48 protein-coding genes are annotated in these 53,929 nt (G+C 71.6%); 17 read left to right on the top strand and 31 right to left on the bottom strand.

From position 1 onward, the window contains the following. Nucleotides 1-480: 480 nt before the first annotated feature. The 4 genes from ACWCQS_RS20850 to ACWCQS_RS20835 form a co-directional block, all read right to left on the bottom strand. The gene (locus ACWCQS_RS20850) at nucleotides 481-1,158 is read right to left on the bottom strand and encodes a GntR family transcriptional regulator (protein ID WP_450984378.1); all 678 of its coding nucleotides are present in this window, start codon (nucleotides 1,156-1,158) and stop codon (nucleotides 481-483) included. 133 nt (nucleotides 1,159-1,291) lie between these two features. Continuing rightward, the gene (locus ACWCQS_RS20845; RefSeq protein ID WP_451005787.1) at nucleotides 1,292-2,239 is read right to left on the bottom strand and encodes a beta-ketoacyl-ACP synthase III; all 948 of its coding nucleotides are present in this window, start codon (nucleotides 2,237-2,239) and stop codon (nucleotides 1,292-1,294) included. 138 nt (nucleotides 2,240-2,377) lie between these two features. Beyond that, nucleotides 2,378-2,506, bottom strand: coding sequence for an MFS transporter small subunit (locus tag ACWCQS_RS20840; protein ID WP_351803529.1), 129 nt, complete (start codon nucleotides 2,504-2,506; stop codon nucleotides 2,378-2,380). After that, entirely contained in the window at nucleotides 2,481-3,812 is a 1,332-nt protein-coding gene (locus ACWCQS_RS20835; RefSeq protein WP_451005786.1) for an OFA family MFS transporter, read from the bottom strand. The genes ACWCQS_RS20840 and ACWCQS_RS20835 overlap by 26 nt, the downstream gene beginning before the upstream one ends. A 239-nt stretch (nucleotides 3,813-4,051) precedes the next feature. Between ACWCQS_RS20835 and ACWCQS_RS20830 the strand changes: the two genes are divergently transcribed. Genes ACWCQS_RS20830 through fdhD form a run of 5 tightly spaced genes read left to right on the top strand, consistent with a single transcriptional unit; the run spans nucleotide 4,052 to nucleotide 10,474 of the window. Continuing rightward, nucleotides 4,052-5,023: a 2-dehydropantoate 2-reductase gene (locus tag ACWCQS_RS20830; RefSeq protein WP_451005785.1), complete on the top strand. Its 972-nt coding sequence runs from the start codon at nucleotides 4,052-4,054 to the stop codon at nucleotides 5,021-5,023. Next, nucleotides 5,020-6,939: a molybdopterin oxidoreductase family protein gene (locus ACWCQS_RS20825; protein ID WP_451005784.1), complete on the top strand. Its 1,920-nt coding sequence runs from the start codon at nucleotides 5,020-5,022 to the stop codon at nucleotides 6,937-6,939. Before ACWCQS_RS20830 ends, ACWCQS_RS20825 begins: the two co-directional genes overlap by 4 nt. A gap of 4 nt (nucleotides 6,940-6,943) precedes the next feature. Continuing rightward, nucleotides 6,944-8,761 (top strand): NADH-ubiquinone oxidoreductase-F iron-sulfur binding region domain-containing protein, encoded by a 1,818-nt coding sequence (locus ACWCQS_RS20820; protein ID WP_451005783.1) that lies wholly within the window; start codon nucleotides 6,944-6,946, stop codon nucleotides 8,759-8,761. Then, nucleotides 8,758-9,618 carry a 2Fe-2S iron-sulfur cluster-binding protein gene (locus ACWCQS_RS20815; RefSeq protein ID WP_451005782.1) on the top strand — a complete coding sequence of 287 codons (861 nt, stop codon included), beginning with the start codon at nucleotides 8,758-8,760 and terminating at the stop codon, nucleotides 9,616-9,618. The genes ACWCQS_RS20820 and ACWCQS_RS20815 overlap by 4 nt, the downstream gene beginning before the upstream one ends. 7 nt (nucleotides 9,619-9,625) lie before the next feature. Then, a complete protein-coding gene (gene fdhD / locus ACWCQS_RS20810; protein ID WP_451005781.1) occupies nucleotides 9,626-10,474 on the top strand; it encodes a formate dehydrogenase accessory sulfurtransferase FdhD in 849 nt (282 codons plus the stop codon). Between the two features lie 267 nt (nucleotides 10,475-10,741). Here fdhD and ACWCQS_RS20805 read toward each other — a convergent pair whose 3' ends face one another. Further along, a complete protein-coding gene (locus tag ACWCQS_RS20805) occupies nucleotides 10,742-11,269 on the bottom strand; it encodes an isochorismatase family protein (RefSeq protein ID WP_451005780.1) in 528 nt (175 codons plus the stop codon). Between the two features lie 19 nt (nucleotides 11,270-11,288). Next, nucleotides 11,289-11,726, bottom strand: coding sequence for a MarR family winged helix-turn-helix transcriptional regulator (locus ACWCQS_RS20800; RefSeq protein ID WP_451005779.1), 438 nt, complete (start codon nucleotides 11,724-11,726; stop codon nucleotides 11,289-11,291). A gap of 128 nt (nucleotides 11,727-11,854) precedes the next feature. Here ACWCQS_RS20800 and ACWCQS_RS20795 point away from each other — a divergent pair, with 128 nt between their 5' ends. Both ACWCQS_RS20795 and ACWCQS_RS20790 read left to right on the top strand, forming a co-directional pair. After that, nucleotides 11,855-12,772 (top strand): quinone oxidoreductase family protein, encoded by a 918-nt coding sequence (locus tag ACWCQS_RS20795; RefSeq protein ID WP_451005778.1) that lies wholly within the window; start codon nucleotides 11,855-11,857, stop codon nucleotides 12,770-12,772. Between the two features lie 133 nt (nucleotides 12,773-12,905). After that, entirely contained in the window at nucleotides 12,906-14,783 is a 1,878-nt protein-coding gene (locus ACWCQS_RS20790) for an exo-alpha-sialidase (protein WP_451005777.1), read from the top strand. On the opposite strand, the gene ACWCQS_RS20785 is transcribed toward ACWCQS_RS20790, so the two are convergent. Further along, entirely contained in the window at nucleotides 14,733-15,779 is a 1,047-nt protein-coding gene (locus tag ACWCQS_RS20785; protein WP_451005919.1) for a bile acid:sodium symporter family protein, read from the bottom strand. The genes ACWCQS_RS20790 and ACWCQS_RS20785 overlap by 51 nt on opposite strands. 137 nt (nucleotides 15,780-15,916) lie before the next feature. Here ACWCQS_RS20785 and ACWCQS_RS20780 point away from each other — a divergent pair, with 137 nt between their 5' ends. Together ACWCQS_RS20780 and ACWCQS_RS20775 are read left to right on the top strand one after the other, a co-directional pair. Then, complete coding sequence (locus tag ACWCQS_RS20780; RefSeq protein ID WP_451005776.1) at nucleotides 15,917-16,786, top strand: LysR substrate-binding domain-containing protein; 870 nt, start codon at nucleotides 15,917-15,919, stop codon at nucleotides 16,784-16,786. 359 nt (nucleotides 16,787-17,145) lie between these two features. Further along, on the top strand, nucleotides 17,146-18,972 hold the full coding sequence (locus ACWCQS_RS20775; protein ID WP_451005775.1) for an AMP-dependent synthetase/ligase: 1,827 nt from the start codon (nucleotides 17,146-17,148) through the stop codon (nucleotides 18,970-18,972). Between the two features lie 16 nt (nucleotides 18,973-18,988). Here ACWCQS_RS20775 and ACWCQS_RS20770 read toward each other — a convergent pair whose 3' ends face one another. Genes ACWCQS_RS20770 through pqqA form a run of 10 tightly spaced genes read right to left on the bottom strand, consistent with a single transcriptional unit; the run spans nucleotide 18,989 to nucleotide 30,980 of the window. Next, the gene (locus ACWCQS_RS20770; protein WP_451005774.1) at nucleotides 18,989-21,019 is read right to left on the bottom strand and encodes a PQQ-dependent sugar dehydrogenase; all 2,031 of its coding nucleotides are present in this window, start codon (nucleotides 21,017-21,019) and stop codon (nucleotides 18,989-18,991) included. A gap of 22 nt (nucleotides 21,020-21,041) precedes the next feature. Beyond that, the gene (locus ACWCQS_RS20765) at nucleotides 21,042-23,291 is read right to left on the bottom strand and encodes an alpha-galactosidase (protein ID WP_451005773.1); all 2,250 of its coding nucleotides are present in this window, start codon (nucleotides 23,289-23,291) and stop codon (nucleotides 21,042-21,044) included. Next, nucleotides 23,288-26,533: a glycosyl hydrolase family 28 protein gene (locus ACWCQS_RS20760; RefSeq protein WP_451005772.1), complete on the bottom strand. Its 3,246-nt coding sequence runs from the start codon at nucleotides 26,531-26,533 to the stop codon at nucleotides 23,288-23,290. Before ACWCQS_RS20760 ends, ACWCQS_RS20765 begins: the two co-directional genes overlap by 4 nt. Nucleotides 26,534-26,546: 13 nt before the next feature. Beyond that, a complete protein-coding gene (locus ACWCQS_RS20755; RefSeq protein WP_451005771.1) occupies nucleotides 26,547-27,332 on the bottom strand; it encodes a Tat pathway signal sequence domain protein in 786 nt (261 codons plus the stop codon). Nucleotides 27,333-27,337: 5 nt separating this feature from the next. After that, complete coding sequence (locus ACWCQS_RS20750) at nucleotides 27,338-28,561, bottom strand: glycoside hydrolase family 88/105 protein (protein ID WP_451005770.1); 1,224 nt, start codon at nucleotides 28,559-28,561, stop codon at nucleotides 27,338-27,340. Further along, nucleotides 28,558-28,722 (bottom strand): hypothetical protein, encoded by a 165-nt coding sequence (locus ACWCQS_RS20745; protein ID WP_451005769.1) that lies wholly within the window; start codon nucleotides 28,720-28,722, stop codon nucleotides 28,558-28,560. Before ACWCQS_RS20745 ends, ACWCQS_RS20750 begins: the two co-directional genes overlap by 4 nt. Further along, entirely contained in the window at nucleotides 28,722-29,813 is a 1,092-nt protein-coding gene (pqqE, locus tag ACWCQS_RS20740; RefSeq protein ID WP_451005768.1) for a pyrroloquinoline quinone biosynthesis protein PqqE, read from the bottom strand. The genes ACWCQS_RS20745 and pqqE overlap by 1 nt, the downstream gene beginning before the upstream one ends. Beyond that, complete coding sequence (gene pqqD, locus ACWCQS_RS20735; protein WP_451005767.1) at nucleotides 29,810-30,094, bottom strand: pyrroloquinoline quinone biosynthesis peptide chaperone PqqD; 285 nt, start codon at nucleotides 30,092-30,094, stop codon at nucleotides 29,810-29,812. Before pqqD ends, pqqE begins: the two co-directional genes overlap by 4 nt. Beyond that, nucleotides 30,091-30,816, bottom strand: a complete 726-nt coding sequence (gene pqqC / locus ACWCQS_RS20730) for a pyrroloquinoline-quinone synthase PqqC (RefSeq protein WP_451005766.1) — start codon at nucleotides 30,814-30,816, stop codon at nucleotides 30,091-30,093. The genes pqqD and pqqC overlap by 4 nt, the downstream gene beginning before the upstream one ends. Continuing rightward, entirely contained in the window at nucleotides 30,813-30,980 is a 168-nt protein-coding gene (gene pqqA, locus ACWCQS_RS20725) for a pyrroloquinoline quinone precursor peptide PqqA (RefSeq protein WP_451005765.1), read from the bottom strand. The genes pqqC and pqqA overlap by 4 nt, the downstream gene beginning before the upstream one ends. Before the next feature lie 314 nt (nucleotides 30,981-31,294). Here pqqA and ACWCQS_RS20720 point away from each other — a divergent pair, with 314 nt between their 5' ends. After that, nucleotides 31,295-32,131, top strand: coding sequence for an aldo/keto reductase (locus ACWCQS_RS20720; RefSeq protein WP_451005764.1), 837 nt, complete (start codon nucleotides 31,295-31,297; stop codon nucleotides 32,129-32,131). Nucleotides 32,132-32,866: 735 nt separating this feature from the next. Here ACWCQS_RS20720 and ACWCQS_RS20715 read toward each other — a convergent pair. Then, a complete protein-coding gene (locus tag ACWCQS_RS20715) occupies nucleotides 32,867-33,478 on the bottom strand; it encodes a hypothetical protein (RefSeq protein ID WP_451005763.1) in 612 nt (203 codons plus the stop codon). Between the two features lie 210 nt (nucleotides 33,479-33,688). Between ACWCQS_RS20715 and ACWCQS_RS20710 the strand changes: the two genes are divergently transcribed. Next, nucleotides 33,689-34,396, top strand: a complete 708-nt coding sequence (locus ACWCQS_RS20710; RefSeq protein ID WP_451005762.1) for a glycoside hydrolase family 75 protein — start codon at nucleotides 33,689-33,691, stop codon at nucleotides 34,394-34,396. A 13-nt stretch (nucleotides 34,397-34,409) separates the two neighbouring features. Here ACWCQS_RS20710 and ACWCQS_RS20705 read toward each other — a convergent pair whose 3' ends face one another. Beyond that, a complete protein-coding gene (locus tag ACWCQS_RS20705) occupies nucleotides 34,410-35,111 on the bottom strand; it encodes an SDR family oxidoreductase (protein ID WP_451005761.1) in 702 nt (233 codons plus the stop codon). A gap of 177 nt (nucleotides 35,112-35,288) precedes the next feature. Continuing rightward, nucleotides 35,289-36,200: a class I SAM-dependent methyltransferase gene (locus ACWCQS_RS20700; protein ID WP_451005760.1), complete on the bottom strand. Its 912-nt coding sequence runs from the start codon at nucleotides 36,198-36,200 to the stop codon at nucleotides 35,289-35,291. A 145-nt stretch (nucleotides 36,201-36,345) separates the two neighbouring features. Here ACWCQS_RS20700 and ACWCQS_RS20695 point away from each other — a divergent pair, with 145 nt between their 5' ends. Then, nucleotides 36,346-37,110, top strand: coding sequence for a phytanoyl-CoA dioxygenase family protein (locus ACWCQS_RS20695; protein WP_451005759.1), 765 nt, complete (start codon nucleotides 36,346-36,348; stop codon nucleotides 37,108-37,110). 132 nt (nucleotides 37,111-37,242) lie between these two features. Here ACWCQS_RS20695 and ACWCQS_RS20690 read toward each other — a convergent pair whose 3' ends face one another. From ACWCQS_RS20690 to ACWCQS_RS20675, 4 genes are all read right to left on the bottom strand, one after another. Then, entirely contained in the window at nucleotides 37,243-38,127 is an 885-nt protein-coding gene (locus ACWCQS_RS20690) for an alkaline phosphatase family protein (protein WP_451005758.1), read from the bottom strand. A 167-nt stretch (nucleotides 38,128-38,294) separates the two neighbouring features. Then, nucleotides 38,295-39,044, bottom strand: a complete 750-nt coding sequence (locus tag ACWCQS_RS20685) for a class I SAM-dependent methyltransferase (protein WP_451005757.1) — start codon at nucleotides 39,042-39,044, stop codon at nucleotides 38,295-38,297. Between the two features lie 5 nt (nucleotides 39,045-39,049). Further along, a complete protein-coding gene (locus tag ACWCQS_RS20680) occupies nucleotides 39,050-39,358 on the bottom strand; it encodes a 4a-hydroxytetrahydrobiopterin dehydratase (RefSeq protein WP_451005756.1) in 309 nt (102 codons plus the stop codon). 93 nt (nucleotides 39,359-39,451) lie between these two features. Beyond that, nucleotides 39,452-40,567, bottom strand: coding sequence for an ADP-ribosylglycohydrolase family protein (locus tag ACWCQS_RS20675; protein WP_451005918.1), 1,116 nt, complete (start codon nucleotides 40,565-40,567; stop codon nucleotides 39,452-39,454). Between the two features lie 37 nt (nucleotides 40,568-40,604). On the opposite strand from ACWCQS_RS20675, the gene ACWCQS_RS20670 reads away from it, so the two are divergent. The 3 genes from ACWCQS_RS20670 to ACWCQS_RS20660 all read left to right on the top strand — a co-directional run bounded on the left by ACWCQS_RS20670 (nucleotide 40,605) and on the right by ACWCQS_RS20660 (nucleotide 43,240). Continuing rightward, complete coding sequence (locus tag ACWCQS_RS20670) at nucleotides 40,605-41,435, top strand: helix-turn-helix domain-containing protein (RefSeq protein ID WP_451005755.1); 831 nt, start codon at nucleotides 40,605-40,607, stop codon at nucleotides 41,433-41,435. A gap of 95 nt (nucleotides 41,436-41,530) precedes the next feature. Continuing rightward, nucleotides 41,531-42,394: a helix-turn-helix domain-containing protein gene (locus ACWCQS_RS20665; protein ID WP_451005754.1), complete on the top strand. Its 864-nt coding sequence runs from the start codon at nucleotides 41,531-41,533 to the stop codon at nucleotides 42,392-42,394. Nucleotides 42,395-42,430: 36 nt separating this feature from the next. Next, nucleotides 42,431-43,240: an SAM-dependent methyltransferase gene (locus ACWCQS_RS20660; protein WP_451005753.1), complete on the top strand. Its 810-nt coding sequence runs from the start codon at nucleotides 42,431-42,433 to the stop codon at nucleotides 43,238-43,240. Nucleotides 43,241-43,468: 228 nt separating this feature from the next. Here ACWCQS_RS20660 and dnaK read toward each other — a convergent pair whose 3' ends face one another. The 4 genes from dnaK to ACWCQS_RS20640 form a co-directional block, all read right to left on the bottom strand. Further along, a complete protein-coding gene (gene dnaK, locus ACWCQS_RS20655) occupies nucleotides 43,469-45,328 on the bottom strand; it encodes a molecular chaperone DnaK (protein ID WP_451005752.1) in 1,860 nt (619 codons plus the stop codon). Between the two features lie 137 nt (nucleotides 45,329-45,465). Beyond that, nucleotides 45,466-45,891 (bottom strand): OsmC family protein, encoded by a 426-nt coding sequence (locus tag ACWCQS_RS20650; RefSeq protein ID WP_365589303.1) that lies wholly within the window; start codon nucleotides 45,889-45,891, stop codon nucleotides 45,466-45,468. Nucleotides 45,892-46,053: 162 nt separating this feature from the next. Further along, the gene (locus ACWCQS_RS20645) at nucleotides 46,054-48,228 is read right to left on the bottom strand and encodes a phage holin family protein (RefSeq protein ID WP_451005751.1); all 2,175 of its coding nucleotides are present in this window, start codon (nucleotides 48,226-48,228) and stop codon (nucleotides 46,054-46,056) included. A 541-nt stretch (nucleotides 48,229-48,769) separates the two neighbouring features. Next, on the bottom strand, nucleotides 48,770-49,207 hold the full coding sequence (locus tag ACWCQS_RS20640; protein WP_450984340.1) for a hypothetical protein: 438 nt from the start codon (nucleotides 49,205-49,207) through the stop codon (nucleotides 48,770-48,772). Between the two features lie 84 nt (nucleotides 49,208-49,291). Here ACWCQS_RS20640 and ACWCQS_RS20635 point away from each other — a divergent pair, with 84 nt between their 5' ends. Then, a complete protein-coding gene (locus ACWCQS_RS20635) occupies nucleotides 49,292-50,065 on the top strand; it encodes an MBL fold metallo-hydrolase (protein ID WP_451005917.1) in 774 nt (257 codons plus the stop codon). A gap of 14 nt (nucleotides 50,066-50,079) precedes the next feature. Next, complete coding sequence (locus tag ACWCQS_RS20630; protein WP_451005750.1) at nucleotides 50,080-50,697, top strand: DedA family protein; 618 nt, start codon at nucleotides 50,080-50,082, stop codon at nucleotides 50,695-50,697. A 12-nt stretch (nucleotides 50,698-50,709) separates the two neighbouring features. Here ACWCQS_RS20630 and ACWCQS_RS20625 read toward each other — a convergent pair whose 3' ends face one another. From ACWCQS_RS20625 to ACWCQS_RS20615, 3 genes are all read right to left on the bottom strand, one after another. Continuing rightward, nucleotides 50,710-51,819 carry an MBL fold metallo-hydrolase gene (locus tag ACWCQS_RS20625; protein WP_451005749.1) on the bottom strand — a complete coding sequence of 370 codons (1,110 nt, stop codon included), beginning with the start codon at nucleotides 51,817-51,819 and terminating at the stop codon, nucleotides 50,710-50,712. After that, complete coding sequence (locus tag ACWCQS_RS20620) at nucleotides 51,816-53,072, bottom strand: aminotransferase class I/II-fold pyridoxal phosphate-dependent enzyme (protein ID WP_451005748.1); 1,257 nt, start codon at nucleotides 53,070-53,072, stop codon at nucleotides 51,816-51,818. The genes ACWCQS_RS20625 and ACWCQS_RS20620 overlap by 4 nt, the downstream gene beginning before the upstream one ends. 216 nt (nucleotides 53,073-53,288) lie before the next feature. Then, nucleotides 53,289-53,447 (bottom strand): hypothetical protein, encoded by a 159-nt coding sequence (locus tag ACWCQS_RS20615; RefSeq protein ID WP_451005747.1) that lies wholly within the window; start codon nucleotides 53,445-53,447, stop codon nucleotides 53,289-53,291. Between the last annotated feature and the right edge of the window lie 482 nt (nucleotides 53,448-53,929).

Genomic DNA, 53,929 nt, shown 5'->3' with positions numbered 1-53,929 from the left:
CCGGCATCAAGAAGACCCTCGGCCATCCGGCCCAGCACCCGCAACCGGGACCGGCGACGCCGCTCGCTGGCCGGGGGACGCACCTCCTCGCACCCCGCTCAGCCTTCCGAACGGCCCCGCGACTGCGGCCTGTCCGCCTCCGGGCGGCCGACGCCCCGCTCACGCTGACCCGCGTTCGTAGGCCGGCATCAAGAAGACCCTCGGCCATCCGGCCCAGCACCCGCAACCGGGACCGGCGACGCCGCTCGCTGGCCGGGGGACGCACCTCCTCGCACCCCACTCAGCCTTCCGAACGGCCCCGCGACTGCGGCCTGTCCGCCTCCGGGCGGCCGACGCCGCGCTCACGCTGACCCGCGTTCGTAGGCCGGTCCGCGGTGAACTCCTGCTGGTGGTGGCCAGGGTGGTGGTCATGCCGGTGGTGGAGGCGCGGTCGTGCGCGGCGGCCCGGACGGCCTCCACCGGGTGGCGGAACCCGTGTGATCAGGACCCGTTGCGGTCATGGTAGGAGCGGCGGGTGTGTTCCGTGTGGGTGCGCATCAGCTGGGCGGCCCGTTGTTCGTCGCGGGCGGCGATCGCGGTGATCAGTTCCCGGTGCTCGATCCAGGACTGGCGTCCGCGCTGGCGGGCCACCGGGGTGTAGTACCAGCGGACCCGGCGGTCGACCTGGGCGGCGAGTTCGGCGAGGACGGCGTTGCCGGCGAGTTCCATGATCTTGGCGTGGAAGGCCGCGTTGAGGGCGACCGCGCGGTCCACCTCGTCGGCGGCGACGGCCTTCTCGCCCTCGGCGCACAGCTCCTCCAGCGCGCCGACCCCCGGGGCGCCGGCGTGCAGGGCGGCGAGCCGGGCCGCCTCCGCCTCCAGCAGGGTGCGGACCGTGAGCAGTTGGTCGGCCTCCTCCTCGGTCGGCTCGTGCACGAACGCGCCCTGCGCGGGCCGCAGATCGACCCAGCCCTCGGTGTTGAGCCGCTGCAGCGCCTCGCGCACCGGCTGCCGGGAGACACCGAGGTGTCCGGCGAGCTCGCTCTCGACCAGATGCTGGCCGGGCTGCAGCGCGCGGGTGGTGATGAGCTCCAGCAGCGCCTCGTAGACGCGCTCTCGCAGCGGCCCGGGGCGTTCCAGCTTGGGCACCGCCCCCTGCGGCAGTCCGGTCGACAACATCGCGGTCCCCCTCCTGGGCAGGTCTGGCGTGTGCACGCTGGACGCTCAGTATCGATTGTCTTTTGTCTACAGTCTACGGTGCACAACATCCAGGCCTGTTCGCGCCCACTTCAAGCAAGCTTCACTGCGCCGCTCACGGGCAGCGTACGACCTGCCCCGCGTAGGAGAGATTGCCGCCGAAACCGAACAGCAGCACCGGGTCGCCGCTGCTCAGTGCCCCCTGTTCGAGCAGCTTGGAGAAGGCGAGCGGGATGCTCCCGGCGGAGGTGTTGCCGGATTCGGTGACATCGCGGGCGACGACGGCGTTGACGGCGCCGAGCTTCTCGGCCAGCGGCTCGATGATGCGCAGGTTGGCCTGGTGCAGGACGACTCCGGCGAGGTCCTCGGGGGCCACGCCGGCCCGTTCGCAGGCGCCGCGGGCGATGGCCGGGAGCTGGGTGGTGGCCCAGCGGTAGACGCTCTGCCCCTCCTGCGCGAACCGCGGCGGGGTGCCCTCGATCCGCACGGCGTGCCCCATCTCCGGCACCGACCCCCACAGCACCGGCCCGATCCCCGGCTCCTCCCCCGCCGGGCAGGCCTCCACCACGGCGGCCCCGGCCCCGTCACCGACCAGGACACAGGTGGTGCGGTCGCTCCAGTCGGTGACGTCGGACATCTTGTCGGCGCCGATGACCAGCGCACGGGTGGCCGCGCCGGCCCGGACGGTGTGGTCCGCGGTGGCCAGCGCGTGGGTGAAGCCGGCGCACACCACATTGACGTCCATCGCGGCCGGCTGCGGGATGCCGAGCCGGGCCGCGACCCGTGCGGCGGTGTTCGGGGAACGGTCGATCGCCGTGGACGTGGCGACCAGGACGAGGTCGATGTCGCCGGGGGTCAGACCGGCGGCGGCGAAGGCCTTGGCGGCGGCGTGCGCGGCCAGCTCGTCGACCGGCTCGTCGGGTCCGGCGATGTGCCGGGTCCGGATGCCGACCCGGCTGCGGATCCACTCGTCGCTCGTGTCGACCATCCCGGCCAGGTCCTCGTTGGTGAGTACCCGGGCGGGCTGGTAGTGACCGATGGCGGCGATGCGCGAGCCGTTCATGGCGGGATTCCCCTCGTGGCCGTGGGTAGCGGGATCCACCAGTCTGATCAATGACCCACGGGTACGACGGCAGGTGAAGCCACAGGAATCGGGCGCCCGAGTTGTCGGCTTCCCGCAGACCCTCGGACGCCCGAGCATTCACCCTGTGAACAGCTGCGTCGCCTTCTGCACGAGTTCGTACACCCCGTAGCCGAGGGGCGCCCCCACCCACAGCCAGGCCAGGGCGATCAGGCCCCGCCGGCTAGGCGGGCTGCTGTCGCTGGGCATCTGCGGCCTCCCTCTGTACGGGGATGTGGTGGCGGGTGTGGACGGGACGGACGAGTTCGTTGGCGACGAAGCCGACGACGAGCAGGCCGATCATGATGCCGAACGACAGCCCGTACAACGCCGGGCCGTGCTTCCCGGCCTCCTTCTGCCGGTCCGCGATCCAGTTGACGATCAACGGCCCGAGCACACCCGCGGTGGACCAGGCGGTGAGCAGCCGGCCGTGGATGGCGCCGACCTGATAGGTGCCGAAGAGGTCCTTCAGATAGGCGGGGACCGTCGCGAAGCCGCCGCCGTAGAAGGACAGGATCACGAGGGCGCACAGGACGAACAGCGGTTTCGCCGAGTCCCCGAACAGCGCGATGAGCAGGTACATCAGCGCGCCGACGCCGAGGTAGCAGCGGTAGATGTTCTTGCGGCCGATGCGGTCGGAGGCGGACGACCAGCCGATGCGGCCGGCCATGTTGGCCGCCGACAGCAGGGCGACGAAACCGGCGGCCGCGGAGGCCGACACCGGGGTGGAGCTGTCCGCGAAGAAGTCCGTGATCATCGGGGCGGCCTTCTCCAGGATGCCGATGCCGGCGGTCACGTTCGTGCAGAGCACAATCCACAGCAGCCAGAACTGCGGGGTGCGCAGCGCGCTGTTGGCGGACACCTGCACACCGGCGACGGAGCTCGGCCCGCTCGCGTCCGCGCCTGGCGTGTCCCCGCGGGGCACACGCACGAGGAGTACGCCGAGCGTCATGAAGACCGCGTACGCCAGACCGTGCACCAGGAACGCGAGCGCGATCCCGGAGTGGTCGGTGCCGAAGGAGGAGAGCATCTGCGCCGACCAGGGCGAGGCGATCAGGGCGCCGCCGCCGAAGCCCATGATGGCGATGCCGGTGGCCATGCCGGGACGGTCCGGGAACCACTTGATCAGGGTGGAGACGGGCGAGATGTAGCCGATGCCGAGGCCGATCCCGCCGACGAAGCCGTAGCCGAGGACGATCAGCCAGTACTGCTTCGTCTGGGCGCCGAGCGCGGAGATCAGGAAGCCGGAGGAGAAGCAGACGAGGGCCACGGTCATGGCCCAGCGCGGCCCGTTGCGTTCGACGAGCGTGCCGCCGAACGCGGCGGACAGCCCGAGCATCACGATCGCCAGCTGGAAGGGCAACGCGCTCTGGGTGCCGTCGAGATGGAGCGCGGATTCGAGCGGCGGCTTGAACACGCTCCAGGCGTAGGCCTGTCCGATCGACAGATGGACGGAGAGGGCGGCGGGCGGAACGAGCCAGCGGCTCCAGCCCGGGGGTGCGAGAGGGGGGCTCATGCCCGCGGACGGTAGGGCCGGGAGCGGGAGTTGAGAAGGACGCGGTCGACCGTATGCGGTGAACGGTATCCGGGAGGCGCTCAACGGTCGCCGCGCGAACCCTTGCCGAGGCTCATTCCATACTGTAGACAATATTTCGTCGACAGCATTCAGCCGACATTCAGGAGCCGACGAGCGTCTCGCGGCGGCCCTTCCCCCGACACCTCCGCGGTATCCCTCAAACCGAACGGAGTGCTCCCGTGAAAGTGGCAGTTCTCGGCGCCGGCGCCATCGGTGCCTACGTCGGTGCCGCGCTCCACCGCGCCGGCGCCGATGTGCATCTGATCGCCCGTGGACCGCATCTGGCGGCCATGAGGCAGCACGGAGTACGTGTGCTCAGCCCGCGCGGCGACTTCACCGCGCACCCCCACGCCACCGACGATCCCGGCGAGGTCGGCCCGGCGGACTACGTCTTCCTCGGCCTGAAGGCCCACGCGTACGCGGCGTGCGGGCCGCTGATCGCACCGCTGCTGCACGAGCGCACCGCGGTGGTGGCCGCGCAGAACGGCATCCCCTGGTGGTACTTCCACCGGCACGGCGGCCCCTACGACGGCCACCGCCTCGAAAGCGTCGACCCGGACGGCGCGGTCAGCCGCGTCCTCGCCCCCGAGCGCGCCGTCGGCTGTGTCGTCTACGCCGCCACCGAACTCCAAGGCCCCGGCGTCGTACGGCACTTGGAAGGCACCCGGTTCTCCATCGGCGAGCCCGACCGCAGCATCTCCCCGCGCTGTCTGGACTTCGGCGAGGCCATGCGGACCGGCGGGCTCAAGTGCCCGGTGGAGCCCGACCTGCGCGGTGACATCTGGGTCAAGCTGCTCGGGAACATCTCCTTCAACCCGATCAGCGCCCTGGCCCGCGCCACCATGCGGCAGATGTGTCTGCACGGCGGCACCCGCCGGGTCATCGAGACGATGATGCGCGAGACGCTCTCGGTCGCCGAGGCCCTCGGCTGCACGGTCGGCGTCTCCGTCGAACGCCGGCTCGCCGGCGCCGAACGCGTCGGCGACCACCGCACCTCCACCCTCCAGGACCTGGAGCGCGGCAAGCCGCTGGAACTGGACGTGCTGCTCGCGGCCGTCGTCGAACTCGCGGAGATCACCGGCGTCGAGGTGCCCACCCTGCGCACCGTGCACGCCATCTCGGACCTGCTCGCGCTGAGGAGCGCCGCATGAGGAAACGGCAACCGAAGACCTACATCCGGCTGACCCACCCACTGGTCCGCGACTCCCGGGACGAACCCTTCCGGCAGGCGAGCTGGGAGGAGGCGCTGGACCGGGCGGCCCGGGGCCTGGAACGCAACCGGGGCGCGTTCGGGATGTTCTCCTGCGCCCGCGCCACCAACGAGATGAACTACGTGGCGCAGAAGTTCGCCCGGGTCGTCATGGGCACCAACAACGTCGACTCCTGCAACCGCACCTGTCACGCCCCGAGCGTGGCGGGCCTGTCGGCGGCGTTCGGCTCCGGCGGGGGCACGTCGTCGTACGAGGAGATCGAGCACACCGACGTCATCGTGATGTGGGGGTCCAACGCGCGTTTCGCGCACCCGATCTTCTTCCAGCACGTGCTGAAGGGGATCAGGAACGGCGCCCGGATGTACGCGGTCGACCCGCGGCGCACCTCCACCGCCGAGTGGGCGGAGAGCTGGCTCGGGCTGAACGTCGGCACCGACATCCCGATGGCGCACGCGATCGGCCGCGAGATCATCCGGGCCGGCCTCGCCAACGAGGCGTTCATCGAGCGGGCGACCACCGGCTTCGAGGAGTACCGCGCGCTGGTCGAACCGTGGACGCCGTCGCTCGCCGAGAAGGTCACCGGCGTACCGGCCCGCGCGATACGCGAGCTGGCGCACGCCTACGCCCGGGCCGAGCGAGCCCAGCTGTGCTGGACGCTCGGCATCACCGAGCACCACAACGGCACCGACAACGTCCGCGCGCTGATCAACCTGTCCCTGCTCACCGGCCACGTCGGCCGCTACGGCTCCGGGCTGCAGCCGCTGCGCGGGCAGAACAACGTGCAGGGCGGCGGCGACATGGGGGCGATCCCCAACCGGCTGCCCGGCTTCCAGGACATCCTCGACCCCGAGGTCCGGCTGAAGTTCGAATCCGCCTGGGACACCGTCGTCCAGCCGCACTACGGGCTGAACCTGACGGAGATGTTCGAGGCGATGGAGGAGGGGAGTCTGCGGGCGGTGTACTGCGTCGGGGAGAACCCGGCGCAGTCGGAGGCCGACAGCGAGCAGGCCGTACGGCGGCTGAAGGCGCTGGACTTCCTCGTCGTGCAGGACATCTTCCTCACGAAGACGGCCGAGCTCGCGGACGTGGTGCTGCCGGCGACCGCCGGGTGGGCGGAGACCGAGGGCACGACCACCAACAGTGAGCGCCGGGTGCAGCGCGTACGGCGTGCCGTCACCCCGCCCGGGGAGGCCCGCGAGGACATCGACATCATCTGCGAGCTGGCGGCCCGGCTGGGCCACGACTGGAAGTACGCGGACGCGGAGGCGGTCTGGAACGAGCTGCGCTCGGTGTCCCCGGACCACTACGGGATGACGTACCGGCGGCTGGACGAGCACCGGGGCATCCAGTGGCCCTGCCCCAGTACGGACCGGCTCGAACCGACGTATCTGCACGGCCGGTTGTGGGAGTCCGACCCGGACCTGCGGGGTGTGCCGGCACCGTTCGGGCTGGTGCGGCACGATCCGCCGGTGGATCTCACCGACGAGGAGTACCCGATCCGGCTGACCACCGGGCGGCGCCTGGACTCGTACAACACCGGTGTGCAGAGCGGCGGTTTCGCCTCCCCGCTGCGGCGCGGCGAGTACGTCGAGCTGTGCCCGGAGGATGCCGAGCGGTACGGGGTCGTGGTCGGCGAGGAGGTACGGGTCACCTCGCGGCGCGGGTCGGTGACGGCGCCGGTGTGGGTCGACACCGCGCTGCGGCCCGGGCTGGCCTTCATGACCATGCACTTTCCCGACGAGGTGGACACCAACCGGCTGACGATCGAGGCGAACTGCCCGATCGCGGGGACGGCGGAGTTCAAGGCGTCGGCGATCCGGATCGAGAAGCTCCCCGTCGCGACCATCGTGAGGTGACCTGGTGGATCTGCACTTCGGCGACAGCAAGCCGACGGACGAGGAACGGGCCGCCGTGGACGCCCTGCTGGGCCCGCCCGAGTCCTCCTGGGAGGGCGCCGACCGCAGCGACGCCGACCTGAGGTGGGCGCGCGGCGGCCGGGCGGCCCGCAACCGGCGCGATCTGCTGCTGCCGGGGCTGCACGCCCTGAACGACCGGGTCGGCTGGATCAGCGAGGGCGGCCTCGGCTATCTGTGCCGTCGGCTGACCGTACCGCCGGCCGAGGCCTACGGGGTCGCCACCTTCTACGCGATGTTCTCCGTACGGCCCCGCCCGGCGACCGTGCTGCACGTGTGCACCGACCTGGCCTGCACGGCAGCCGGAGCCGACGCGCTCCGCACCGGCCTGGAGGGACGTCTCGGCAGCGGGGTGAGCGTCGAGCGCAGCCCCTGCCTGGGCCTGTGCGAGCGCGCTCCGGCCGCCCTCGCCGTCAGGGCGGGCGATCCGGCGCGTACCGCGGTGGCGGCACCGGCGACCGTGGACGAGGCCGTACGGGCGGCCGGCGCGCCGGACTCGGCGCCGGAGGAGCCGTCGGCGGCGACGGCCGTACCCCAGGCGGGGCAGGAGGGCCTCGTCCTGTTGCGGCGGGTGGGTGTCGTCGACCCGGCTTCGCTGGACGACTACCGCGCGCACGGCGGCTACACCGCCCTGCGCCGGGCCTTCGCGCTCGGGCCCGCCGGAGTCATCCGCGAGGTGACCGACTCCGGCCTGGTGGGCCGCGGCGGCGCCGCCTTCCCCACCGGCCGCAAGTGGCAGGCCACGGCCTCCCAGCCCGACCACCCGCACTACCTCGTCTGCAACGCTGACGAATCCGAGCCGGGCACCTTCAAGGACCGCGTGCTCATGGAGGGCGACCCGTACGCGCTGATCGAGGCGATGACCGTCGCGGCGTACGCGACCGGCGCCCACCAGGGTTACCTGTATCTGCGCGGCGAGTACCCGCGCGCTCTGCGCCGCCTGGAGCACGCGATCGGGCAGGCACGCGCGCGTGGCTTCCTCGGGGACGACGTCCTCGGCCAGGGGTACGCCTTCGACATCGAGATCCGGCGGGGCGCGGGGGCGTACATCTGCGGCGAGGAGACGGCCCTGTTCAACTCCATCGAGGGGTACCGGGGCGAGCCGCGCTCCAAGCCGCCGTTCCCGGTGGAGAAGGGCCTGTTCGGCAAGCCGACCGCCGAGAACAACGTGGAGACACTGGTCAACGTCCTGCCGATCCTGACCATGGGCGCCCCGGCGTACGCGGCGATCGGCACCCAACGCTCCACCGGGCCGAAGCTGTACTGCGTCTCCGGGAGCGTGGCCAGGCCCGGCGTCTACGAACTCCCCTTCGGCGCCACGCTCGGCGAACTGCTCGAACTGGCCGGGGTCCGGGAGGGGTTGCGCGCGGTGCTGCTCGGCGGCGCGGCGGGCGGGTTCGTACGGCCCGACGAGCTGGACATCCCGCTGACCTTCGAGGGCACCCGTGAGGCGGGCACCACGCTCGGCTCGGGTGTGGTGATGGCCTTCGACGACCGCGTGCCGCTGCCCCGGCTGCTGCTCAGGATCGCCGAGTTCTTCCGGGAGGAGTCCTGCGGGCAGTGCGTGCCGTGCCGGGTCGGGACCGTGCGGCAGGAGGAGGCGCTGCGCCGGATCGCCGAGCGCACCGGGGCCGCGGCCGCCGACGACATCGCCCTGCTGCGGGAGGTCGGCCGGGCGATGCGGGACGCCTCGATCTGCGGTCTGGGGCAGACCGCGTGGAACGCCGTGGAATCCGCCATCGACCGTCTGGGGGCGTACGCATGACCGTCACACCGCTGGGGATCCCGCGCCGGCTGCTGGAGTGCACCATCGACGGCGAGCCCGCGCGGGTGCCGGAGGGCTCGACCGTCCTGGACGCCTGCCGGGCCGTGGGGAAGGACATCCCGACGCTGTGCCAGGGCGACACGCTGCGGCCGAAGAACGCCTGCCGGGTGTGTGTGGTGGAGGTCGAGGGCTCGCGGACGCTGGTGCCGGCCTGCTCGCGCACGGCGGAGCCGGGGATGGAGGTCCGCACCGGCACCGAGCGCGCCCGGCACAGCAGGAAGATCGTCCTGGAGCTGCTCGCCTCCTCTGTCGACTTGTCGGCCACACCGAACGCGGCCGAGTGGATCAAGGAGTACGACGCGAAGCCGGACCGTTTCGGCCTGGGCGCGGCCCGGCTGAACGAGCAGCCCAGAATCGACAACGAGCTGTACGTGCGCGACTACGGCAAGTGCATCCTGTGCTACAAGTGCGTCGACGCCTGCGGCGACCAGTGGCAGAACACCTTCGCGATCTCGGTCGCCGGGCGGGGTTTCGACGCGCGGATCGCCGTCGAGCACGATGCGCCGCTCACCGACTCGGCGTGCGTGTACTGCGGGAACTGCGTCGAGGTGTGTCCGACCGGGGCGCTCGCGCCGAAGACGGAGTTCGACATGCGGGCGGCGGGCACCTGGGACGAGTCACGGCAGACGGAGACGTCCACGGTGTGCGCGTACTGCGGAGTGGGCTGCACCCTCACGCTCCATGTGCAGGACAATGAGATCGTGAAGGTCACCTCGCCGCACGACAACCCGGTGACCCACGGCAATCTCTGCATCAAGGGCCGTTTCGGCTACCAGCACGTACAGAACCGGGGCTGATCAGGACATGGGACGAGTCACGGAACGACGCAAGGTCCTCCGCATCCGGGACGGGGCGCTGTCCACCCGGCCGGACACACTCGTCGCCGAGGAACCCCTGGAGATCCGGCTCAACGGAAAACCGCTCGCGATCACCATGCGCACACCGGGCGACGACTTCGCGCTGGCGGCGGGGTTCCTGGTCAGCGAGGGCGTGCTGGCGACCGCGGACGATCTGCAGAACATCGTCTACTGCGCGGGTGCGACGGTGGACGGCTCGAACACCTACAACGTGGTCGACGTGAAGACCGCACCCGGCGTCGCCCTGCCGGACTTCACCCTGGAGCGGAACGTCTACACGTCCTCATCGTGCGGTCTGTGCGGCAAGGCCAGCCTGGACGCCGTACGCACGACGGCCCGCTTCCCGATCGCCGACACTCCCCCGGTCCGGGTCGCCCCGGAGCTGCTGGCGAGCCTCCCCGACCGGCTGCGGGCGGCCCAGCGGGTGTTCGACCGGACCGGGGGCCTGCACGCGGCGGCGCTGTTCACCGAGGACGGCGAGCTGCTGGACGTACGGGAGGACGTGGGCCGGCACAACGCGGTCGACAAACTGGTCGGGCGCGCGCTGCAGAGCGGCGGCCTGCCGCTGTCGCGGGCGATCCTCCTGGTCTCCGGACGGGCCTCGTTCGAGCTGGCGCAGAAGGCCGTGATGGCGGGCATCCCGGTGCTGGCTGCCGTGTCGGCGCCGTCGTCGCTGGCGGTGGACCTGGCCGCGGAGACGGGTCTGACCCTGGTGGGCTTCCTGCGGGGCAGCTCGATGAACGTGTACGCGGGCGAGGACCGCATCGCCCTGCGGGAGGCGGCCGCCCAGGGCTGAGGGGCCTGCTCGCGGCACGGCGGCGGGGCCCGGGCCGGCGGGGAGCGCCCCCTGCGCCGCCGGGCCCCGCCTCAGCCGAGGGACTGCGCCGCTTCGGCGAACGGCGTGATCAGAGGTGAGCGGCGGCCCGCCGCCCAGGCCGGTGGCCGGGAGCATCACCAGGCGGGACTCGTGGTACAGGGCCGCAGCTCCAGGCCCTCCTCGCGGAGCGGGGTGCGTACATCGTTCGGTGGTGGTCGTGGACGGGGGCGGGACGCTGGTGTGAGGTCAGGCGGGGGTGAGGCGTACGTCGGCGGCGGTCACCACCGTGCCGAGCCGGGGGAAGTCGAGGCGTACGGACGCCTCGTGCTCGGCGGCGGTGAAGGCGGCCATGGCGTCCTCGACGAAGACGAGTTCGTAGCCGAGGTCGGCGGCGGCGCGGGCGGTGGACTCGACGCCGAGGTTGGTGGCGATGCCGCCGAACACCAGGGTGGTGACGCCGCGTTCGCGCAAGTGCTCGTCCAGGCCGGTGCCCTGGAAGGCGCCGATGGTCCGCTTGACCACCTCCAGGTCGCCGGGTCCGGCGAGGCCGGGCACGAGTCCGCTGCCGGGCGGCTGTTCGGCGACAGTGGGGCGTTCGACCCGGACGAGGACGACGGGTGCCCCGGCGGTGCGGCAGGTGTGCGCCAACTCCTGTGCGGTGGCCAGCACTTCGGTGCCTTTGCGGGGTTCCAGGGGCAGCGCGACGATGCGTTCCATCAGGTCGACGAGGACCAGGGCGGTGCGCTGCGGATCGAGGACGGGGGCTGCGGTCATGACGGAACGTTAGCCGCCGTCAGCCGTCCGTGCCGGAAATCCGGATCAACAGGCCCATGAACTGATCCCGTTCGGCGGCCGACAGCGGGGCGAGCAGCTCGTCGTTGGCCTCACGGGCGGCCTTCTCGCAGCGCGCGAGGAGGCGGGCTCCGTCGCCGGTGAGGGACACGGCGTTCTTGCGCCGGTCCTTGGGGTCGGGGGCGCGCAGGACATGGCCGGCGGACTGAAGGTCGTTGAGCACGCCGACCAGGTCCTTGGGGTCCAGGCCCACGCTGCGGCCGAGGTCGGCCTGGGCGACGGGCTGGAGGTCGCGGACGGCGGAGAGGACCACGTGGTGCCACATCTTCTGCCCCTCGACGGCGAGGGCGTCGGCGACCAGGGAACGGCCCCGGGCGGCGGCGCGGCCGAGGAGCCAGCTGGGCAGGGAGCGGATCGCGGGCAGGCGTGCTTCGGCCATGCCCGCAGCCTAACGGAGAAATCGTTGGAGCTCCCCATGAATCTTCGCTATCGTTGGGACTCCCAACGAGTTCGTAGGTTCTCCCGACGATCCATGCGCCGGGCGTGCCCGGTGCGGAGGTGTGTGCGATGCGTCGCGTCCGATATGAATCCACCGCCGGCCCGCTCTTCCTGGAGGAGGCGCCTGTCCCCGAGCCCGGCCCCGGGGAGCTGCTGGTGCGCTGCGCGGCCATCGGCGTCACCCTGCCCGTGGTCCGCAAGGTCACCGAGGCCGCCGAGCCGATCGCGCTCGGCGGCGAGATCGCCGGCGAGGTGGTGGGGGTCGGCGAGGGCGTCACCCGCTTCCGGCCGGGCGAGCAGGTGACCGGGCTGTGCTTCGGGCACGGGTACGCCGACTTCGCCCTGCTGCACGAGGCCATGGCCTCCCCGATACCGGACGGCGCCGACGCCGTGGACGCGGTCGCGCTGGTGCGCAGCGGCCTGGTGGCGCTCGGTGCGCTGGCGGCGGCGCGCCCGGTGCCGGGCGAGGCGGTGCTGGTCACCGCGGCGGCGAGCGGGGTCGGCCACCTGGCGGTGCAGCTGGCGCGGGCGCGGGGGGCGGGACGGGTTGTGGGGGCCGTGTCCGACCCGGGCAAGGCGGAGTTCGTCCGCTCGCTCGGCGCGGACGACTGTGTTCGGTACGGCGACGACGGCTGGGGAGATCCAGTCGACTGCGTCCTGGATGCCGTCGGCGGTGAGCTGCTCACCCCCGCCCTCGCCGCCCTGGCCCCGCACGGCCGCCTCGTCGCCTACAGCTCGGGCGGCGGCACCATCCAGGCGTACGACCTGCTGGTGGGCGCCAAGTCGGTGATCGGATTCCAGATGGCCCTGATCGCCCGCGGCCGGCCGGATCTGTACGAGCAGTGGCGCCAGGAGCTGTGGCGGCTGTTCACCGAAGGCACCCTGAAGCCCGCCGTGCACGCCGAGTTCGCGCTGGAGGACGCGGCGAAGGCACATGACGTGATCGAGCGGCGGGCCAATCTGGGCAAGGTCGTGCTGTGCCCGTAGGCCCGTCGCGGTCTCCATGTGCTGCACGCTTCTTGTGAGGCGACCTGGCCCGAACTACCTTCGATGGGGCGCACGTTGGACATGGGATGTCCCGATGTCCAGATGTCCGGCCGACGAAGGGCAAGGTCGCACCATGCCGTCAGGTCTACGCGCCCGTCTCAGAGCCGCATTCGCCACCGCCCTCACCACGGCGGCACTGCTCCTGGTGCCGCTCGCAACCCCCCACCCCGCACATGCCCAATCCCCCGCGAGCGCCCCCGAGTTCGAGCAGCAGATCCTCTTCAGGGCGTCCCAGGACCCCGGCTACGCCTGCTTCCGCATACCGGCGATCGTGAAGACGACCGACGGCACCCTGCTGGCGTTCGCCGAGGGCCGGGTCCTCAACTGCGGGGACGCCGCCGACATCGACATCGTGCTCAAGCGCTCCACCGACGGCGGCCGCACCTGGGGCCCGTTGCAGGTGGTCAACGAGGGCGCCGGTGACACACACGGCAACCCGGCACCGATCGTGGACCGGGAGACAGGCCGGGTCTGGCTCGCGGAGACGTACAACACCGGCCGTACCGACAGCGCCAGTTGCTCGGTCCCCTGCGACCGCACCCCGCACCTCCAGTACAGCGACGACGACGGCCGGACCTGGTCCGTGCCGCGCGATCTGAGCCCGGAGATCCTGCCCGCCGACTGGAACTCCTGGTACGCGACCGGGCCGGCGCACGGCATCCAGCTCACCAGGGGCCGGTACGCGGGCCGGCTGGTCTTCGGGGTCAACACCGAGACCTGGGACGGCAGCCGGGTCACCGCCAACCACGCGGCGCTGATCGTGAGCGACGACCACGGCGGCCACTGGCGGATCGGCGCCACCGACACCTGGCCCATCGCCGACGACGGCACCTTCCGGCAGAAGCCGTCCGAGCTGACCCTCGCCGAGCGCGGCGACGGCTCGATCCTGGTCAGCGGCCGGGAGCAGGACGGCACCGACCTCGGCCACCGCACCCAGGCGGTCAGCCGCGACGGCGGAGGCAGCTTCACCGCGCCCTTCCACGACCTGCCCGACCTGTACGCCCCGCAGGTCCAGGGTTCGATGCTGCGCCTCGGCGACCGCATCCTGCTCGCCTGCCCCGCCGACCCCGACCGGCGGCGCACGATGATGATCCGCTCCTCCTACGACGGCGGCCGCACCTGGGACAGCGTGGACCGCGGCACCGTCGTCACCACGGACTGGTCCGGCTACTCCGACCTGGTCCGCGCCGACGCGGACACGGTGGGCCTGGTCTACGAGGGCGGCGCGGTCGACGCGCGCGACGAGATCCGCTTCGCCCGCTTCACCGAGGACTGGCTCGCCCCGCGCCGCGGCCCCGACCCGGTCACCGCCGACCTGGCCCCGCACGCCCGCCCGGCCGCGGTGCTCGGCGGCGCCGAGGAGACGGACGGGGTCTTCGGCGGCGCGTTGCGGTTCGACGGCACCGACGACGCCGTACGCCTGCCCTTCCGCAGCCGGCTGCCGCTGGGGACGAAGAACTTCACGGCGTCCCTGTGGTTCCGGTACACGGCCACGACCGGGGAGCAGCCACTGCTGTGGATGGGCGGGATCGGCACCACCCAGCCGCAGGTGTGGGTGCGCGGGGAGCCGGCGAACAACCGGATCCAGGGGCTGATCACGGTCCGGAACGGGGCGCTCGCGCCGCAGACCGCCTCTGTGCGCACGGACACCGCGTACAACAACGGGCAGTGGCATCACCTGGTGCTGCGCCGGGGCGGGGGCCGGCTGTCGTTGTTCGTCGACGGTACGGAGACGTCCGTCGCCGACATCCCGGGGTCGGTCAGCCGTAACTCCCCCTTCGGCGTGCACATCGGTCAGCGCATGGACAGCCGGGCCTTCTTCACCGGCGCCATCGACGAGGTGCATGTCTGGGACCGGGCGCTCACCGACGCGGAGCTGGCGGACCCGAAGGCGCTGAGGTCACCGAAGGACACGGTCCTGTGGCTGCCCCTGGACCGGGTGAGGGGCTGACGCGCCGGCGCCGGCGCGCGGAGCCTCCTGCGGGTCCCGGGCCCGGCGCTTGGCGATGACCGCGCACACCATCAGCTGCATCTGGTGGAACAGCATCAGCGGCAGCACGGCGAGCGAGGCGTGCGCGCCGAACAGGACACTGGCCATGGGGAGCCCGGAGGCGAGGGACTTCTTCGACCCGGCGAACTGGATGGCGATCCGGTCCTCCCGGCCGAAGCCGAGCGCCTTGCCGCCGTACCAGCTCAGCAGGAGCATCACGGCGAGCAGGGCGGCCTCGACGACGAGCAGTCCGCCGAGCCGGGCGGGGCTGACCTGGTGCCAGATGCCCCGGGTCATGCCCTCGCTGAAGGCGGTGTAGACCACCAGCAGGATCGAGCCGCGGTCGACCAGCCCGAGCACCTTCCGGTGCCGGGCGACGAAGCCGCCGATCCAACGGCGCAGCACCTGCCCGGCGAGGAACGGCACCAGCAGCTGGAGCACGATCTTGACCAGCGAGTCGGCGGAGAACCCGCCCCCGCTGTTGCCGAGCAGCCCCGCCGCCAGCAGCGGGGTGACGACGATGCCGATGAGCGAGGAGAAGGAGCCCGCGCAGATCGCCGCCGGGACGTTTCCGCGGGCGATCGAGGTGAACGCGATGGACGACTGGATCGTGGACGGCACCAGCGTAAGGAACAGCAGGCCCTGGTAGAGCGGCTGGGTCAGCAGCACCGGAACCAGACCGCGCGCCGCCAGCCCGAGCACCGGGAACAGGACGAAGGTGCAGACCAGCACGGTCACATGGAGCCGCCAGTGGCGCAGCCCGTCCAGCGCCTCCCGGGTGGAGAGCCGGGCGCCGTAGAGGAAGAAGAGGAAGGCGATCGCGGCCGTCGACGCGCCCGAGGCCACGTCGGAGGCGGTGCCCCGGGCCGGCAGCAGCGCGGCCAGGCCGACGGTCCCGATCAGCAGGACGATGTACGGGTCGATCGGCATCCAACTCGGCCAGCGCAGGCGTTTCACGGTGCTCCGATTCATGTGCGTTCGTTCGCGGGCCCGCAGGGCCCCCGTCCATCGTCCTCTTCGAACCGCTGATCGGGAATCCCACATGCCGCTCTGACTGTCATCATGAAGTGCAATATCGGGTTAGGCTGCCTGTCGTGTACGACCCGACGCAGTTGCGCACCTTCCTCGCCGTGGCCCAGACGCTGAGTTTCACGCAGGCCGCGCGCCGGCTGGGGCTGCGCCAGTCCACGGTCAGCCAGCATGTGCGCCGGCTGGAGGACGCGACCGGGCGGCAGCTGTTCAGCCGGGACACCCATTCGGTGGAGCTGACCGAGGACGGCGAGGCGATGCTGGGCTTCGCCCGGCGGATCCTGCAGGTCCACGAGCAGGCGACGGCGTTCTTCACCGGCACCCGGGTGCGCGGCCGGCTGCGCTTCGGGGCGTCCGAGGACTTCGTGCTCACCCGGCTGCCGGAGATCCTGGAGGCCTTCCGCTACGACCATCCGGAGGTCGACCTGGAGCTGACCGTGGAGCTGTCCGGCACCCTGCACGAACAACTGGCCGCCGGGAAGCTGGACCTGGTGCTGGCCAAGCGGCGCCCGGAGGATCCCCGGGGAGAACTGGTCTGGCGCGACGACCTGGTGTGGATCGGCGCCGAGCGGCTGCGCCTGGACGCGGACCGGCCCGTCCCGCTGATCGTGTATCCGCCGCCCGGCATCACCCGGGCCCGCGCGCTGGAGGCGCTGGAGCGCGAGGGCCGCGGCTGGCGGATCGTGTGCACCAGCGGCAGCCTCAACGGACTGATCGCGGCGGCCCGCGCCGGACTCGGCGTGATGGCCCACTCCCGGCGCCTGATCCCGCCCGGCCTGTTCCGCCTGCCGGACCGTGCCGGGCTGCCCGACCTGGGCAAGGTCGACTTCGTCCTCGTCCACGGCCGGCGCCGGGGCGCGGCGGAGGAAGCGGCGAACGCGCTGGCCACGGCCGTCCTCGCGGGCGGGGAGCGGCTGCGGCGGCGGGTCGGCTGAGGCCGGTCGGCGCAGCACCGGATCCGTCAGCTGCTCGACCCGGGAACGGCGCGGCCGGCCCCCCGCCACCCTCCCGCTTCCGGCTCGGACCCTGCCTCGTATGCGTCGATCGATACGGTGTGCGCCGTAATCCCCGCGTACAGATTCGGTGGAGATTACGGCACCGAAACTTACTGACCCGTCAGTATCATGTCCGGCCCTTCCCCATGTGCGGGCATTTTCCGGGCACCGCCCGGGGGAAACGTGAGGTTTGCTGGGTTTCCTACCCCCTCCCGCCCGGTGACGGCGTGGGGTAGCTTTCACCGCGCTGTGCCGAGCGTCACGGGCATGACCAAGCAGCGAGGATCGGGGAGCGAGGTTTGCGCGAGTTCACCAACCCGCCGCTCACGACGGCGCCGCCGGTGGGCGGTCTGGCCGACGTGGTCTTCGAGCATGCCCGGACGGACCCGACACACGTCGCTCTCGGCCGCAAGGACGCCGCCGGGCAGTGGCGGGACGTGACCTCCACCGAGTTCCGCGACGAGGTCATGGCCCTCGCCAAGGGCCTCCTCGCGCGCGGTGTCCGCTTCGGCGACCGCGTCGCCATCATGTCCCGCACCCGCTACGAGTGGACCCTGTTCGACTTCGCCCTGTGGTCGATCGGCGCCCAGGTGGTGCCCGTCTACCCCACCTCCTCGGCCGAGCAGTGCTTCTGGATGCTGTACGACGCCGAGGTGTCCGCGGCGATCGTGGAGCACGAGGACCACGCGATGACCATCGCCACGGTCATCGACCGGCTCCCGCAGCTGCGCCAGCTGTGGCAGCTGGACTCGGGCTGTGTGCAGGAGCTGTACGACGCCGGGGCGCATCTGGACGACGAGCTGGTGCACCGGCACCGGCAGGCGGTCACCCCGGACTCGGTCGCCACGATCATCTACACCTCGGGCACCACCGGCCGCCCCAAGGGCTGTGTCCTCTCGCACGCCAACTTCATGTACGAGGCGGACACCATGATCCAGCGGTGGCAGCCGGTGTTCCAGACCAAGAAGGACGACGAGGCCTCCACCCTGCTGTTCCTGCCGCTCGCGCACGTCTTCGGGCGGATGGTGGAGGTCGCCGCGATCCGTGGCGGGGTCCGCTTCGGGCACCAGCCGCAGCTGAACGCCGCCGCCCTGCTGCCCGACCTGCAGGCGTTCAAGCCGACGTTCATCCTCGCGGTGCCGTACATCTTCGAGAAGGTGTTCAACTCGGCCCGCCGGAAGGCGGAGAAGGAAGGCAAGTCGGGGCCGTTCGAGAAGGCGGTCGACATCGCGGTGAAGTACGCGGAGGCCGTGGAGGCCAAGGCGTGGGGCACCGGGCCCGGCCCGTCGGCGGGGCTGCGCATGCAGCACCAGTTCTTCGACAAGGTCGTGTACTCCAAGGTCCGCGCGGCGATGGGCGGCCGGATCCGCAACGCGATGTCCGGCGGTTCCGCGATGGACCGCCGGCTGGGCCTGTTCTTCGCGGGCGCCGGCGTGCAGATCTACGAGGGCTACGGCCTGACCGAGTCGACGGCCGCGGCGACCGCCAACCCGCCCGAGCGCACCCGCTACGGCACCGTCGGCCAGGCCATCCCCGGCGTGACCGTGCACATCGCCGACGACGGGGAGATCTGGCTCTACGGCGGAAACGTTTTCCAGGGCTATCTGAACAACCCGAAGGCCAGCGACGAGACCCTGCACGACGGCTGGCTGGCCACCGGCGACCTCGGTGCGCTCGACGACGACGGCTATCTGACCATCACCGGCCGCAAGAAGGAGATCCTGGTGACCTCCGGCGGCAAGAGCGTCTCCCCCGGGGTGCTGGAGGAGCGGGTCCGCGAGCATCCGCTGGTCAACCAGTGCATCGTCGTCGGCAACGACCGCCCCTACATCGCCGCCCTGGTCACCCTGGACCAGGAGGCCGTCGAGCACTGGCTGCAGATGCGCGGAAAGCCGCGGATGACCCCGGTCCAACTGGTGCGCGACCCGGACCTGGAGACGGAGGTGCGGCGGGCGGTGGTCGCCGCCAACACCCTCGTCTCCCAGGCCGAGTCGATCCGTACCTTCCGCATACTGGCGCAGCCGTTCACCGAGGAACACGGCCTGCTGACACCGTCGTTGAAGCTGAAGCGGAAGGCGATCGAGAAGGCGTACGACAACGAGGTCGAGGCCCTCTACCGGACGTGACCCTCCTGACGGGGCGTCAGCTGATCGTCACCTTGAAGATCTTGTCCGAGCCGTCGGCGGCACCCCCGTTGTTGTCGCAGTTGGTGGTGGACAGCCACAGCTGGTCGGTGCCCGGGACCTTGGTGACCGTACGCAGCCGGCCGTAGGTGCCGACGTAGTACGCGCTCGGGGTGCCGACACTCTCGGTGTCGCCGTTGATGGGGATCCGCCACAGGCGTTCGCCGCGCAGGGACGCCATGTAGATCACGTTGCGGACGATGGCGATGCCGCTCGGTGAGGCCTCGGAGACGTTCCAGGTGGCCTTGGGGTTGGTCATGCCGGCGACGTTGCAGCTGCCCTCGCAGGTGGGCCAGCCGTAGTTCGCGCCGGGCTTGATGAGGTTGAGTTCGTCCTTGGAGCTGTTGCCGAACTCCGCCTCCCAGAGCCTGCCGTTGCGGTCGAAGGCGAGGCCCTGCGGGTTGCGGTGGCCCAAGGAGTAGACGTAGTTGCCGAAGGGGTTGCCGGGGGCCGGCTTGCCGTCGGTGGTCATGCGCAGGACCTTGCCGTTGAGGGAGTTCTTGTCCTGCGCGAGATCGGGCTGCTGGGCCTCGCCGGTGGAGACGTACAGGTAGCCGTCGGGGCCGAAGGCGAGGCGTCCGCCGTTGTGGTAGCGGTTCTTCTTGATGCCCTGGAGCAGCACCTTGTAGTCGCTGAGCGTCGTGCCGTCGTAGGTCATGCGGACGACCCGGTTGCCCTCGGCGGCGGTGTGCATGAAGTACACGTAGTGGTCGGTCTCCCACTTGGGGTCGACGGCGACGCCGAGCAGCCCTCCCTCTCCGTTGGTGGTGACGGCGTTGGGCACCGTGCCCACCTGGGTCTTCGTGCCGCTCCTGGTCAGCTTCCAGACCCGGAAGTCGTCCCGCTCGGTGACCAGGGCGGACTGGCCGTCGGGCAGCCAGTAGGTGCCCCAGGGGATGGTCCAGCCGGTGGAGAGGGTGGCGATGGAGGAGGGGACGCCGCCGTCGGTGGCGCAGGCCCTGGTGGTGAAGGAGACCGTGTTGCTCGGCGCGGAGACGTTGCCGGCGGCGTCACGGGCGACGACGTTCAGGCTGTACGGGCTGTCGCAGGCGAGCCCGGTGAGCGTGGTGGACGTGCCGCTGGTGACGGTCTTGTAGACGGTGGTGTCGCTGCGCACGTCGTAGGCGGTGACCGCGTGGTCGTCGGTCGAGGCGCCCCACGTGAGGTCGACCGTGTTCGAGGTGACATTGGCCGTGTGCAGGGTGCCGGGCGCGGTCGGCGGTGTGGTGTCGGAGCTGGGCCTGGTGGTGCAGTCGATGACCGGGCTGGCGGGCGAGGTGTTGCCGGCCGCGTCACGGGCGATGACCGTGAGGTCGTAGGTGGTGTTAGGGGCGAGCCCGGTCAGTGTCTTCGAGGTCGCGTCGCCCGGCGCCTCGCCGATCTTGTTGCCGTGTTCGTAGAGGTCGTACGCCGCGACGCCCACGTCGTCCGTCGACGCGCCCCAGGCCAGGGTCAGGCGGTCCTCGCCGATGTCCGAGCAGGAGGGCTGCCCGGGGCGGGTGGGGGCCTGGGTGTCGGACGGCGTGCCGAGGCTCATGCGGTCGAGGTTGGGGCCGCCGTTCGCGGTGGTGGCCGTCGCCCGGATCTTGTTGCTGCCCGCCTTGAGAGTGACGTTGACGGACTTGGCCGCCCAGGTGTTCCAGTCGGCCGTGCCCGGGAAGGAGATCGCGGGCGCGACGACGGTGCCGTTGACGGACAGGTCCATCGGCCGGTCGGCGGTGGTGCCGTTGGCGTACCGCAGGGTGACCGACGCGGGCCCGGCGGCGGCCGCGCTGACCGTGAACTCCACATAGGAGCCCTTGATGTTGGTGTAGTCGACGAATCCGGTGCCCGTGTAGCCGGTGTGGTTCGTCGCGACGGCACCCTGGGAGATCAGGGCGTCCTCGGCCTGGTAGTCGGTGGCGGCGAGGGCGGTGCCCTGGCTGAGCCCGGCCAGGGGCAGTGCGAGGGCCGCGGCGAGGCCGTACGGCAGAACTCTTCTGAGACGCATGGATGTTTCCCCTTGTTTCCGCTCAGCCCGTGTACTGGGTGAAGACCTTGAGGTAGTCGTACGGCTGCTGCGACACGCCGCTGCAGGAGTCGCCGTCGGTGCCGGAGCCGCAGGGGCGGTCCCGGTTGGCGGACCAGTAGGTGAGGCGCGCGATGTGGTGCTGCCGGGCGTAGGCGAGCATGGTCCGGAAGTCGGCGACGCGGACGCGCTCACCGGAGTCGTCCGTCTTGCCGTTCATCGACGACAGGCCGATGTGGGCGTAGGCGGTGGCGTCGTCGTAGCCGTAGGCCGCCTTGACCCGGGCCTTGAGGCCCTCCATGGCCCGGGTGGTGAGGGTGCCCATGGTCGTGGCGCCGCCGCCGAAGTCGAACGGCATGACGCACCAGACGTCGTTCGCCAGGCCGGACCTTGCCGCGCGCTTGATCATGTCGACGCCGGTCGCGTCGGGGCCGCTGGTGGTGGTGCCGAAGGTGATGACCGTCTTCAGGCCGGGGTTGTTCGCCTTCACGGTCTTCAGGGCGTCGACGACACGCTGGCGGACGGTGGCGTTCGACCACTCGGTGTTCTCGATGTCGATGTCGAGCGCCTTCAGCCGGTAGGCGTTGATCACCTTCTGGTAGGCGCCGGCCAGTGCGGAGGCACTGGAGCACTTCTCCCCCAGCTTGGCGCCGCTCCAGCCGCCGACGGAGACGATCACATCGCCGCCGGCGGACCGTATGCGGTCGATCGCCGACTGGTCGCCGCCGCCGGTCAGCGGCCGGCTGCCGTCCCACTTGGGGTTGCAGGTGCCGTCGGACAGCACGAAGGCGAGGGTGAACCACTTGACGCCGGTCGTCGCCATCACCTCGGTCGGGTCCGGCGGATCGCCCCAGCCGAGGTACTCGTACGGGGCGACGGCCATGCCGGGGGACGTCGCGAGCGTCTGCGCGGAGGCGGTGGGCCTGACCCGGATGAGCCGGGTCTCGCCGGGACGGAGGGTCGCGCGGTAGGAGCCGGCGACCGTGCCCTTGTGGGAGCCGGACCACAGGTCGGTGACGTCACCGGAGCCGGTGAAGCCGACCTGGGACCAGTTCACGGTGACCGTGGCACTGCCGGAGGTTCCGGTGTCGAACAGGGCCACCACATAGTCGCCGTCGCTCTCCCGCTTGCTCCAGACCTGCTGGACACCGCTGTTCACGATGCGTTTCGCCGCGACCCCGTCCTGGTCGACGCCGATCAGCCGGTCGTTGGTGAGCATCGACTTGTCGACGGGGTCCAGGTGGGTGAGGTCGGTGCCGAGCAGCAGCGGGGCCGCCGCCATCGCCCACAGCGTGAGGTGCGAGCGGCGCTGGTCGGCCGTGAGGCCCACCTGGTCGCCGTTGCCGATCTCCAGGGAGTCCAGGTCGTTCCAGCCGCCGGGGCCGGCGTACGGCTGCCAGGACGCGGCCGAGTCGAACCGCTTGGCGACATGGGACCAGTCGGTGAGCGGATAGCCGCTGCCGTTGGGGCCGGGGCCGCAGTAGCACTCCACGTCACCCTGGGTGCGCCAGCTGTTGGCGAGTGTGCGCCAGGTGGACGCGTCGGCGATCGGAAGGTTGTTGGACAGCGCGAAGTTGATGGGCCGTCCGCTGGCGCGGAGCGCCCTGTCCCAGGCCCGGACGTCGGGGACGTCCTGGCTGCCCACGCCGTCGATCTTCAGGTAGTCGACTCCCCAGGAGGCGAACTGCCTGGCCCAGGAGTTCACGAACTCCTGGGCGCCCGGCCTGGAGTAGTCGATGGAGTACATGTTCTTGCAGTTGTAGTTCTTCTCGGTCTTCGAGGTGTCCGCGATGTCCCTCGCGTGGTACGAGGTTCCCTCGATCGGCGTGTTCTTCAGGACCGCGTTCTTCGCGATGCCGGGCGTCACGTAGAAGCCGAACTTCAGGCCCTTGGCGTGGATGTGGTCGGCGAGGGCCCTGATGCCGTCCGGGAACTTGGTCGTATCGACGGCCCAGCGGCCGTAGTCGTCCACGACGAAGCCGTTGTCGTCGCACTTCTGCCAGAAGTCGTCGAGGTTGACGTAGACGAAGCCGTGGTTCCTCAGACCGCCTTCGACCAGCGCGTCGGCCTGTGCCTCGATCTTCGCCTCGGTCGGCTGCCGGCGTACGAAGCTCCAGCTGCTCCAGCCCATGGCCGGCCGCGGGGACTGGCCGTTGTCGGAGGCGGCCGCGGGGTGGGCGGCGCCGGTGAGGGGCACCGCGGCGGCGACGAGCAGCCCGGCCGCCGCCGTCGTCAGGGTTCGGAGCCGGGTCATGGACGTCCCTTCGGGGCGGGGGTGGCGTAGGAGGTGCCGATCCAGGCCTCGTCGATCCGCAGCCGCTGGTAGCGGGCGGTGTCGGTGGCGGCGGCCCAGGTGGTGTCGATCTCCAGGCGGACGTAGCGGGCCGTGGCGGCGGTCAGGTCGATGCCCTGCATCCCGCGTGCGCTGGGAAGTTGGCCGGCCCGCACCGGGCTGCCCCAGTTCTTGCCGTCGTCGCTGAGGTAGACCTTGTAGTCCTTGATCCGTGCGGACTGTTCGGTGGCGGAGCGGGCGTAGGCGACGGAGTCCTCGCGCTGGTTCAGCCCGAGGTACTGCACCTTCTTCGCCGTGCCGAGGTCGAAGGTGAGGTTCACCGGGAGCGTCTTGTCGTTGTCCCAGTAGGTGAGGTAATCGCCGTCGCCGGCGGCGGAGCCGGGGTGGCCGCTCGCGGACGCGTCGGCGGTGACCTTGACACCCGTCGCGATGCCCTGGCGGCCCGCGGTGATCACCTTGAAGACAGTGTCGTACGGGTCCCAGCCGCCGAGGCCGTTGAGGGTGAGCATCCCGCCGGACTGCGACCACGAAACGGTCGCGCCGGTGCGGAGGTTGGTGACCGAGGCGATGCGGTAACCGTTGTCGCGGATGCGCAGGGTGCTGGTGCTCGGCGGGGTCAGGACGTGGATGTACTGCCGGTTCGGGTCGTCCTTGGCGATGGTGGTGACGCCGTGGGCGCCGTCGTTCCAGAAGCCGGGTTTGAGGCCGCCGTACATGTAGCCGCCGCCCTCGGTGCCGTGCAAGGACTCCCAGATCTTGTCGAGGTAGGAGTTCGCGAAGTTGTTGAAGTCCGCCTGGTTCGAGGGGAACTTCCCGTTGACCTGGGCGGTCTCCGCCATGAGTGCCTTCACCGAGGAGCCGGCGTTGGTGATCAGCCGGCCGAGCGTGAGCATCTTGTCGACGGTCGGGTTCGAGCCGTCGTACCACCAGGCGCCGGTCGAGGGCAGCTTGAAGTCGGCCTCCGTCAGGCGGGGTTGGGCGGTGTAGATCGCCTGCGGGTAGTCGTAGGCGGGCGTCATCCCCGTCTTCTGCTCATTGCTAATCATGTCCATGATCGGCGTGTCTTCGTTGTTGTTGCTGAGCGTGTAGTTCGGGCGCTTCTGATAGATCTGCGCGTAGAGGTTGTGGCTCTCCCAGTACGCGTTGTCGTTGTCGATCCAGAAGCCGCCGAGGTCCGGGTAGCGGTCCATGACCTCGAAGAAGTTGTCGTAGGAGAACTGCCCGAAGCCGTCGCGGGTGGTCAGGTCGATGTTCTTGCCCTTGTAGGCGGAGTAGGCGGCCGAGTCGAGCCACTCGTGGCCGCCGTCGGCGCGCCACTGGGGGTCGTCGGTCATGTAGAGGATGACCTTCATGCCCTTGGCCTCGGCGGCGTTGATCAGCTCACCGAGGAAGTCCCGCTTGGTGGAGCAGGAACCGGGGATCTTCGACGGCCAGGGGCGGGCGTAGCCGAGCCGGCTGTGGAAGGTGGCCAGCACGATGTACTGCGTGTGCAGTTTCTGGGCCTCGTGCACCCAGTAGTCGGGCGTCCAGCCGCCGCTGGTGACGTCCTTCTCCCAGGCGGCGCAGCTGGTGTGGGCTGGGGCGGTGCGCAGGCCCCAGTGCAGGAAGAGGCCGCCGACGGAGGCGCGGAGGAAGGCCTGGCGGGGGTTCTGGACGTCACGCGGGCGGACCGGGGCGGCGCAGTTCTGGCTGGATCCGGTGGCCGAGACGCGGAGGGCGCCGCCGGTGGTGGTGTGGCTGTCGCTGACGCAGTAACCGGTGACGGACTGGAACCCGAGGTCGTGCGGCGAGTTGCCGCCCTTCTGCGCCGTGAACCGGGTCAGCCGGATGCCGTTCGCCCCGTTGGCGATGAGGGCGGGGCGGCCGTCGCCCGCCGCGAACCTCACGGAGCTGTCGGTGAAGGTGACGCCGTCGGCGTTGTGCAGATACCAGCCGTACGCCGGCCGGGTCCCGATGCTGTTCGGGTTGTAGTCCTTCGGGTCGTTGCCCGGCACACCGGTGGACATGGTGCCGTTGCCGCCGGGGACGGTGATGTCGACGTTGTCGAAGGTGACGTTGCTGATGTGGTGGCCGTCCTCGCCCCACAGGGTCGGGCTGAAGGACGGGCTGTTGCCGGTGGCCGTGATGTTGTCGTACGTGATGTCGCTGATCGATCCGACACCCGGACTGTTTCCGCACCGTTTGCGCGTGCCGATCTTCTCCATGATCGGCGAGTGCACGTTGGTCATGGTGATGTCGCGGTAGTGGACGTCGGAGATCTTCGCACCGTCCATGGAGACCATGCCCAGCCCGGACTTGTCGGCGCCCTCGACACGGATCTTCTCGAACTGGTAGTCGCTGAAGTCACCGCAGGTCTCGGAGCCGAACATCAGGGCGTTGCAGCAGCGTGCCGACAGCACCGAATCGCTCACGCGGACATGGCCGTTGGGGAGCTTGGCGCCGAGGGCGTAGTCGCTCTTGAAGACCAGGGCGTCGTCGTTGGCCGCGATGTGCGCGTTGGTGATCGTCACGTTGGTCGTGGAGATGACGTTCCAGCCGTCGCGGTCGCTCGCGGTGTCGATGGTCAGATGGTCGGAGACGACGTTCATGCAGCCGTTGATCAGGGCGGCGAAGTGGCCGCCGCGGCGCAGGGTGAGCCCGTCGCCGAGCCGGAGTCCGTCGCAGCGGGTCAGCGACAGGATCTTGTCGGCCTGGCCGGACTTCGGGTTGCCGGTGATCAGGTTGCCCGCGCCGTCGATGACCCCGCCGCCGGTGAAGCCGATGTCGGTCAGCCGGTCGCCGTAGATCATCGCGTTGTGGAAGTGGCTGTGCCCGTAGTCCTGGTACTTGTCGTTCGGGTTGGACTCGGGCGGGTCGTAGGTGCCGGCGGAGGAGCCCTGGAGGGTGGCGCCCTTGTCGAGCTGGAGCGTCACATGGCTTTTCATGTGGATGGTGTTCTTGGACTTGTAGGTGCCGGCCGGGAAGCGGACGGTGCCGCCGCCCGCCGCGCCCGCCGCGGTGATGGCCTTGTCTATGGCGGGGGTGTCATTGGTCGAGCCGTCGCCCTTGGCGCCGTAGTCGCGCACGTCGTACACCGTTGCCCGGGGTGGCCTGGCGGGGTGGGGGGCCGCGAGGGCGGCGGGCTGGGTGAGGCCGAGGACGACGGCGAGGACGAACAGCACGATCGCCGCCGCCCGTCCCGGGTCGGCGATGAGGGGTTTCATGAGACCGGCTCCTCTAGGCGAGTTGGTAGCCGCGCAGGTTGGTGAGCAGCAGATAGGTGTTCTGCAGGGATCCGGAGGTGTCGCCGAGGGAGCGGTAGATGCCCCACTTCGGGCGCACCCGGTCGGCGAGGAAGGTGTCGACACCGGACGTCGACTTGTCGATGACGGTCGTGGAGCCGCTCTTGAGGATCCAGCGGACGGAACCGGCCGTGCCGTTGCCGACCTTGATCTGGAAGTCGACATCGGTCCATGTGTCGTGCAGCGGGTCGAGATTCGTACGGCCGACGAGGATGTCGTCGATGGCGAGCCGCAGTTCGATGGTCTGCACCCCGTTCACCCGCCGCAGCGACTGCACGACGATCGGGGAGGTGCCGGTGCCGGGCTGCTTCATCTGCATGATGTGCGTGAAGGTCGTCGTCGCCTTCAGGGTGCTGGGGATGTACATCGAGTACGTGACCCGCCAGGTCTGGCCCTCGGTCCACTTCAGATAGGTGTCGGCGCCGGTGCGCAGGCCGGTGACCTCCTGGCGCTGGCGGTCGGTGGAGGTGTCCCGGTCGACCGTGTGGATGTTGAAGTGCCAGTTGTCGCCGGTGGCGTAGATGTGCGGATGGCCGGCGGGGTGGGAGTGCGCGCGGTCGTCCTCGACGGTCTCGAAGGCGCCGAGCCCGTCGGTGCGCGCGGACGGTGACCACTTCAGCTGCCAGGAGGCGGCGTGGGCCTCGGTGGCCGGCAGGCCGGTCACGGCCGCGGCGGCGCCGCCGAGCGCGGCACCGAGTACAGCCCTTCTGGACGTGCTCATGACACTCACTCACCTCGCAGTTGCTCGTTCATGATCAGGAAGGCTCCGAGCCCGTGGAAGTCGTTGGTGGCCCGGGTGCGGCCGACGTAGTACGCGTAGTCGCCGACGTTGGTGCCGACGGAGATGTCGGCCAGATTCGTACGGCCGTCCGCGCCGACCGACAGCCGGGCGAGCACGCCTTGGTGGCCACGCTGGGCGACGGCCCTGAAGTGGGGGTCCAGATAGCCCTGTTGGACGCCGCGGGAGAGGGCGTAGGTGAACATGCTGGAGCAGGAGGTCTCGGTCCAGTTGTCCGGCCGGGAGCCCTTGTCCATCACCTGGAACCAGCGCCCGGACGCCGGGTCCTGGTACTTCTCCAGCGCCGTGGCCAACTTGCCCAATATTTTGAGGAGTTGGGGACGCCGAGGCTGGTCGGCGGGGATCGCGTCGAGGACGTCGACCAGCGCCATGGCGTACCAGCCGACGGCACGGCACCAGTGCTCCGGGGCGAGTCCGGTGGCCGGGTCGGACCAGCTCGCCGACCTGGACTCGTCGTAGGCGTGCCGCAACAGGCCGTTCGCCACCTGGAGATGACCGCCGTAGACGGACAGCTGCTTGGCGGCCTCGTCGTTCGTGTACGCGCTGTCGCCGAACTCCCTGCCGTACTCCACCAGGAACGGGTTCACCATGTAGGCGCCGTCCGCCCACAGTTGGTGCGCCCGGCTGCTGGTGTCGGCGTGCCAGAAGCCGCCGTCGGAGGTGCGCGGATAGCTGTTCAGGCGGTCGCGGATCCGCTGCGCGGCCTTGCGGTAGCGGTCCTGGCCCGTCTCGTGGTGCAGGATCACCAGCAGCCGGCCCGCCTGCATGCTGTCGAGGCTGCTGAAGGACTGGTCGATCGTGCCGTCGCTGTGCACGAACCGGTCGACGTAGGCCTTGATGTACGACAGCAGGCGCGGGTCATGAGTGCGCCGGTAGACGAGGTACTGGCCGTAGAGGTACAGGCCCACGGGGTACGACCAGCCGCCGATGCCGGCCGGCGTGTACCGCGCCATGGTGGAGTCGACGACGTCCGCGGACCAGTCGCGGGCGGCGGCGGGGACTGGACGGGTGAAGGCGGGCGCGCCGGCGGGAACCGGACGGGTGGGGGCCGGGGCGGCGTTCGCCGGGGGTACGGCGGCGGGCATCGCGGTCAGGGTGACGGTGGTGAGTACGGCGGCGGTCAGCGCCGCCCGCAGGCGTCGGCGTCTCACGGTGCTCCTTCTCGGTAGGCGTACGCGGGCAGAGGCGGGGCGAGAGCGACGCCGTGCACCGCGGCATCGACGAGGTGGCTGGCGGCTCCGTGCGTGCCCGGCAGGCTGGGTCCGTGCGGGTGACGGCGCCGGTCGGCGCGGCCCGCGGGCGTCGGCGTCATCACGGTGGTCCTTCTCGGTAGGCGTACGTGGGCGGGTGCGGGGCGCGGGCGGCGCTGAGCACCGCCGCGTCGATGAGGTGGCGGTCCGGGGCGTGTCGGCAGGCGGGGTCGGTGCGGGTGGCGTCGCCGGTCAGGGCGTATGCCTGGCAGCGGCAGCCGCCCTGGTCGGCCGTGCGCTGGGCGCAGCCGCGGCACGGTTCGGGCATCCAGAACTCGCCCCGGAAAGCGTTGAAGGCTCTCGACTCCCGCCAGATCCACGCCAGTTCGCGGTTCGTCACGTTCGGCGGGTCCAGGCCGGGCAGGGTGCCGGCCGCGGGGCATGGCAGCACCGTGCCGTCCGGGGCCACGGTGAGCGAGACGGAGCCCCAGCCGCCCATGCAGGGTTTCGCGGTGGCGTCCAGCAGGTCGGGGGCCACCCACACCAACTCCAGTGACTGGCCGAGGCGTTCACGCCAGTGGGCCACTCGGGCGCGGGCGCGTTCGATCTGGGCGGGTGCGGGCAGCAGCGCCGCGCGGTTGCGGGCCGCCCAGCCGTGGTACTGGGTGTTCGCCAGCTCGATCCGGTCGGCGCCCCAGTCGAGCGCGAGGCGGATCAGGCCGTCGAGGTCGTCCAGGTTGCCGCGGTGCAGCACGGCGTTCAGCCCCAGAGGCAGTCCGGCCTCGCGGATCAGCCGGGCGGCGCGCTCCTTCGCCGTGAACGACCTTGCCCCCGCGATGCGTTCGGCGGCAGCGCGGTCCGCATGCTGCACCGACAGCTGCACACTGCGCAGCCCGGCCCCGGTCAGCTCGGCCAGCCGCCGCGCACCGAGACCCACCCCACTGGTGACGAGCTGGGTGTACAGACCCGCGCCGTCGGCGGCGGCCACCAGGTCGGGCAGGTCCCGCCGCAGCAGCGGCTCGCCGCCGGACAGATGGGTGTGGACGACGCCGAGGGCGCCCGCCTGCCGGAAGACCTCCGACCACTGGTCCGTGGACAACTCGGCTGACCGGCCGACCAGTTCGAGAGGGTTGGAGCAGTAGCCGCAGCGCAGCGGGCAGGCGTGGGTGAGTTCGGCGAGCAGGGCCCAGGGAGGTTCGGGAGGCGCGGTCATCTCAGCCAGCCCTCCTTGCGTAACCGGCCGAGGAACTCCGGGACTTCGACGGCGACGGGCGCGGCGGGATGGCGTACGGCCAGCTCGGCGACGACGGCGGCCACGTCCCGCACGCCGTCGCACAGCCGGAGCACACCGCCCGCACTGCCGTCGAGCACCACCACCCGCTCCGGCAGCAGCAACAGGTCGGCGTCCCGTACCGGGTCGCTGCGCAGCAGCACCCCTCGGGCGAGGACCGGGCGCCATGACATGGCGAGTGAGGCCGACGGCGCCGCTGTCATGGCTCGCTCCGGTCCACCGCGTCCAGCAGGGCCCACAGCACCTCGCACTTGAACTCCAGTGCTGCGACAGCCCGTTCCTGCTCCTCGCGGGTGCGGGCCCGGGCGAGGACCAGGGCCAGGGCCTGTTCGGCGTCCCGGGCGCCCTGGGTGATGCGAGTGCGGAAGTAGGTGAGGCCCGCCGGGTCGATCCACGGGTAGTGGCGTTCGAAGGCGGCGATGCGGGTGCGCATCAGATCCGGGGCGGACAGCTCGGTCAGCGAGGCCGCGACCGCGTCCAGCAGCGGGCGCCGTCGGCAGAAGGTGACATACCCCTCCACCGCGAACCGCACCCCGGGCGGCACCCGGGTGGTGTCCCACAGCTCCTCGCGGGCGAGGCCGGCCGCCTCGCCCAGCCGCAACCAGCGCTCGATACCGCCGCCCTCCGGGGGGTCGGTGTCGGTACCGTCCTGGTCGTGGATGCGGCGCAGCCAGGCGCGGCGCTCCTCGGGCCGGTCGAGCTTGGCGAGAATCAGCGCGTCCTTGACGGGGATGTGCCGCTGATAGTGGAAGCGGGCGGCGATCCAGCGGCGCAGCTCGGCGGGGGTCAGTTCGCCGCGGTGCATCCGCTGGTTGAAGGGGTGCCGGTCGTGGTAGCGCGTCGTGGTGACCGCGCGCAGCCGCTCGGTGAACTCGGCGGCCGGCCAAGCGGTGCGGCCGTCGGGCTCCGGTGGTGCCGCGGTCATGCGGCCGGGGGCGGCTCGGGCGGACGCCGGTCGGCCAGCGCGTACGCGGTCACCTCCAGCGCGGTCTCCACGATGTGGTAACCAGGGCTTTTCCAGAGCTTTTCATCGGATGTCTGGGGGGCGGTGTGGTGCGTCGGGGCAGACGGCGAAGGGTTCTCGTGCATGGGTGCGTACCTGCTTTCCTGAGAGGTGGGGAGTCTCAGAAGGGAGCCGGAGTGAAGACGAGGCCTGGTCAGGGCGTTCACATGTATGCACCGGGTTCAGTGACACGTCCGGTGGCGCGATACAGAGTCGCGGGACGAAGGGCTCGGGTCAATGGTCCGGACCGAAAACGTCGGATGCGTTTCCGGCCAATCTCCGCCCCGGGCACTGACTGACCGGTCAGTCGAGGCGGTTCGCGCCGTCAGGAATGCGCCGCGGCGCGTGATCGTTGACCATGGGAGTACCACCTGTCGACAACCTAAGGATCACGAGGCTCGTGAGCAGTAAGGTCCCCCCGATCATCCTCAACAACGGCGTCGAGATGCCCCAGCTGGGCTACGGCGTGTGGCAGGTGCCGGACGACGAGGCCGAGCGGGCCGTCGCCACGGCGCTGGAGGCCGGGTACCGCAGCATCGACACCGCGGCCATCTACGGCAACGAAGTAGGCACCGGCAAGGCGATCGCCGCCTCCGGACTGCCCCGCGAGGACATCTTCGTCACCACCAAGCTCTGGAACAGCGACCATGGGTACGACGCCACGCTGCGTGCCTTCGACGCGTCGCTGCAGAAGCTGGGTCTCGACTACCTCGACCTGTACCTGATCCACTGGCCGCTGCCGGCCCGCGGCACGTCCACCGACAGCTACAAGGCGTTCGAGAAGCTGCTCGCCGACAAGCGGGTCCGCGCCATCGGCGTGTCCAACTTCCTTCCCGAGCACCTGGAGCGGCTGATCGCCGAGACCTCCGTCATCCCGGCGGTCAACCAGATCGAGCTGCATCCCCATCTGCAGCAGCACGCCGCCCGCGAGTTCCACGCCGAGCAGGGCATCGCGACCGAGGCCTGGTCACCGCTCGGCCAGGGCAAGGGCCTGCTGGAGGTGCCGGCGATCGTCGCCATCGCGCAGAAGCACGGCCGCACTCCGGCCCAGGTGGTGCTGCGCTGGCACATCCAGCTCGGCAACATCGCGATCCCGAAGTCCGTGACCCCGTCCCGGATCAAGGAGAACATCGAGGTCTTCGGCTTCAGCCTGGACGACGAGGACCTCGCGGCGATCAGCGCGCTCAACGAGGACCGGCGTCTGGGCCCCGACCCGGCCACCTTCGACATGGGCTGACACCCATCGCTTCCGGCATGGCTTGACCCCCGTCGCCCTGGGTACGGGCCGCCCCCGTCACCTTGGACAGAGACCGGCACGGCACCCACCGCGCACCACACGGCCGCGCGTCCCGTCCGGGCGGCGGGGCGGGCGGCCGAGTGCGGTCCGGGGGCGCCGCCCGGCGCGCCATGCGTGTGACCTGCGGTGTCTCAGCCCATACGGCTCGCGACCCACACGCCCCACCCCAACCCGGCGCCCTGCGCCCACGCCGTTCCGGACTGCGGCCCCCACACAGATCCGACCGCACTCAACCCGACACCCAGGCCCCTGTCGGCCATGCACCCGCACCACCCGCGCCACCCGCGCCCTGCGCCAGCCCATACCCCCGGCCCCAAGCAGACCCGTCCGCTCCCACCCCGGCGCTCGGCCGGCCGCGAGCCCACGCGTCGGCGGACTCAGCCACCCCACGCACCAGCGCACCCAGTCACCCCACACGTCGACGCTCAGCCACCCCACGCACCAGCGGGCTCAGTAGCCCCACGCGTCGGCGAACTCAGCCACCGCACGCACCGGCGCACCCAGTCACCCCGCACGTCGGCGAACTCAGCCACCCCCCGCACCGGCGCACCCAGTCACCCCGCACGTCGGCGAACTCAGCCACCCCACGCACCAGCGCACCCAGTCACCCCGCACGTCGGCGAACTCAGCCACCCCACGCACCGGCGCACCCAGTCACCCCCCGCACCGGCCCGCTCAGTCGCCTCGCACGTCCGCGTGAAGGACCTCGAACTCCTCCAGGGCGACCACCGACACATGCGCCTTGGCCGCGCCCTCGCGCCGGATCGCCGCCTGTGCGGACCGGGACAGGGCGAGTGACGCGCGGTCGGCGAAGAGGACCCCCGCCATGCCGCGGCCGCGCTCGCGGTCCAGGAAGAGCGCCGCGCCGGCGAATCCGGGCAGGACCTCCAACCGGGGCAGCGCGCCGGCGTGGAAGGTGTCGGCGGCGAGGTCCGTGTCCGCCGGGTCGAACTCCAGCCGGGTGACTCGCAGCCTGCCGCCGGTGACGGGCCGATGCGCGCGGTGGAAGACGGCGGCCTCGTAGTTCTCGACCGCGACGGTACCGGCGAAGGGCTGCAGCAGCTCCGGCCGCAGGGCGCTCATCACCTCGTCGCTGTTGCGGCGCGCCTCCGCGGACTCCCACCAACTGACCGTGAGCAGTTTGCCGAGGTCACGGTCGACGAAGACACCCGCGCCCCGATAGCCGGGCCGTTCCTCCAGCAGGTCGTGCCCCCGCGTGTTCAGGGCCCCCACGGCCGTGCCCAGCTGCGCCGGATCGCCGGTCGCGTACACCGTGCGTACGAACATGCGCCTCGCCTCCCGGAGCGGCGACCCTGCCGACGAACGCGGCAGACATATCCGGAAAAGTCACCTCCTTCAGTTTTGCCACGGTCTCAAATCACCGCAATACGCACAGCTTTCGGGAGCTCGCAACTGGAGACTTGACGAGGACATGCAGACAGGTCCACCGTGTACGGCACCTGGTAAGGAAACTTTCCTAACAGAAGGGCCCCCACAGTGCGCCTTCGAACCCTGACCCTTGCCGCAGCCTCCGGGGCCGCCCTGCTCGCCGCCGGAGTGCTGCCCGCGCACGCGTCCGCCGGCTCGGCAACGCGGACCGCTCCGGCCTCCGCCCAGGAGGGCTCGGTCAGTGCGGCAGATCTGCTCGCCAAGGTGAAGTCGTGTTCGCAGATATCGAACGGCAAGTACAAGACCGACGACGAGACGTCGGCCACGGTCCCCGTGTGCGGCAAGAACGGCGCGGTGTTCTGGAAAGCCGACATGGACATCGACTGCGACGGCCAGCGCACCACCAACTGCAACGAGAACCGCGACCCCTGGTACCAGGACGACACCGCCTTCCACCAGTCCGACGGCAAGCCGCTGAAGGCGGAGTCGCTCCCGTACGTCGTCGTCCCCAGCTCCAGCAGCATCTGGAACTACTCCAGCGCCGGCATCAAGGGCGGTGGCGTGGTCGCGGTCATCTACAACAACAAGGTCGAGTACGCCGTCGTCGGCGACACCGGCCCCACGAAGATCATCGGCGAGGCGTCGTACGCCACCGCCAAGGCACTCGGCATCGATCCGGACCCGAAGACCGGCGGCGCCGACTCGGGCGTGACCTACATCCTGTTCAAGAACTCCAAGGTCTCCCCCATCGAGAGCCACAGCGCCGCGGTCTCGCTCGGGGACCAGCTGGCCAAGCAGTTCCTCGCGAACAACTGACCAGCAGCGTAAGTCAGTTGGGCTGACCCAGCGGGCGTACGACCACGGTGTTGACGTCGACCCCGGCCGGCTGCCGGATCGCCCAGACCACCGAGTCGGCGATCTGGTCGGCGGTGAGCAGATGTCCCGGCGGCAGGCTGCCGAGCCCGTCCCAGAACGGGGTCTCCACCCGGCCGGGGGCGACCAGCGTCACACCGACCCCGAACTCCGTGACCTGACGCCGGGTGTTCTCGGCGAGCCCGGTGACCGCCCACTTGGTGGCGCCGTAGATGTTGCCCGGGGTGTTCACGAACCCGGCGACGCTGCCGACGAGGACGATCCGGCCGCGCGACTCCTTCAGCGCCTCCACGGAGGCCCGGATGAGCAGGGCCGGACCCAGGACGTTGGTCAGCACCATCTCGGTCCAGCCGGCCGGGTCGCCCTCGGCGACGGTGTCATGGGTGGCGAAGCCGGCGTTGGCGACGACGGTGTCCAGCCGGCCGTATGCCTTGAGCGTACGGTCGACGGCATCCTGTACGTCGTCGAACACCGCCGCGTTACCGGCGACCGTCAGCAGCTCCTCGGGATTGCCGAGCCCCTCGGCGAAGTCCCGCAGCCGGGCCTGCGTACGGCCGGTGACGGCGACCCGGTGGCCGGCGGCCAGCAACTGCCGGGCGACGGCGGCGCCGATGCCGGTGGCGCCACCGGTGACGAGTGCGACCGGAGAGTCGTTCATGTGCAGGTCCCCCTGTGTGTCGGTGAGACCGCCAGTCCATCACTTGGAGAACCCTCGAAGTCAAGTGCCGTCCCAGGTAGGGCGGTACGGCACCGACGGCAGGTAGCGGTGCCAGAGCGCGCGGCACCGACACCGCCCTGCGCGCGGGAGCAGACGGCGGCAGCGGCCCGCGCCCGGTCACACCGGCCGTACCGCCCGGTGCACCGTATGGGCCGCCAGTACGAAGACGTCGGGGCGCCGGTGGAGGCTGCCGGGGTCGGTGGGGTCGAGGAGGCGGTCGAGGGTGGACCGGTCCTCGGCGTCCAGGGCGTCGGCGTGGATGTCCCGGGTGCGGGTGAGCACGCCGACGACGAAGGCACGGACACGGTCCGGTACCGGGGCGGGGATGTCGAGAAGGAAACTGCGGGTGCCCGTGTGCTTCAGGCCGGCCGCGGCCAGGAGGGCGGGCCAGTCCTCGGTCGCGGCGACCGCGCCGGGCAGTTCGGCGCGCATCCGCGCGAAGCGGTCCTCCTGGGCCACGTCGAGACGGGCCTGGAGTCCGGGGCGGCCGAAGCCGAGCTCGCGGGGCAGATAACGGGCGTGCAGGCCGCCCTCCAGGATGGCCAGGGTGCCGCCGGGGGCGAGCCGGGCACCGAACGCGGCGAGCGCGGCCCTCTGGTCGCCGAGGTGGTGCAGGCTGCGGCTGGCCCACAGCAGGTCCGCCGGATAGTCCAACCCGGCCAAGGATTCCGGCAGTTCGCCGACGAGGGTGTCGAAGCGGTCGGCGAAGCCCAGGCGGGCGGCCCGGTCCCGGGCGCGTTCCAGAAGCGGTTCGGAGGCGTCGGCGGCGACCACCCGCGCGCCGGGGAACGTCTCCGCCATCAGGCAGGCGATCACTCCGGGCCCGCTGCCCCCGTCCACGATCAGTCCCGGCTCGGTCACTTCCTTGCCCAGCCAGGCCAGGGCGCGCGCGTACGCGGGGGCGGACACCTCGGCCTCCGCCTCCAGCAGCGCCGCCAACGCGCCCCAGTCGACGTCGCCGCCGTGGGTGTGACCGTGGCCGTGCTGTGTGGGGTGCCCGTGGTGGTGGGCCTGGGGGTCGTGTGCCATGTCGCTCAGCCTTTCGCTCGGATGCGGCCAGAGTGCGACGGCGCACGAGGAGACGCCAGTTTCGTTGCCGCTGTCGCAAAAAGGGTGCCGGTACGGCAAAAAATCCGGGTGCGCGCCAGCAGGCGCGGCGCCAGTATGGGGCTCCGTGGACGACGAACTGGTGCAGCGCTTCCTCGACGACGGCTTCGTGAAGATCGATGGCGCGGTCCCGGCCCCTGTCGCCGAGGACTGCGCCGGGCTGCTGTGGCGGGAAACCAGTTACGACCCGGACGATCCCTGCACCTGGAAGGATCCCGTGGTGTGGGTCGGGGACATGGCCCAGGAGCCGTTCGACGCGGCGGTCAACTCCCCCGTCCTGCACGAGGCGTTCGATCTGCTCGTCGGCGAGGGCCGATGGACGCCACGCCATTCGCTGGGCTCGTTCCCGCTCCGCTTCCCGCACACCGAGGAGCCGGACGACGCCGGCTGGCACATCGATGGCAGCTATCTGCCGGAGGGCGAGAGCTGGTACTTCGCCAACCTGCGCTCGCGGGACCGCGCGCTGTTGATGCTGTTCCTGTTCAGCGAGGTCACCGAGGCCGACGCCCCGACGCGGATCCGGGTCGGCTCGCACCTGGACGTGCCGCCGCTGCTGAAGCCGTACGGCGAGGCGGGGGCGTCCATCCTGGAGCTCGGCCCCCAGCTGGACCGGGCCACCGTCCACCGCCCGTTCGCCCAGGCCACCGGCCGCCCCGGTGACGTCTACCTCTGCCATCCGTTCCTGGTGCACGCGGCCCAGCCGCACCACGGCACCCGGCCGCGTTTCATGGCGCAGCCGCCGCTGTGTCCGGCGGTGCCGTGCGAGCTGGACCGTCCGGGCGGCGGGTACTCGCCGGTGGAGCGCGCGATCCGCCGGGGTCTGGACCGGTAGGACCCCGGCCCCGGCGGAGGTCATCGGGTCAGGACAGCGGCGGATACGCGTTCTGCACGGAGCAACCTGATGAACGGTCCCCGCTGAGGACCTGGACGGACCGCCGCCCGGGAGGCGGCGGTCCTGCCGAGGTCAGTTCCAGATGCCGCTGATGTCGGAGACGTTGGCCGCGGCTCCGGCATGGGTGGTCAGCCCGGCCAGGTCCTCGAGGGTGCGCAGCGTGTCGTAGTGGTTGTAGCGCGTCGAGGTGGAGCTGCCCGGCGCGACGTGCGCACCGTAGAACACGGTGGCGATGTGGTTGCTGTGGGAACTGTCGTCCTCGTCGAAGGTGACGGCGAGGATGCTGTTGTGCGTCTTCGCCCAGGTGGCATAGGCGCTGAGGTTGTTCTTCAGCCAGGTGTCACCCGTGCTGATGGAGCAGTCGTGCATGTCGTTGCACAGGTTCGGGACGACGAACGACTCCTTGGGCAGGGTCGTGTAGTCCGTCGGGAACTGCGTGAAGGTGTGCGCCGTGGTCAGCGGGACGTTGTTGAAGGCGAACCACGGGTTGTGCTTGCGGGCGTACTTGGTGGCGGAGTTGGTGCACACCGTGGAGCCCTGGGAGGGCAGGCCCTCGTTGTAGCTGCCCCACGTCTTGCCGGCGGCGATGAGCTCGGAGCCGAGGTTCGCGGCGCTGCTGAACTGCGGGGTGTAGCAGTTGTCATTGGTGATTCCCTGGTTGTTCCCGGAGAACAGGTCCAGGTAGTTCGGCTGGCTGGGGTGGGTGATGGCGAACGAGTTGGTGAGGTTGCCGCCGCCGGCCTTCAGGGTGTTGTTCAGGTACGGGGCGCTGGAGCTGCCGATGACCTGCTCATAGGAGTGGTTCTCGAAGACCACGACGACCACGTGATCGGGGGTGGGGAGAGTGGCGGCCTGGGCGGCCGGGGCGGCGGCCCAGACTCCGACCAGGGCGGCGGGGAGGGCGGTGACGAGGGGGAGCGCCCGGCGCGAACGCTTGATGCGGGACAGCAAGGACATGGTGGACCTCCTGTGGGAGCGGTCAGGACAGCGCGGGGGGTTGTCTACTGCTCAGGCGGTCGTCTTTGCTCGGGCAGGTAGGAGAGTAGGGGGCCGCCCGCGAGGTCTTCAGCTCCGTTGAAGTGAAGGGCCGTCAAACAGTCGTGAACCGCTCGGAGTTGCCGTCCTCAGCCGTCCGTGGGCTTGGTGAAGGCCCGCACCTGGAAGACGGGGTCCGGGCGGGGGCGGTCCTGGTCCGGGAGGCGGGACAGGCGCGCGGCGAACTCCTCGGTGTGCGGCTCGCCCGGTGGCAGCTGGGTGAACCAGCCGCGGCGCAGGTCGGCGATGGTGGCGCGGGGGCTGCGGCCCTGGCCGACGCCGGGGAACGTGGTCTCGCCGGCCGGCCGGAGCCCGTGCCGTACGGCGTGCGCGGTGACGGTGGCGGCGGCGTCCTGCGCGGGGCGGCGCGGACGGGCGGCGAGGACGGCGTCGATGTCGCTGCCGACGTCGTGCGCCGCGGCCTTGTCGACGGTGGTGACGAAGACCCCGCCGGGCCGCAGCGCCCGGGCGCACTCGGCGACGATCGCACGGACGTCCGCGGCGTCCTGGAGCAGGTGCAGCAGCCAGATGCTGGTGACCGCCCGGAAGGTGCCGGTACGGAACGGCAGGCGGCGGCTGTCGGCCCGTACGACCGCACCCGGCAGCCGGCCCCCCGCCATGCGGACCATGGCGGGGGTGAGGTCCGCGCCCGTCACCCGCAGCCCGGGGCGGCCGGCGGCCAGCCGGCGGGTGACCATGCCGGTGCCGCAGGCGACGTCGAGGAGACGGCCCGGGCCGTCGGGGATCAGGCCGAGGATCGCCTCGGTGGCCGCTGCGGCGCGGGCCTCGCCGCCCCGGGACGCGTCGTAGGCGTCCGCTTCTTTGTCGTAGTCGAGCACGCCCCTCAGTGTGTGCCGTGGCCTGGGGCGATGTCCTCCACCCTGCGGGCGAGATCGAAGTCCTTCTCGGTGACGGCGCCGCCCGCACTGTGGGTGTTCACGCTGAGGGAGACGGTGTGGTAGCCGAGCGTGAGGTCGGAGTGGTGGTCCAGTTCGTCCTGGACGGCGGCGATGTGCATGACCAGCGCCGCCGCCGCGACATGCGAGCCGAGGCGGTAGGAGCGGGTGAGCCGGCCGGCGTCGTCGACCGACCAGCCGGGCAGCTCGGCGAGCCGGTCCTCGATCTCCTTCTGCGACAGCGGTTCGACGGCCATGGCCGGGTCTCCCTTCGAGACGGCGGGAAGGCGGGGTACGGGTTCAGCCTGCCACGTCGGCCGGGCGCTCACTCCACCACCGGGCCGGGCGCGTCAGCCGTGTGCGCACTCCGCCGCGAGGTCGTCGGCCAGCGCGGCGATCCGGTCCCGGCCCTCCACCCGGGCCACCCAGGCGTGCGGCAGGCCGGTGTCGCCGTACCGCGTGCCGAGCAGGTTGCCGCAGATCGAGCCGGTGGAGTCGCTGTCGCCCGAGTGGTTGACGGCCAGCAGCAGGGCCTGCTCGGCAGCGGGCTCGGCAAGCGCGCAGTAGACGCCGATGGCGAGGGCCTCCTCGGCGACCCAGCCGGCGCCGAGGGACTCCACCCGCTCGGCCGTCGGCGCCCCGTCGGCCGCGAGGTCCAGGGCGGCGCGCAGCGCGTCCGCGGTCTCCGTGTGGCCGGGGTGCCGCTCCAGCAGTCGCAGCGTGCGCAGTACGGCACCCTCCAGGGACTCCCCGGAGACCAGGTGCGCCACGATCGCGGCGAGCGCGCCGGCCGCGTAGTAGCCGGTGGGGTGGCCGTGGGTGATCTGCGCGCCGCGCGCGGCCATGGCGAAGGCCTCCTCGGCGGGGGCCACCAGGCCGAAGGGGGCCGAGCGCATGACCGTGCCGCAGCCCTTGGAGTCGGGGTTGACCTCGCCCGGTGTGCCGTCCAGCGGGAGCGCCGGGTCGGGCGCGTACATCTGGGCCACGCCGGACAGGCAGGCGTTGCCGGGGGCGCGGCGCGCGTACAGCCAGGCCTCGGTGACCAGGCCGCCGGCCGGTGCGCCGGGCTGCGGTGCCGGCTGCTCGGGGCCGGGCTTCGACTGGGTCTCCAGCCAGCGCTCGTACGCCTGACGCAGCAGCAGGGGCCAGGCGCCGCCGATGCCCTTCTCGCGCTGCCGCGCGTGCGCCTGGATCAGGGCCTCGACGGTGAACAGGGTCATCTGAGTGTCGTCGCTGATCAGACCGATCGCGCCGTACGCACCGGGGACGAGACCGGTGACGCCGCGCGCACCGTGCGCGGCGCGGATCCGGTCCAGGGAGGAGAACTCCACGGGGTAGCCGAGCGCGTCACCGAGCGCGCCGCCGAGGAGACAGCCGCGGACCCTGGCCCGGTGGACGGCCGCGGCCTGAAGGGACGCCTGAGGGGACGAGATCCGTTGCCACGGCTTCGACCAGAGCTCGTTCATGCGCAACTGAAGCAACTCCTCGACTACGGTCGGACGTATGACCATTGTCGCTTCCGGTCCCTCCGCGTCCGCCACCGCCCCCGCCGCCGACAAGGGCGTCGGCCCGCTGCTGCGCGCCTGGCGGGAGCGGCGCCGGATCTCCCAGCTGGAGCTGGCGCTGCGCGCCGACTCCTCGGCCCGGCACATCAGCTTCATCGAGACCGGCCGGTCCCGGCCGAGCGAGGACATGGTGCTGCGGCTCGCCGAACATCTCGACGTGCCGGTGCGCGAGCGCAACGCGCTGCTGCTGGCCGCCGGTTACGCCCCGCGCTATCCGGAGACCCCGCTGGGCGACCCGGCGCTGGACGCGCTGCGCGACGGCATGCAGCGCCTCATCCAGGGCTACGAGCCCTATCCGGCGCTGGTGGTCGACGCCGGTTACACGGTCGTGGCCGCGAACCGGGGCATCAGGATGCTGCTGGACGGCGTGCCGGAGACACTGCTGTCGCCGCCGAACTCGATGCGGCTGACCCTGCATCCGGAGGGCCTCGCGCCGCGCATCCGCAATCTGCGCGAGTGGCGGGGGCATCTGCTCGCGCAGATGGAGCGGCAGATCGCCCTGCAGCGCTCGGACCAACTGCGCGCCCTGTACGAGGAGGTGGCCGCCTACCCGGTGCCCAAGGACGCGCCGGGTGACGAGCCCGCCGAGCCCGTCCCGTACTTCGCGCTGCCGCTGCTCGTCGAGCACGACGGCCGGGTCCTGTCGTTCGTGTCGTCGATCTCCACGTTCAACACGCCGATGGACGTCACGGTCGCCGAACTCGCCATCGAGACGTTCCTGCCGGCGGACCCGGCGACCGCCAAGTACCTGCAGACACTGGCCGTTTGACGGCTCCCGCCGCCGCAATGCCCTCGGATCCGTGTGCGAGAGGGGATCACGTGGCAGACTGCGCGGGTACTTCGGCGCGTAGGGGAGGGCGTGGCGTGAGTGAGCGGCGGGCTGCGCCCACCGTGGGCCAGGTGGTGCTCGGCAAGCGGTTGCAGGAACTGCGCGAGGCGTCGGGCCTCAGCCGGGAGGAGGCCGCCAAGGTCCTCAGGGTGGCGTCGGCGACCGTACGGCGGATGGAGATGGCCGAGGTCGCGCTGAAGATCCCGTACGTGCAGGTGCTGCTGGACACCTACGGGGTGGTCGAGGAGGAGGCGGGCGCGTTCGTGCGGCTGGCCGAGGAGGCGAACCAGCCGGGCTGGTGGCAGCGCTTCCACGACGTGCTCCCGGACTGGTTCAGCCTCTACGTCAGCCTGGAGGGCGCCGCCCGGATCATCCGCTCCTACGAGCCGCACTTCATACCCGGTCTGCTGCAGACCGAGGACTACGCGCGCGCGGTGCTGGAGGCCGGGACGATCGGGCAGACCTCGCCCGAGAGCGTGGAACGGCATGTGTCGCTGCGCATGGAGCGGCAGCGGCTGCTGGAGGGCGACGACCCGCCCCACCTGTGGGTGATCATGGACGAGACGGTGCTCAGGCGCCCGGTGAGCACGCGTCCCGAGGTGATGCGCGAACAGGTGGACCGGCTGCTGGAGTTCGCCGGGCGGGACCGGGTCACCCTCCAGCTCGCCGAGTTCGCGGCGGGCCCGCATCCGGGGACGTACGCGCCGTTCACGCTGTTCCGGTTCGCGGAGCCGGAGCTGCCGGACATGGTGTTCACCGAGTATCTGACCGGCGCCCTGTACCTGGACTCCCGCCGCGAGGTGGCCGCGCACCTGGAGGTGCTGGACCACATGACGGCCCGCGCCGCCTCGGCCCAGCGCACACAGACCCTGCTGCGGGAGTTCCGCACGACCTTGTGACGCCCTGACCGGACCGATCCCTGGGGGAACAGCCGTATGACCGCACGCGATGCCACGCCCATGCCTGTCGACACCAGCCGTCCGCACCCCGCCCGGGTGTACGACTGGTGGCTGGGCGGCAAGGACAACTACCCGGTGGACGAGGAACTGGCGCGGAAGATCCTCGCCGTGGACGGCACGGTCGTGCGCGGGGCGCGCGCCAATCGCCGGTTCATGCACCGGGCTGTCCGCACGGCGGCCGAGGCGGGGGTACGGCAGTTCCTCGACATCGGGACCGGCATTCCGACCGAGCCCAACCTGCACCAGGTCGCCCAGGGCGTGGCACCGGAGTCCAGGGTGGTGTACGCGGACAACGACCCGATCGTGCTGCGGCACGCGGAGGCCCTGCTGCGCGGCTCCGCCGAGGGCGGCACGGACTACGTCCACGCCGATGTCCGTGACCCGGACACCATCCTGCGGCTGGCGGGTGAGTCCCTGGACTTCGGCCGCCCGGTCTCGCTGTCCCTGGTGGCGCTCACCCACTACCTGGGTGACCAGGAGGACGACGTGTTCGGGCTGGTCGAGCGGTACGTCGACGAGCTCGCCCCCGGCAGCTTCCTGATCCTGTCCCAGGTCACCCAGGACCTCAGCCCGGAGGGGGTGGCGAAAGCGGCCGAGCTGTTCCGCCGCAGCGGCACGCCGTTCCACCCCCGCACGCTGCCCGAGTTCTCCCGCTTCTTCGACGGCCTGGAGCTGCTCGGCCCCGGCGTCATCCCGGTGTACGGCTGGCGCCCGGAGCCGGTGGACGTGGCTGCCCAGGCGGAGGGGGTCGTGCCGGTGTATGCGGGGGTGGCGGTCAAGCGCTGATCTTCGCAAGCCGCGCCGTCGGTCCGGGGCGACCCGTACGGGCGGCCGGGCGGCTGGTGCGAGCCGTGGCCAGTCGGCCGGATGACCCGTACGGGTCCGTGGGCAGGTGCGTTCCCGAGCTCGCCCCTGGTCTGCGAGCAGACGCTCCCCCACCGCTCGGCCGTCCACCACCACGGGCCGGTCCTCCACACCGCGGGTCGCGCCGCGGGCGCCCCTGCCGGGCAGGCGTCAGGCGGCTCCGTCCTTGCCGCCGGGTTCGTCGTCCACGATCTCCGCGTCGACCACGCCCTCCGTGTCGGCCGGGGTCTCGTTCTCCTGTGTGGTCTGGCCACCCGCGGAGGCGGACGCGTACATGGCCTGGCCCATCTTCTGGCTGACGGTGGCGAGTTTCTCCACGCCGGTGCGCAGGGCGCTGGTGTCCGCGTTCTGTTCCAGCAGGGTCTTCAGTTCCGCGGTGGCCGTCTCCACCTCGCCGCGCGTGTCGGCGGGCACGCGGTCGTGGTTGTCGCGCAGGAACCTCTCGGTCTGGTAGACGAGTTGCTCGGCCTGGTTGCGGGTCTCGGCGGCCTCGCGGCGTTTGCGGTCCTCCTCGGCGTACTGTTCGGCCTCCCGCATCATGCGGTCGATGTCGTCCTTGGGGAGCGCCGAACCGCCGGTCACCGTCATCTTCTGCTCGCGGCCCGTCGCCAGGTCCTTCGCGGAGACGTGCATGATCCCGTTGGCGTCGATGTCGAAGGCCACCTCGATCTGCGGGACGCCACGTGGCGCGGGCGGCAGCCCGGTGAGGTCGAAGACGCCGAGCTTCTTGTTGTAGGCGGCGATCTCGCGTTCGCCCTGGTAGACCTGGATACCGACCGAGGGCTGATTGTCGGTGGCGGTGGTGAAGATCTCCGAACGGCGGGTCGGGATCGTGGTGTTGCGTTCGATCAGCTTGGTCATGATGCCGCCCTTGGTCTCGATGCCGAGGGACAGCGGGGTGACGTCGAGCAGCAGGACGTCCTTGACGTCGCCGCGCAGGACGCCGGCCTGGAGGGCGGCACCGACGGCGACGACCTCGTCGGGGTTGACGCCCTTGTGCGGGTCCTTGCCGGTGAGGTCGCGGACCAGGTCGGTGACGGCGGGCATCCGGGTGGAGCCGCCGACGAGGATGACGTGGTCGATCGCGGACAGCTGGATCCCGGCGTCCTGGACGGCCTGGTGGAAGGGGTTCTTGCAGCGGTCGAGCAGGTCGGCGGTCAGCTCCTGGAACTGAGCGCGCGTCAGCTTCTCCTCCAGGTGCAGCGGGCCCTCGGCGGAGGCGGTGATGTAGGGCAGGTTGATCGTCGTCTCCGAGGACGACGACAGCTCGATCTTGGCCTTCTCGGCGGCCTCGCGCAGCCGCTGCACCGCCATCTTGTCGGCGCCGAGATCGATGCCGTAACTCCCCTTGAACCGCTTCACCAGGTACTCGACGATCCGCTGGTCCCAGTCGTCGCCGCCGAGGTGGGTGTCGCCGTTGGTGGCCTTCACCTCGATGACGCCGTCGCCGATCTCCAGCAGGGACACGTCGAAGGTACCGCCGCCGAGGTCGAACACCAGGACCGTCTGTTCCTCGCCCCGGTCCAGGCCGTAGGCGAGGGCGGCGGCGGTCGGCTCGTTGATGATCCTGAGCACCTTCAGGCCCGCGATCTCGCCGGCTTCCTTGGTGGCCTGCCGCTGGGCGTCGTCGAAGTACGCCGGTACGGTGATCACTGCGTCCGTGACGTCCTCGCCGAGGTAGGCCTCCGCGTCCCGCTTCAGCTTCTGCAGCACCCGCGCGGACAGCTCCTGCGCACGCAGGCGGCCGCCGTCGATGGAGCCCTGCTCCGGGAAACGCCAGGAAGCGTCTCCCATGTGCCGTTTCACCGAGCGGGCGGTGCGCTCCACATTGGTCACGGCCTGCCGTTTGGCGACCTCGCCGACCAGCACCTCTCCGTTCTTCGCGAACGCCACCACGGACGGGGTGGTGCGCGCACCCTCCGCGTTGCTGACGACGGTGGGCTCGCCGCCCTCCAGGACGGCCACCACCGAGTTCGTCGTCCCGAGATCGATCCCGACCGCACGTGCCATGGTCCGTCCCCTTCCGCCCGGGCGCCTGCCGCACTCCCAGCACAGGACGTGCCCGCGACGCTGTCAATGGCCGGGTACCCGCACACGGCGATGCCGCGCCCCTGGGGCGGGACGCGGCATCCGGGGCCGTACGGGCCTCAGGCCAGCTCGGCCGTGAGGGTGATGGTCGTACCGGCCAGGGCCTGGCTGACCGGGCAGTTCTTCTTGGCCTCCTCGGCGGCCGAGGCGAAGCCCTCCGCGTCCAGCCCGGGTACCTGGCCGCGCACGGTGAGGTGGATGCCGGTGATGCCCTCACCGGGCTGGAAGGTCACGTCGGCCTTGGTGTCGAGCCGGGTGGGCGGGGTGCCGGCGCCGGCCAGGGCGTGCGAGAGGGCCATGGAGAAGCAGCTGGAGTGGGCACCGGCGATCAGCTCCTCGGGGCTGGTCTTGCCGTTCGCGTCCTGGGAGCGCGAGGCCCACGTGACCGGCTGGTCGGCGATGCCGGAGGAATCGAAGGTGACGACGCCGTTGCCCTGGAGCAGGTTGCCTTCCCAGACGGTGTGCGCGGTGCGCGTGGTGGCCACGATGGTTCCTTTCGCGTCGGGTCCCGTGACGTGAGATCCCGTTACGGGGGTTTTCCGTTCTCCTATCCGATCACATCCGGGCCCGCCGCACTCCGAAGACCGGCCCACGCGGCGTGAACGGGAGGTGAGGCTCACGAGGAACGGGAAGGAGCTGTCGCGGCTTCAGGCGGCCCGCTCGTCCTCTGTGTCGTCGGTCAGCGGGACCTGGGGGCCGTTCAGCTCGCCCAGCCAGCGGCGCAGCACCTGGTGCACCTGCTCGGCGCCGGTCAGTTCCGCCTCGCCGTCCACCGGTGCGGACAACTCCAGCGGCGAGAGCAGGAACGGGTGGGACTGGGCGCCGCCGAGGCCGCCGTGGGAGCCGATCTGCTCCTCGAAGGCGAGGACCTCTCCGTCGGCGGGGTCGAGGGCGGAGTTCACCATGATGTCGGCGGTGTGCGGGAAGGAGTGGGTACGGCGGACCGCCTCGGCGGCGCCGGGTCCGAACCGGGCCAGCGGGCCGGGCTGGTCGTCGAGCTTGCTCAGCGGGATCTCGGCGCCGTGGGCACCCAGCACCACGCCGTCGTGCTCCTCGCTGCGCACCAGGAGGAACCCGATGCCGGGATGGTTGGCGAGGGTGGTGAGCAGGGCGGGGTGGCGGGCGTCGATCTCCTCCTTGGTCATGCGGTGGGGGACGTCCGGGAAGGAGACCAGGCCGAGATTGCCGGAGGCCAGCACGATCGGTTCGGAACCGGCGGCGGGGCGGAGCTGCTCGCTCCTCTCCTCCACCGGCCGGCGCAGCGCCGCGCGCACGGCGGCGCGGGCCTCGGTTCCGCTGTGTGTGCTCCCCCGCTGCTGAACGTGTGGGGAGACCCCCATCGCCCGGCGCGGCGCGTGCAGCCCGCAGCCGGCCCGGACCAGGTCCCCGAGCGTGCGGCCGTAGCGGGAGCGGAAGGTCTCGCCGGGGCTCTGCCCGTGGTCGGAGAGCACGATGACGCGGTACGGGCGGGGCGCGTGTTCGGCGACCCGCTGGAGGAGGGCGAGGGAGCGGTCGAGGCGCTGCAGGACCTTCTCGGCGTCCCGGCTGCACGGACCCGAGTGGTGGGCGACCTCGTCGTAGGCGACGAGATCGGCGTAGACGGCGGTGCGCCCGGCGAGCATGTCGCCCATCACCGCCGCGACGACGACGTCCCGTTCGACGACGGTGGCGAAGGCGCGGACGAGCGGGTAGAGCCCGCCGCGGCTCACCCGGGGGCGCTGCCCGCGCATCCGGGCGCGGGTGGACTGGCCGATCTCGCGGACCACCTCGGCGACGAAGGACAGGGCGGTGCGGACGGCGCCCGCGGGATCGGAGAAGTAGGCGAAGTAGCCGGCGCGGGAACGGTTCTCCCGGCCCCGTCGGCGCGCCGCGATGGACAGCACGAGGGCCTGTTCACCGGCGCCGCCGCTGAAGAGGTTCCCCCTACTGGCGCCGTCCACGGTGAGCAGTCCGCCGTCACCTGTGCGCAGTACGGCGCGGCGCTGCAACTCGGCGGCGCTCGTCGGGCGGTTGCACACCATCACCTCCCCGCGCTCCTTCTCGTACCAGCGGAAGGCCGGCACGTCGAAGGTGCTGCCGTGGAGGATGCCGAGCTGACTGGCACCGGTCTGGCTGGACCAGTCGGTGCGCCAGGGGGTGAGGCGGTGGGTCGGCGGCCGCGGGCCGTCGCCGGTGGGCCATAGGCCGTCGCCGGTGGACCATAGGCCGTCGCCGGTCGGTGGTACACCGTGGCCCGTGCCCAGCCAGCGTGCGACCGTGGGCATCAGCCCCTTCCGGACCGCGTCGACGAGGACGTCGTGGCCGACTCCGTCGAGCTGGACGAAGACCAGGCCGGGGGTGGTGGGGCAGGGCGGGTCCGTTCTGCGGCGGCGGGCGGCGAGGCGGTGCAGGCGGCGCCGGTAGGTCTCGTCGTCGCGGACGGCGAGGGCCGCGCCGGTCGCCGAGGCGACGGCGGACATCACCGCGGCCACGATGACGGCGGTCTCGGGGGCCGCCTCGCCGCGGCCGGAGGGGTTGATGCGCAGGGCGAGCAGCAGCAGGGAGCCGTTGAGGAAGAACACCAGCAGGCCGAGCACGAGGGCGGGTACGAGCAGCAGGAGCCGGACCAGGAGCGGCCAGACCACGGCCGACAGCACACCGAAGGCGCCGGCGCCGCAGGCGGCGGTGACGGCGATGCGGGTGGCGCTGTCGCCGTCGGCGGACTGGAGTCGGAAGTCGGGCAGGAGCGCGGCGAGGACCAGCATGGTGAGGGTGGAGACCGCCCATACGGTGACGCTCCGTCCGATCTGACTGGCGACCCGCCGCCACCGCACGCCTCGCACGCCTCGCACACCTCACGTCCCGGCCCGCTCGACGCGAGGGCCTCGCTCCACCTTGTCACACGGGTCGCCGGGCACGTGAGCGGCCGGACCCTCCGGCCGATCGGCGAGACGCACGGCCCTCTTCACAAGGTGTCAGGCCGCGCGCGGAGCCGACCTGATCGCGTTGTCGGTCCCCCCTGTCATCATCCCGGCATGCTCTACGAAGCCTTGGTGACCGAATCCCGCAGGACCGACGCACTGGACGACGTGCGGTCCGCCGCGCTCGACCGCGTCCGCTGGCTCGTCGACCTGCTGGAGCGTCAGCGGACCGAGTTCCGGCAGGCCAGCCCCGCCGCATCGACTGGGAACGCCAGGCCGGGATCGCCGAACGCGCCTTCCTGGCCAACGGTTTCTTCGTGCTGGCCGGTGACCGCCAGGTCGAGGATCTGGACGAGGTCGTGGATCTCACCGCCGATCCCGACCTGGTCTTCATCAAGCTCGTCGCCCTCGTCGGCGGCTGAAGGGCCGGCAGGGCGCGGAACCCGGCGGAACCTAGCGGAACCTAGCGGCCGTCGTAGCCGGCCGTCGGCATGGACAGGCGGCGGTGGACACGCGCCTTCATCTGGGCGTCGTACGACGGCTCGGCCCGCCCGACGGTCTCCACGCGCACGCCCCGGCGCGCGCACTCGGCGGTGAACGCCTCGACCGAGGACAGGGCCCGCTGGAGCACGCGCAGGCTGGGCGCGACGAATACGTCCACTCCCGGCCGGACGCCGTCCCACAGCGCGCCGTGGTCGAAGCGCAGTCCGCCGACGAGGAGTTCCCGGGCGATGACGTATCCGCGTTCGGCGGCCCAGCGGGCGCACATGGCGTGCTGGCTGCGGGAGTCGACGAGGAAGGGGTCCGCCTCCAGTTCCTCCAGCGGGGTCAGGCTGGCAATCGCGATGACCCGCACCGGCGCGGGCGCGGGCGTGTCGGAGGTACCCCGCAGCTGTCCCATGGCGTCCCCCTCACCTCCGGGTTTCGCCGCAGACCCTACTCCTGCCCGTAGGCTTCGGGGAGTCGCGTGAAGGAGGCGAAAAGGGTGCCGGTGGAGATCACCTGGTGGGGTCACGCCTCCTGCACGGTCCAGGACGCGAACATACGGGTGCTCACCGATCCTCTGTTCGCCCGCCGGCTGGCGCACCTGCGGCGGCGCCGGGGCGCCCTGCCGTCGGCCGAGGCCCGTCGCGCGGACGTGGTGCTCGTCTCGCATCTGCACGCCGACCATCTGCATCTGCCCTCGCTCGCGGGCCTCGACCCGGGCACGCGCCTGCTCGTGCCCCGGGGCGCACCACGGGCGGTGCCCGGTCTGCGCCGGCTGCGTCAGCTACGGGTGACGGAGGTGGTGCCCGGAGACGTGGTGCGGATCGATGAACTGCTGGTACGGGTGGTGCCGGCCCTGCACGACGGGCGGCGGCTGCCGGTGGGCCCGCACCGCTCGCCCGCGCTCGGCTATGTCGTGGAGGGCGCGGCCCGGACGTACTTCGCCGGAGACACCGGCCTGTTCGACGCGATGGCCGAGCGGGTGGGGCCGGTGGACGTGGCACTGCTGCCGGTGGGCGGCTGGGGGCCGTATCTCGGTGCGGGGCATCTGGACCCGGGACGGGCGGCCCGGGCGCTGGCGCGGCTGGCACCGCGGGCGGCGGTGCCGGTGCACTACGGGACGTACTGGCCGATCGGGATGGACGCGGTGCGCCCGCACGAGTTCCATGCGCCGGGGGACGAGTTCGTGCGGCTGGCGGCCGTGGCGGCGCCGGGGGTGGCGGTGCACAAGCTGGGGCACGGTGAGAGTGTGCGGCTCGAGGTCGCGCGGTGAGGTGGGCGGCCTCGGTGACGGTGCTGGCCGCCGCGTCCACCACGTCGACCGTGCCGCCCGAGTCGACGCAGCAGGCGATCGGCTATCCGTCGTTGTTTCTGCTGGTGCTGATCGGGGCGCTGGTGCCGGTGGTGCCGACCGGGGCGCTGGTGAGTTCGGCGGCGGTGGTGGCGTTCCATCAGACGGCGCCGTTCTCGCTGGCTCTGGTGTTCGTGACGGCGTCGCTGGCGGCGTTCCTGGGGGACGCGGCGCTGTACTGGCTGGGGCGGCGCGGGATGCGGTCGCGGAACGGGTCGCGGTGGCTGGAGGCGATACGGTCGCGGGCGCCGGACGCGCGGCTGGCGTCGGCGAGGGAGAGGCTGGCCGAACACTGGGTCGCCGTGCTGGTGTTGTCCCGGCTCGTCCCTGCGGGGCGGATACCGGTGATGCTGGCCTGTCTGATGGCGGAGTGGCCGCTCAGGCGGTTCGCTCGGGGGAACCTGCCCGCGTGTCTGGCCTGGGCGGCCACCTACCAGGTGATCGGGATTCTGGGGGGTTCACTGTTCGAGGAGCCGTGGGAGGGGGTTGTGGTGGCGGTCGCGCTGACCGTTGTGATCAGCGCGATGCCGAGTGTGGTGCGGCGGTTTCGGTAGCGCGGGGGCGCCTTACTCAAGCACTTTTGAAGCGCCGACCGGTAGATCCCACAGGTCTTCCCTCTCCAGTCCCGCCTTCTCCCAGGCCGTCCGCACCCGTGTGAGCGGTTCCAGGACCGGCTCGGCCGAGAGGATGAACGTACCCCAGTGCATGGGGGCCATGCGGCGGGCGCCCAGATCCAAGGTGGCCTGTACGGCCTCCTCGGGGTTGCAGTGGACGTCGCTGAGCCACCAGCGGGGGTCGTAGGCGCCGATGGGCATGAGGGCGAGGTCGATGCCGGGGTAGCGGCGGCCGATGCGGGAGAACCAGTGGCCGTAGCCGGTGTCGCCGGCGAAGTAGAGGCGCTGTCCCTCGGCGTCGGTGAGCACCCAGCCGCCCCAGAGGCTGTGGCAGGTGTCGGTGAGGGTGCGCTTGGACCAGTGGTGGGCGGGGACGAAGTCGAAGCGGACGCCGGACAGTTCGGCGCCCTCCCACCAGTCCAGCTCGGTGACGCGGGTGAAGCGGCGCCGGCGGAACCAGCGGCCGAGGCCGGCCGGTGCGAACACCGGGGTGTCCCGCGGGAGTTGGCCCAGGGTGGGGGCGTCGAGGTGGTCGTAGTGGTTGTGGCTGACGACGACGGCGTCGACGCGGGGCAGGGCGTCCCAGGGGACGCCGACGGGGGTGATGCGGGCCGGGGTGCCGAGGATGCGGCGGGACCAGACGGGGTCGGTGAGCACGGTCAGACCGCCGATCCGCACGACCCAGCTGGCGTGTCCGGCCCAGGTGACGGCGAGGGTGCGGGTGTCGACGCGGGGCAGCGGGGCGGGAGCGCAGGGGAGCCGGTGGATGTCCGCGAGGCCTTCGGCGCCGGGGCGCACGGCGCCTTCCCGGGCGAAGCGGGCGAGGGCCTTGAGGCCGGGCAGCGGGGCGGTGAGCCGGTCGTGGAAGGTGCGTGGCCACACGCGGTGTTCGGCGAGAGGACGGGGCTCGGCCAGCGGGGGAAAGGGGGGCGCCAGGGGGGTCGGAGTGCCGGTGGAGCGAGTCGGTGCGGTGGGCACGGTCGGTGCGGTCGCCATGGTCGTCGTACTCGTCGTGGCCGATCCGGGCTCGTGCGTCTCGGGCTCATGCGTCTGCTGCGTCATCGAGGAGGCTCCCATCGCTGAGCGTCGTCGCGGAGATCGTCGAGGACCGACGTCAAGAAGATCAACGCGCGTTGCACATGTGGCAGTTCCAACGGCACGGGTGAGGTGAGGCATTCCGCGCGTTCCTCGTCGGTGCCGCCCAGGAGGGGGCCCGTGGCGAGCCGTACGCGCAGCGCGCCGAGGTCATCGCCGAAACGGTGGCCGCCGGGCGCGGGCATGCCGAGCCGGGCGGTGAGCAGGTCCTCCAACTCCTGTGCGTCGCCGACGCCTCGTTCGGCGAGGGGTTCGCGCAGCGGGCCGAGGTCGGCGTACAGGTGACGGCCGGCCTGCGGGGGGCGGGCGAGCCCGCCGCCGGCGACGACCGCGGCGTGCGCGGCGGCGGCCACGCGCGCGTGCAGCCGTACGGCGGCCTCGCGGCGCTCGGTGACGGGTGGGGGTTCGTCGAGGGCGTAGCCGGCCGCGGCGGCGACGGGTGCGGCGATGCGGGCGCCGAGCCCGGTGAGGATGTCGAGCACGCGCGCGTGGAGCTCCCGGCCGGATTCGGTGGCCGGGAAGCGGGCGACGGCGGCGGGCCAGCCGGCCGGCAGCAGGGATCCGGCGAGGTCGGTCACGACGGTGACCCGGTCGGGCTGCATCTCGGCGGGGCTGAGCAGCACGGTGTCGTGGGGGTGGTGCAGGGTGTCGCGCCAGGTCTCGTCGCTGACCAGGTGCAGTCCTTCGGCGGTGGCGGCCTCGACGGTCTCGTGCAGCAGTTCCGGCGGGGCGACGGTGGCGGTCGGATCGTCGGCGACGGACAGCACGAGCAGCCGTGGGTCACCGCCCTCGGCGCGGACCCGGCGGACGGTCTCCAGCAGCGCGTAGGGGTCGGGGACGCCGCCGCTCTCGGCGGGGGTTGGCACGTGGTAGGCGGGCCTGCCGAGCACTCGGGCGTACGGCGCCCACCAGGCGGCGCAGGGGCGCGGGACGAGGACGTCGGCGCCATCGCCGGCGAGTGCGGCGGTCAGGGCGAGCAGCAGAGCCGGGGCGCCGGGGCCGGCGGCCACCTGATCGGGAAGGGTGGGCAGTCCGCGCCGGGTCCAGTAGCCGCAGGCCGCTTCGAGGAGAGCGGGGGCGCCGCCGACGGGCTGGGCGTCGGCACGGCCCGCCGCCGCGGCGAGTACGGCGATGAGTTCGGGGAGCACGGGGAGGCCGTCGCCGGGCAGGGGCGGGCCGTAGCGGACCGGGCCGTGGCCCTCGGGGTCCGTCCGCCGCATGTCCGCCTCCGCGCGGTCGTGGTGCCGTGTGCCGCCCGGTCCGGGGCCGGACCGGGCGGGCTGTGTCGTCGTCGGGCTGCTGAGCGGGGGTGGGTGAGTGGCTGGGGTGTGTGTCCGTGGCCTGTGGTGTCCGTTGATGTGGGGGCCGCCCGCTGGTGCCCTCGGGAGGGTGTGTACCCGCCGGACGGCACTCCATGGGGGCGGGCGGCGCCCCGGTCATCCGTCCATGGGCCGGGCTCCCGCGGTGCGCCATCTCCCGTACAGCCGGTAGCCGGCTCCGCCGCAGGCCGCGGCGATGAGGGCGGCGCCGGCGGCGAGGGCCGGGACCGAGTCGGTGTAGCTGCCTCCCGTCCCTGCCTCGGCTCCGTGCTGCACGGTGGGCGGGTCACAGCCGTCGGTGCCGTGGGCCTGCCTGCCGTCGGGGTCGCCGCAGGGGCGACCGTCGAGGCAGGGCTCGTCGTGGCCCTGCGCGCACCGGTGGCCGTCGTCGGGGCACGCCTCCCCCGGCCTGCACCCCGAACCCGGACCGCTCTGGCACGCCTCCCCCGGCCTGCACGCCGAACCCGGACCACTCTGGCACGCCTCCCCCGGCCTGCACCCCGAACCCGGACCGCTCTGGCACGCCTCCCCCGGCCTGCACCCCGAACCCGGACCACTCTGGCACGCCTCCCCCGGCTTGCATCCCGAACCGTCCTGGCAGGGCTCGCCGGGCCGGCACGTGGCGGCGGGGCCGACGCGGGAGTCGCCGCACTGCTGTGGTGCGACGCACGGTTCGGGGACGGCCATCGGAGCGGTGGCGAGGGGCGGGGACGGACTGCCCGGGCCCACGTCGGCGGAGGCGGCGGGTCCGGCCAGGG

Source organism: Streptomyces sp. NPDC002076 (assembly GCF_053593835.1).
The sequence above is the reverse complement of the archived record's forward strand: the minus strand, read 5'-3'. Positions and strand labels throughout refer to the sequence as shown.

Coding starts and splice junctions, on each gene's coding strand:
- ACWCQS_RS20850 (WP_450984378.1), bottom strand. CDS start 1,158: ATGTTGTCGACCGGACTGCCGCAGGGGGCGGTGCCCAAGCTGGAACGC.
- ACWCQS_RS20845 (WP_451005787.1), bottom strand. CDS start 2,239: ATGAACGGCTCGCGCATCGCCGCCATCGGTCACTACCAGCCCGCCCGG.
- ACWCQS_RS20840 (WP_351803529.1), bottom strand. CDS start 2,506: ATGCCCAGCGACAGCAGCCCGCCTAGCCGGCGGGGCCTGATCGCCCTG.
- ACWCQS_RS20835 (WP_451005786.1), bottom strand. CDS start 3,812: ATGAGCCCCCCTCTCGCACCCCCGGGCTGGAGCCGCTGGCTCGTTCCG.
- ACWCQS_RS20825 (WP_451005784.1), top strand. CDS start 5,020: ATGAGGAAACGGCAACCGAAGACCTACATCCGGCTGACCCACCCACTG.
- ACWCQS_RS20815 (WP_451005782.1), top strand. CDS start 8,758: ATGACCGTCACACCGCTGGGGATCCCGCGCCGGCTGCTGGAGTGCACC.
- fdhD (WP_451005781.1), top strand. CDS start 9,626: ATGGGACGAGTCACGGAACGACGCAAGGTCCTCCGCATCCGGGACGGG.
- ACWCQS_RS20805 (WP_451005780.1), bottom strand. CDS start 11,269: ATGACCGCAGCCCCCGTCCTCGATCCGCAGCGCACCGCCCTGGTCCTC.
- ACWCQS_RS20800 (WP_451005779.1), bottom strand. CDS start 11,726: ATGGCCGAAGCACGCCTGCCCGCGATCCGCTCCCTGCCCAGCTGGCTC.
- ACWCQS_RS20795 (WP_451005778.1), top strand. CDS start 11,855: ATGCGTCGCGTCCGATATGAATCCACCGCCGGCCCGCTCTTCCTGGAG.
- ACWCQS_RS20790 (WP_451005777.1), top strand. CDS start 12,906: ATGCCGTCAGGTCTACGCGCCCGTCTCAGAGCCGCATTCGCCACCGCC.
- ACWCQS_RS20770 (WP_451005774.1), bottom strand. CDS start 21,019: ATGCGTCTCAGAAGAGTTCTGCCGTACGGCCTCGCCGCGGCCCTCGCA.
- ACWCQS_RS20765 (WP_451005773.1), bottom strand. CDS start 23,291: ATGACCCGGCTCCGAACCCTGACGACGGCGGCGGCCGGGCTGCTCGTC.
- ACWCQS_RS20760 (WP_451005772.1), bottom strand. CDS start 26,533: ATGAAACCCCTCATCGCCGACCCGGGACGGGCGGCGGCGATCGTGCTG.
- ACWCQS_RS20755 (WP_451005771.1), bottom strand. CDS start 27,332: ATGAGCACGTCCAGAAGGGCTGTACTCGGTGCCGCGCTCGGCGGCGCC.
- ACWCQS_RS20745 (WP_451005769.1), bottom strand. CDS start 28,722: ATGACGCCGACGCCCGCGGGCCGCGCCGACCGGCGCCGTCACCCGCAC.
- pqqE (WP_451005768.1), bottom strand. CDS start 29,813: ATGACCGCGCCTCCCGAACCTCCCTGGGCCCTGCTCGCCGAACTCACC.
- pqqD (WP_451005767.1), bottom strand. CDS start 30,094: ATGACAGCGGCGCCGTCGGCCTCACTCGCCATGTCATGGCGCCCGGTC.
- pqqC (WP_451005766.1), bottom strand. CDS start 30,816: ATGACCGCGGCACCACCGGAGCCCGACGGCCGCACCGCTTGGCCGGCC.
- pqqA (WP_451005765.1), bottom strand. CDS start 30,980: ATGCACGAGAACCCTTCGCCGTCTGCCCCGACGCACCACACCGCCCCC.
- ACWCQS_RS20715 (WP_451005763.1), bottom strand. CDS start 33,478: ATGTTCGTACGCACGGTGTACGCGACCGGCGATCCGGCGCAGCTGGGC.
- ACWCQS_RS20705 (WP_451005761.1), bottom strand. CDS start 35,111: ATGAACGACTCTCCGGTCGCACTCGTCACCGGTGGCGCCACCGGCATC.
- ACWCQS_RS20700 (WP_451005760.1), bottom strand. CDS start 36,200: ATGGCACACGACCCCCAGGCCCACCACCACGGGCACCCCACACAGCAC.
- ACWCQS_RS20690 (WP_451005758.1), bottom strand. CDS start 38,127: ATGTCCTTGCTGTCCCGCATCAAGCGTTCGCGCCGGGCGCTCCCCCTC.
- ACWCQS_RS20680 (WP_451005756.1), bottom strand. CDS start 39,358: ATGGCCGTCGAACCGCTGTCGCAGAAGGAGATCGAGGACCGGCTCGCC.
- ACWCQS_RS20675 (WP_451005918.1), bottom strand. CDS start 40,567: ATGAACGAGCTCTGGTCGAAGCCGTGGCAACGGATCTCGTCCCCTCAG.
- ACWCQS_RS20670 (WP_451005755.1), top strand. CDS start 40,605: ATGACCATTGTCGCTTCCGGTCCCTCCGCGTCCGCCACCGCCCCCGCC.
- ACWCQS_RS20660 (WP_451005753.1), top strand. CDS start 42,431: ATGACCGCACGCGATGCCACGCCCATGCCTGTCGACACCAGCCGTCCG.
- dnaK (WP_451005752.1), bottom strand. CDS start 45,328: ATGGCACGTGCGGTCGGGATCGATCTCGGGACGACGAACTCGGTGGTG.
- ACWCQS_RS20640 (WP_450984340.1), bottom strand. CDS start 49,207: ATGGGACAGCTGCGGGGTACCTCCGACACGCCCGCGCCCGCGCCGGTG.
- ACWCQS_RS20625 (WP_451005749.1), bottom strand. CDS start 51,819: ATGACGCAGCAGACGCATGAGCCCGAGACGCACGAGCCCGGATCGGCC.
- ACWCQS_RS20620 (WP_451005748.1), bottom strand. CDS start 53,072: ATGCGGCGGACGGACCCCGAGGGCCACGGCCCGGTCCGCTACGGCCCG.